Source organism: Acinetobacter sp. YH12049, assembly GCF_013419875.1.
Taxonomy (GTDB): domain Bacteria; phylum Pseudomonadota; class Gammaproteobacteria; order Pseudomonadales; family Moraxellaceae; genus Acinetobacter; species Acinetobacter amyesii.
The window spans coordinates 1-41,061 of sequence record NZ_VOZH01000029.1; the positions used below are offsets into that span (position 1 = coordinate 1).

Here is a 41,061-nt window from a genome sequence, read left to right on the forward strand (position 1 = left end):
GGTGCTGCAATGCGCAAGCTTATACATCTGTGTTATGGCGTTTTAAAACATCAGACTGCCTATCAAAGAGATTATTTATTGGTCGAATAATCTCAAAACCTGATTGACTACCAAGACGGTATCTCAGGTCGCTGACTTCACGTATATTCAAACTCATTCAGGCTGGGTCTATACCGCCTTTATTATTGATGTGTTCTCGCGAGCAATTGTTGGATGGAAAGTATCAACACGTATGAATACAGATATGGTGCTCGATGCACTGGAGCAAGCATTGCATGATCGAGGCATGCCAAAGAACGTGATTCATCATAGTGACAGAGGCGTGCAATATCTTTCCATTCGTTATACCAATCGTTTAGAAGCAGCAAATTTACGAGCATCAGTCGGTACGACCGGTGATTCATACGATAATGCTTTGGCTGAAACGGTGAATGGCTTATACAAAACAGAGGTGATTGAATATTTAAAAGCGGATTGGCAAGGTTTAGCAGATGTACAACTTGCGACACTAAACTGGGTAGATTGGTTCAATAAAGAGCGTGTACACAGTGCACTGGGTTATGTATCACCTTTTGAGTTTGAAGCAATGTACTATGATAAGATTAACCCGTTAGGTCAGGTGGCCTAACTTAAATAAAAAAGTCTCCGACAAACCCGGTACGGTTCAGTTCACAAACTACATTACAGGTCAGTCTATTTTGACAGATGGTGGAATGGTTTACCGTTAACATCAATATAAGGAATACAAAATGAAAGCAGCTCGTTTTTATGACCGAGGGGATATTCGAATTGAAGATATCCCTGAACCGAAAGTACTTCCAGGCACAGTTGGAATTCAAGTTGCGTGGTGTGGTATTTGCGGTACGGATTTACATGAATTCATGGAAGGTCCTATTTTTATTCCACCTTGTGGTCACCCACACCCAATTTCGGGAGAATCTGCACCTGTAACAATGGGACATGAATTTTCAGGCGTGGTTTATGCAGTTGGAGAGGGTGTAGATGATATCCAAATTGGGCAACATGTCGTAGTTGAACCCTACATTATTGCTGACGATGTGCCGACTGGCCCCAATGATAAGTATCATTTATCAAAAAATATGAACTTTATTGGTTTAGGTGGACGCGGTGGTGGTCTTTCTGAAAAAATTGCAGTTCAGCGGCGTTGGGTACATCCTATTTCAAATGATATTCCTTTAGACCAAGCAGCATTGATAGAACCTTTATCTGTCGGTCATCATGCCTATGTCAGAAGTGGCGCAAAAGCTGGCGATATCGCACTGGTTGGTGGAGCAGGCCCAATAGGCTTACTTTTATCTGCTATTTTAAAGGCTAAAGGTCTCACGGTTATCATTACTGAACTGAGTGCAAAACGTAAAGAAAAAGCGATAGAAGCGGGTGTTGCCGATTATGTACTAGACCCATCTAAGGTTGATGTAGTTGCTGAGGTAATGAAAATTACAGAAGACCGCGGTGTAGATGTCGCTTTTGAATGTAGTAGTGTCAATAAAGTCATGGATACACTCGTTGCAGCAATGAAACCAACTGGTGTAGTCGTTATCGTTTCTATTTGGAGCCATCCTGCCACAATTAATGTGCATAGTGTGGTCATGAAAGAGCTCGATATTCGTGGAACGATTGCTTATGTCAATGACCATCAGGAAACCATCCGTTTAGTCGAGCAAGGTAAGATTAATCTAGAACCTTTTATTACCCAACGTATTGCATTAGATGATCTTGTTTCTAAAGGCTTTGAAACGCTGATTCATAATAATGAGTCTGCTGTAAAAATTATTGTTCATCCATAGTAAAGCCTAATTTGAATAAGCTAGAAATAAACTCTATGTAGCTATTTCTAATATCTTTATCGATAGAGAATGAGTCTGTACGTACAGATTCATTCTCAAATTTACAGTGTTGAGTGCCAGTATGATTTTGATCATAGAGCCTAGTAAAGATATAAGGCTTTGTTGCATAAATATGTAAGCATCTGATTTAAATAGATTTAATTTTAGATCAAAAAATAATCAAAACTTTTAAAATCATATAGTTATGAAATCTTTGTGCAACAAAGCCGTTGCAGGTGGAAAACAACACAGCGCTGGTGAGTTATTTTACGAACCGACCATTATTGCCGATGTAACTGCAGAGATGGATGTTGCAACTCAAGAAACTTTTGGACCATTAGCTGCAATTTTTAAGTTCGAAACTGAGCAACAAGCAATTGAGATGGCCAATGCCACAGAATTTGGTTTAGCTGCTTACTGCTACACACAAGATTTAGGTCGTGCGTGGCGCATGAGTGAACAACTCGAGTACGGTATGGTTGGAATTAATAAAGGCTTGATTTCAAATGAGGTTGCACCGTTTGGTGGAATTAAACAGTCAGGTTTAGGGCGCGAAGGCTCAAAATATGGCATTGAAGATTATCTCGAAATCAAATACACCTTATTTGGAGGATTAGGCTAATGAGTAATGAAAAATTTGAAAAAGGTTTAGCGATTCGTAAACAGGTGCTTGGCGAAGCTTATGTCAATAATTCGATCAACAATGCTGATGATTTTAACTTACCTTTACAGGAACTGGTCACGGAGTATTGTTGGGGGGCGGTCTGGGGACGTGAAGAACTGAGCAAACCTGAACGTAGTCTAATTAATCTGGCTATGATATCAGCCTTAAACCGTCCGCATGAATTGAAGCTACATGTTAAAGGAGCTTTACGTAATGGCGTGCCTAAAGACAAAATTCGAGAAGTACTCTTGCAAGTAGCAATTTACTGTGGCGTGCCAGCTGCTGTAGATAGTTTCCGTATTGCAAAAGAAGCAATTTTAGAATATGAACAGGAAAATATTTAAAAATTTTACCAATCAAAGGTTAAAATTATAACCGCATTATTAAATGCGGTTATTCTATTTGCGATTGAAACCTATGAATACTTTCAGCATAAGAAATATTGACAATTAAAGTGAGTAAATCATTACCATATATCAAAATTAATGAAAATTTTGCCACTTGATATCAATTTAACATAATCACTATTATACGAAGTACAACTGTAACTCCAAAATAGAAATGTCCGGTTTCTCCAAAGTAAAGAATACTCGCTTTTGCGATTATCGAAGCGTACGGTTTGATATGTTGGTGTTTATGTCGGATAAAGAACTTAAACGATTGTCGGTCTTGCAAGAAATCTGTGATCAACGCATCACCCAATCTCAGGCTGCTCAGCTACTTCACATTTCAGAACGCCAGATCAGACGCTTACTGAAAAAATATAAAGCTCAAGGTCCATCTGCATCAGCTCCTACTGCACATGGTCAAACCTGTAATTCCAAGCTCCTTTTAGACTCAAGTGGCTGAATCTAGTGCATGAAAAGCTGACCAGCATTCATGGATTCAATATTTTAACGAAAACACCGCATTCTTGGATGATTGCAGCTGACTTATTAACGGCTCATATCATGATTAATTTGAAGGACATGCTGATAAATGTAGTCTGCTAATGTTTATTGACGATGTTGCCTCAAACTATAGCAGCCGGTGAGATCAACTCACATGACTTGTTATTCCCATGTAGAAATATACTGGCTAACAAGCAAATAGAAAGATAATTAATATTATTTTATTAAAATAGGTATATAATAAGAATATTTAATATATTTTACTATTTTAATAAAGTTATGAGTAAATATTGTACCATTCAAATTTATCAGGATGACCAGTGGCTTGACTGTGCAATTGTTGAGTTGATGGGTGAAAATGAGCATGGTTGGCAAACACCAACTCGTACTTCATATTTATTTGAATATGCAATTTCTTATATGGACTTACATGATGGCCATGCACTCGCCTATCATTTTCCTGTGAATGTACAAAATAAAATTAATGAAACTTGGCCTGCTTTCTTAATGGATTTACTTCCACAGGGCTATGGTCGTAAAGAATTATTAAGACAACTAAATTACAGTGAAAATGCACAAGAACAAGCAGATTGGGCACTTTTAAAAGCTGGAGCTGGCAACCCGATTGGACATTTACGTATTAAAGAAGCTCATGAGTGGCTGCAAAGGAGCTTTCCGACTGATCAAAATATAGGCTTTAGCCTAAGTGAGATTATAGAACGAAAAGAGCACTTCATTGAATCGCTCGCCTCTTATGGCTTATTCATTGCCGGCTCTTCAGGTGTTCAAGGTGAATGGCCAAAGCTACTCCTCTCCCAAGGACATGATGACCTATTTTATTTAGATCACACACTTGCAGATCATCAGGTAAAAAAACATTGGTTAGTGAAGTTCAGTCGTGGTAGTGACGAAAGCCTGAATAAAATTTTAACTAATGAAGCACACTATATGAAAATTGCTCATTATTTGGGTTTACGCGTACATGAGGAATTACAATTACATGGTAAAACCCTGTTTATTCCAAGATTTGATCGCTACGTACAGGATGGAAAAGTCCAGCGTATTGCACAGGAAAGTCTTGCATCTCTAAGTGGAAAAGCTGGTTTTGGTATTAGGATGACTCATAATCAAATCTGTGAATTACTCACACAGTGTTGTAGTCATCCGAAAGAGGAGATCTTCGAATATCTTAAACGTGATTTGGCCAATGTTGCCTTAGGCAATAAAGATAATCATAGCCGCAATACAGCGATACAACGCTTGAATAATGGCATTATACAACTGACTCCACTCTACGATTTTGCACCGATGTGGTTACATCCTGATGGTATCGCACGAACGACTCGTTGGGAAAAAGATGATCATGGTGGTATGCCAATTTGGCGTTCAGTGATTGAACAAGTCACAGCGAAAACTGGTATTTCACATCATGAAATTCAGGCAGAGTTAGTCAAGCAATTACCCCTCTATCGAGGATTGATGGCCGAAATGAACAAATTGCAGATCTCTCAGGAGATTTTGCAAAATAGTCAGTACCGGATTGAAAATATATGCCAGCAGATTCAGGAGTTAGCACGTGGATAAGCGCTATAAACCTATGACGGCAATTGAGCAGTTAAGAAAGCGCCAAGAAATATTGGAGACGATTAATCAAAATCCTGACTGGCCATTTTACAAGGTTGCTCGTTATATCCGAACTGAGCTTCATTTGACTTTAAATGAAATGGCTAAAATCACAAAAATAGCACCCCAAACTTTGCAAAAAATGGAACAGCCCAATAGTAATCCGACTTTGGAATCTATGATGAAACTCCTAAGCACCTTTGGTTTAAAGATTGTTATTAGATATTGAGTTAAAAGTTATTAATTCAAAGGTAAGCATCCGGCTAACACAGCCTTACCAAGCGATCCTATAAGCCTTAATTTAGTTCCCACCTAAAAACAAGTGGGGACTTAATCCATGAACATGGATATATATTCAGCAACACCTCCTGTTGCTAAAAAACGGTAAGCGTCCGCTGAACACACCTTCTGAATTCATCCTATAAGCCTTAATTTAGTCCCCACTTAGAAACAAGTGGGGACTTAAATTTATGACTACAAATAATCAGACATCCATCGCATCTCTTGCGAAAAAACGAAGAACATACAGTGCTGAATTTAAACAGCAGATCGTTCAGGCTTGTAAAGCGTAAGCGTCCGCTGAACCCCATGCCTATTTTTTAATTTGAGTTGGATTTCCAGCGATGTGGCAGTAATTCTTCTATTTGGGTCGCTTTATGCGTCGGCAGCCTTTTCAGCACATCACTTAAATAGGCATACGGATCCAAGCCATTCAGCTTTGCTGACTGGATTAAAGTCATGATGTTTGCCGCTCGCTGACCACTGCGCAGCGAACCTGCAAACAGCCAGTTCTTGCGCCCTAAGGCCCAAGGTCGCATAAACCCTATTTACTCCAACGTGTAAACGCAGCTCATCCTGAATGGATTCCTGCTGTTGTACTCTACCAGGAAATTTTAGGGTTGGGATATCCAGGAAAGATCAGGATCTTGAGGGAATATCTTGCAACATTAAAACCAGTTGCCAAACCGGAACCGATCATTCGTTTTGAAACCCAACCTGGCCAACAAATGCAGGTGGATTTCACTACGATTCGACGCAACAACACGACTTTAAAAGCCTTTGTCGCAACATTAGGGTATTCCAGAGCGACTTTCGTGAAATTTTATGATCATGAACGTACGGATGCATGGATCGATGGTCTAGAAAATGCATTTCAGTTCTTTGCAGGAGTACCTCAGGAAATCCTGTTTGATAACGCTAAAACGATCATGATTGAACGGGATGCCTATCAGGAGGGGCAGCATAAATGGAACCCCAAACTGCTCGACTGCGCCAAGAAATACAGCTTTCGTCCTCGCGTATGTAAGCCCTACCGTGTACAGACCAAAGGCAAAGTTGAACGCTTTAATGGATACCTCAAATCAAGCTTTATTGTGCCATGGCTTTGTTGCACAAAGATTTGAAATGCAAAGCGCCCCTAATTGAGCCAAATTTAAGGCGTAACTTGGGTAAGTGGTCGACCTAATTCCGTAAATCTGTTAAGGACTGCTACACGTGCATGGATCTCATTCACTTGGCTATCAAAACTCCTTGCACTGAGTTTATCTCCTAATAATTTGATGCAATGCATCTTAGTTTCAACCAAACTTCGACGATGATAGCCTGACCATTTTTTCCATAGTGTCCTGCCTAAACGTTTAATTGTTCGAAGTAATTCATTTCGCTCTAGCGAGCTACTCTTTGTATCTTTCCATGGTTTCGCATTTTTTCTAGGTGGAATCACCGCATGCGCTTGCCGATCTGCAATGACCTGACGGCATTGCTTGGTGTCATAAGCTCCATCGGTATAAACAGAGTTAATCTGCTCATCTTGTGGAATCTGATTAAGTAAATCACCAAGCACCTGTGAATCACTGACATTATTGGTTGTAAGCTGAACTGCTCGTATTTGTAGGGTTTTAGCATCTATACCAATATGAAGTTTACGCCATTGGCGACGATATTCAGGTCCATGTTTCTTGCGTTTCCATTCGCCCTCACCTAGAAACTTCATGCCTGTAGAGTCCATGAGTAGATGCAGCCCATCGCTACTTTTTTGGTAGCTGATTACAATATCAATATGCTTTTGTCTTCTACAAAGCGTGGTGTAATCTGGAGCTATCCAATTTAATCCGCAAAGTTTAATCAGACTTTGCACAAAGCCAGTGACCATACGTAAAGACAGACGGAATAAGGATTTAATCATTAAGCAGCATTGGATGGCTGCGTCGGAGTAGGTTTGATTTCGCCCTTGTTTGCCTTTTGATGGCGCATACCATTGCGTAGCAGGATCAAACCAAATGGCAATATTTCCGCGACTCATGAGTGCTCGGTTATATGCGGGCCAATTGGTTGTGCGGTAGATTTTGTGTGTAGGCTTCTTCATTTGAAAATTATATCGCTGAAAAACCCTTTACAGATAGGTTTGTGCAACAAAGCCGCTCCATTCCACTTTCGTTCTGAAACTTGTACAGAAGCTTAGCTGCAGTGGACTTCCAAATGGTTCCTTTACAAGATGCAATGACTTTATCAGTGCCCTCTTCTTTTTCAGCAAGTTCTAGGTAGCAGTGACCACTCTTGGTGTTCAGGCTTCTAATTTCAGCTTTAACCCATACAGGATCACCAAAGGCAATCTTTACGATCTCTTGAACTGTTTCGAGGTATTCACTGAGGGAAAGCTGTTGATCAGGCATACTTAGTTTTTATGAATTGTAATTGTCAAAGACTATAGAAAGTTTGGCTTATAGGCAAACACCTATAGGTTATGAAGTAATAATGCCACTTCATGTATCGCAAGTCATGCCGGTTAGGGCAGTGACGATAGAAACCAAAAAAGTGGCTAACATTTCAACTAAAGGTCTTCAATGGCTACTCGAATCCTGCCTTGTTGTGCACGAGATTCGACAAGCTGATTCAGCTCTGCATCTTCTCCTTGGTTCATTACTCGATACACAGTAGCTACCCCACAACCAACAGCTTTCGCAATTTCCTGCTTAGTCATGTTATTTGTAGCAAGCAACTCCTTGATTCTTTTGTGCTTGGCTTCATTTGGTTTCTTACCTGATGGTTTGTACCCTGAACGCTCTAAGCCTTGCTTGATCCTTTCTATACGTTTCTCGTTATCCAAACGAGCCATAGTAGCAAGTAGATCAATCAGCATATTGTTGATGAGATCTAGGATCGAACTTGTAATACTGTCATTGGTTTGGATTAGTTGATGAGTAGTCGGAAGGTCAGCAACTACTAAGCGAAGCCCCTTCTCTTGGATTCTACGCTTAAGTTCTTGGAAGTCTGCTTGGCTTAGACGGGACAGACGATCAACGCTTTCTACCAATAACGTGTCGCCTTGGTTTGCTTCTGTGAGCAACCTGTTTAGTTCAGGACGATCCAACTTCGTCCCTGAGAAATTCTCAATATAGGTAACCGATTCACCTAACTCGAGCCTTTGGTTTAAGTCATCTAATTGGTTTAGTGCTCTCTGTGCATCTTGATCTTTGGTTGAAGCTCTTAAGTAGATTCTAGTCGTCATGGTTTATCATTTGAGATTATTGAATATACTACAATGATACAGCTATCATTTAATCAACATAACAACTCTAATGATATTTCGTTGTAACTAACTGTTTCCTTATCATTCGGGTATAGTCTTTTGATAAAAAAAGCATGACTAAAAGCCATGCCTTGGGAATTCGTATAACGTGTATTATGTTAATTTTAGGAAATCTTAAGCTTTAGCCAACATAATCTTCAGTTGATATTACTTGAGCATATGCAAATTCAAAAGCGGCCATTAATGTTGCATGGACATGACCAGCAGGTACTTTAACGCCATTAAATTCCAAGTCAGCTCTGGCCCTAGAATCATTTTTTTAACTTTTCATAACGAAGAATAAAAATAACTCAATGTTTACTTTAGGTTTTATACGCTTTTTCTTTTCTGGAGATAATGCTAGGATCAAAATTGGCTAACATTAAATAATCATAATGAAGAATCTTCAAATAGTTATAGCACAAGCTCTACATTCATATGAATTTGAACATATGGAGCAATCAATAAGTAAATCCATTAGCGACACTATATTGGAAATATTGGTCAATGATGGGCCTTTTGAAAAAATTGATTGTTATCTGTATTCAAAAAAAGATTCTAAAAAAATTCTAAAAAGCTCTATACACTATGTAATTGCTGTCTTAGAAAGGGCGAAGTATAGAGTACAGAAAGCTCAGCAAGATAATCTGAGTCCTTTGTATATCTGCTTATACGTGATTAAGAAAATTGAGGGCTTTATCGAATACTTAAATACTAAATTTTAACTGTGAAAGCCTCCATTTAACATAATGGCTGTTATACGAAATAAAAAAACCTAGGCACTGCCTAGGTCTTAAATTTAAAAAAATACATAAAGATTAAGGCGCATGACACTTCAATCAAGCTATATTAATAATTACATACCATAGAAACAGCACCTTGATAGTTACCATTATTGCTCAAAGTCATACGGTAAATTGCACCAAGTACTAGGCTATTTGGTCCATTATCAGCTATGTTAAATGTACCGATCTGATTTGATTCACCTTGTTGTCCTACGATACCCAATAAGTTATAGCTGCTATAGTTATTGAATGAATCAACCCATCTCATTGATGAAGCAAAGGTAGTTTCATCACTGCCATTTTTTGCAGTAAATTTAACGTCGATATTGCCGTTAGGATTTAAGGTAATACTTCCATTATGAATGGATGGAGAAATAAATTTTTCAAATTGGCCACTATTGGTCACTTTTGCTTGAGTAGCATTAACATCAGTACAGTTAATTTGTTTGGTTTGGGCAGAAATACGCTTAGTAATGATTGGGGTAAATGCAAAATAAAAATAAGAGGCATTGCTATATTTGGAAATATCTGTTGATTTTATTTCCCCATTTTTTTCATAATTAAAAATTCCTTTGGTTACACGAGCAATCGTAAAGTTTTTATTTCCAGCAATTTCTTTCGCAACAATATCTCCTGTAATTTTGTAATCACCAAATTCGGTGATAATACCATCGGCATTTTGTTTTACAGAATCAAGTCTTGATGCACCAGAAGAATTAGGGTAGTCAAAAATAATATTGTAGGATTGTGATGGATTCAATTTTTCTAATACTGAACCAGTAGAAGTATCTGGTGTGGTGCCGCTGTTCCCTGTAGAGCTCGATGTACCATTCCCTGTAGAGCTCGATGCACCATTCCCTGTAGAGCTCGATGCACCATCACTGCCGCCGCCGCAGGCAGTTAAAGTAAGACCCAAAGAAATAACTAAAAAAGAGGTCTTAAATCGGTTCATGGTAATTCCTAGTTTAAAAGAATCAACTATAGTCTATTGTTAGAATACTGAAAATACGAACATCTTTTTATTTACAATAACTTAAGTGCATAAACCTACTTTTAAAGGCTTATTCAGCAAACAATGATTGATAGCTATTAACTTTATAGGCATATTTAATTCAAATATACCTCTCCTTTAACATAATGGCTGTTATACGAATTGAACTTTTCGTCATCTAGGAATATAGTGTGATTAACAATGTTAATCATAGGGGCTTAACATGGCTTCAAATGCACTAGTAACTACTCGCATCAATGAAAACATTAAGCATGAAGCAACGGAAGTTCTAGCAACAATGGGCTTAACCGTCTCAGATGCAGTCCGTTTGTTATTGACCAAAGTAGCTAAAGAAAAGGCTTTGCCTTTTGAAATTTGGCAACCTAATGCTGAAACCATTGCAGCAATGGAAGAAGATCTAAGCAAAGCAAAGAGCTTCACTTCTGTAAAAGACTTGATGGCTGATCTAAATGCGGACGATTAAGTACACATCAGCATTCAAGAAAGACTATAAACGTGAGAAAAAAGGCCAGCATCGAAATACAGTGGATACTGAACTACAAACTGTTTTAGAGTTATTACAAGCTGATGAACCTTTGCCTGAAAAGTATCGTGACCATGCTTTGGTCAGTAATTGGGTAGGTCATCGTGATTGCCACATCAAACCAGATCTTGTTTTAATCTATAAGAAAACAGAAGAAGGTGAACTGCTAATTTTGAAATTAGTTCGATTAGGCAGTCATAGTGAATTGGTAATTTGAGTGACCAAATATCAATAACAAAATTTTAAAGTAATCTTCAAAAATGGGAGCTTAAGGCACCCATTTTTGACTTCGGATAACGTGTATTATATTAATTTTAGAATCTCTTATACGGACAATAACGATGACGAGAATATTTATACTGATGTTCGTCGTTGGACTTTTGAGCGCTTGTCATAGGCCTTCATCAGCCGATCAATCCAAGATGCAAGAATTACAAGTAATATCTTCTGGTGAACAGACCTTAGCAAAATTTTCTTGGCAATTGATCGAGGCAACAAATGCTAATAGTGAACGTATAGATTCATTATTTTTGGCTTCAAAACCTGACCAGTCTATCACGCTAAAATTTGCAGATAAGATGCTGTATATTGGTAATTTATTTTGTAATATAAATTCGATTGGTATTCATTTTAAAGGCAATCGTTTATATGCTGAACAGCCAATTGTTGCCACAATGATGGGCTGTCCTGATGATATCAACTTACGTGAAAGTACGATGATAGATATTCTGGTGAATGCTCCCACATTGTATCTTCAATCTCGTAAGGGGCAGGTACAACTGCTTATAGAAACACAAAAAAAAGAGAAGTTGATTTTTAAAGGTGTTCAAGTCAACAAGTAGCCTGAATTCTTGCAGTACACTGATGAAAATCATAAATATTTTTTATAAAGTGAGATTTCACAAAAAATGAGATTTTTTTCTTTACTAATCTTACTTATATTTTCCACGTCTATACTGGCTTCTCCTGCTTTTGCCCCTCAAGAATTAGAAGTATATAAGGGGCTCCAAAAAGCTAATATGTCACGTTTAAGAGTAAACCTGACTGTTTCTGGTAATGACCATAAAGGGAAAATTAATGTATCTAATTTCACTTTATGCTCAGCCGCTTCCTGCTGGAAAATTAAGGTTAATAGATATGTACCTGTTGTGATACCTCACAAGTTATAGTTATTAATAAACTCATAAGACCAATTGAAGAACTACCAAAATGAAGAATAGCCTATTTTACTGTCTTACATTAGTTCTACTTATAGGATGCCAGCCATTTGAAAAAAATGGATATATTTTTATTAAAAATCAGACTGATTATCCAATTACAGACCTTAAAGTAACTTATACTAGTGCTCAAAAAACTTATAGCTTAGGTACTCTTTATCCTTATTCAGAATATAAATACGCCATCAATTACGAGCAGCACAATGAGGATTCAATAATCTTTTCATATTTAGATAAAAATCATAAAAAGATTAATCAAGAAGTAGCTACGTATGCAGCCAAATATGATAGGAAAAGTTATGAAATAGTTATTCAATAGAATATAAATTACAATTACTAATTGAACGAAAAAACTTCAATTTGAAATTTCAAAAACTTGATTTTTCCACTAAATAACTATCCATTTAACATAATGGTGGTTATACGCAGTCAAAAATGGGAGCCTAAGCTCCCATTTTTATTGATGATTTTTTAATTCTTTAAGCATGGCATCCCGTAAAATTTTATTCATTCGTGTTTGATAGCCTTTGCCTTGGGCTTTTAGCCACTGCATGACATCTGCATCGATGCGAACCGTAGTTACTTGTTTAGTCGGCTTGTAAAATGGATTTTGCACTGCATTTTTCCAGAAGCTGTCATCAAGTTCAGGAATATCTGAAAAATCGATTTCACTGTCTGGACGTTTAGCTAACGCTTCCAGTCTTGCCTTTTGTTCTTCAGACAAAACAGGAGGATTATTCAAATCCATTTTGTAGGTAACGGTTTTGCTCATATTGTTTCCTCTCTTTTTTCTCTGCCTGTCGTGCTGAAATAATACGGACATGATCAATCCCATTATGATCTTGTACAGTATGAGCCACCAATAAAACTGTCTGCCCGTGTACGAGACCTATCGCTTGCCAACGATATTCACCATTTTCAAAGCGATCCTGTTTGAAGACGGCATGAGCATCATAAAAAACCAAGGTTGCATCTTCAAAAGCTACACCATGTTTTTTGAGGTTTGTTTCTGCTTTATGCTCATCCCATGAAAACTCAATTTCCATAGTTGCATCGCTTTTGTTAATATAAAAATGTTAATACAAAATTGTAAATTTTGCAAAGTTGTTCCATTTTCTATTGGCAAAATCTTACAGAATCGAACATAAAAAAGCCGACTTGTTTCAAAGTCGGGTTTTTGTGGTTTTTGTGATCAATGTGAAATTTTTAAATCATTGATATTTATATTAATATACAAGTGTATTGCGTATAATAGCCATTATGTTAAATAGAATCAAAAAACCTCCAATAAAATCGTTATAGTATTATTATTTATTGAATAGATAAGAGAATTAAATTAGTGAAATACTCAAATGAAAAAATAGTAAAAGCTCTCTTACTTTCTCCTTTACCACTACTTTTTTTCACAGCAGTCCTGTTTATCGTAATGAATCAGGAATACAGCCTATACTCGATTTTAGTGGTTCTTGTAGGGCACGGTCTTGTCTACTTGGCTTATTGTATTTTGACTGTACCTTTCAGCTTCATATTCTCAATTCTTTTAAATCGTTATAACAGTCTTAATTTATTAACTATCTGTATTGCCTCTATAATTATTGCTACTCCATTTTTTATTCTTTTTGGATGGAGTCACACAGGAGAAATTTCGAAAGAGTGGTGGAAGATGTATACAGATACATGGACTATCTTTATGGCTCTATTTCCTGGCTTATGTTATTGGCTGTTTTTAATTAATTTAAAAGATAAAGAATAGTTATGAAAAAAATATTATATTTTAATTTCTTAGCGATTATTTTGACTTATGTATCTTTGCTTTATCAAAAAAATATATTAGTTGCTCGCATAGTTGTAGATAAGCTTGAAAAAGTTGAAGTCATAGCTGGGGGATTTCCTCTACAGTTCCTTATAGATGGTGAAACCTCTCCAGTCGGAAGTATAAGTATCAATCCTTTATTTATTTTCATCGGCATGGATCAATTTGTTTTTCTCAATTTTTTTATTGATTATTTATTTTGGGTAAGTATTTTATTTGCTTTTTCTATGATTGTGAAAAAGTACAGAATTGTATAGATCTCCTAAAATTAACATAATACACCTTATACGTAATGTTTGATATTTCTCTTTAAATATCATTATATTAAAGCAAGCCGTTCTGGAATATAGGGCACCAGAGCGGCTTTTTATTGATTATTCATGTTCCACGCTTAAAATTCGAACAGTGTTTCATGATTTTTATAAGTTAAACTAAATTTAGTTGCTAATCCCAATAAGCTATTCACTAACTTGTAAATATCGGTATACCGCCTGACGACTAATCCCAAAAGCTTTCCCTAATGCCATTTTCGATGGATACTTCCCCTCCTTCCATGCTTGTCGTAAAGCTTCAGCTTGGTCAGGCTTTAGTTTATGCACCCGACCTTTGTACTTCCCCTGAGCAGAGGCGAGTTTTATTCCTTCCTTTTGCCGCTCTAAAATGATCTCACGTTCGAACTGTGCAAAAGCACCCATCATTTGAAGCATCAAATTATCCATCGGGGTGGATTCGGCTGTAAAAGTAATATTTTCTTTTACAAACTGGATGGCGATCCCTCGTTTGACCAGTTTATCTACTTCAGTGACCAAATCTTTTAGGCTTCGCGCAAAACGATCCATTGAATGTACAATCACCCTGTCCCCTTCCCGGACATAGTTCAACATTTCCTGAAATTTAGGTCGGTCAGTATTTTTACCTGAAGCACGGTCAACAAAAATCCGGTCGACCTCAATTCCTTCAAGTTGACGTCCAGTGTTTTGCTCGACAGAACTTACCCGGACATACCCTACTTTTTGGCCTTTCACTTTTTCACGCCCCAATTGGATAAAAATGAACAATTTCGTAAATTATAATTCTTTAACACTAAAGTTACATGTTACTTATGATTAAAAATCATTTAAATGATACATAATTTCATGAACTTTCAGATTGTAACTTTAGGGTATACTTTAAAGTTACACAAAACATCTATATGAAGACTAAAGTCCAAATTAGTGTTTATGTTGGTTCAATGTATTACATTTCGTATTTTCTATTTGTAACGTAATTTCAGTAATATTATGATTATGTTTTAGAACTTCTAAGGCCTTTTGATAGAGTTGATCTGTATTGCTATTCGGAGCAACCAAATGAGCAGTTAAATGAATATTTCTTGAGGATATAGCCCAGACTTTCAACTGATGAATCCCTTCAACGCCCTCTAGCTTCAATAAATCATTTCTTAACGACTCAATATCAATCTCATCAGGAACTCCTTCAAGCAGAATATGAATACTTTGTTTTAATAAAATCCAAGTTCGAGGTAAGACCCAGAAGCCAATTAACACAGCGATTACGGTATCAACCCACATCCACTGGGTAAAATAAATAACTATTCCTCCGATAATCACGCCTATCGATCCTAGAGCATCACTAAGAACTTCTAAATATGCACCTTTTATATTTAGACTTCCTTCAGCACTAGCAGAAAGGATTTTCATTGAAATCAAATTTATGACCAAACCAATGACCGCGACAATCATCATTCCAACACTTTGAATTTCAGCAGGATTCGTAAAACGTTGATAAGCTTCATATACAATATATATTGCTACCACAAAAAGCATCACCGCATTAAACAGAGCCGCTAAAATTTCAAATCGCTGATAGCCAAAAGTTCTTTTATCATCTGCGGCTTTTTTACCAATTTTGATAGCGGCAAGAGCAATAGCTAAAGCGGCTACATCAGTAAACATATGAGCTGCATCAGATAACAAAGCCAAACTTTGGGTAATAAAAGCAGCGACAACTTCTACTATTAAAAAAGTAGTCGTTAAACCTAAGGCAACCATTAACTTCTTACTATTTTCTTCAGTAACAACCGCATGGCTATGATCATGATGTTCTGACATAAAATATTTTCCTTATTCTATTTATGATGAGCAGAGATATTGGATAACAGCCAATATCTCTGCTGTAAATCGACTAATCTATTGGATTAAGAAACTTTCTTTTCATTTATCCAACGATAAAGCACGGGTAACAGCACCAAAGTTAGTAATGTTGAAGAGATAATCCCGCCAATCACTACGGTTGCCAGTGGCCGTTGAACCTCAGCCCCTGTTCCGGTTGCCAGCGCCATTGGTACAAAACCCAGTGAAGCCACACAAGCTGTCATCAACACTGGTCTTAAGCGCAAAATAGCCCCTTGCCACACGGCTTTATGCACTGGATATTTGTCCCTTAATTCCTTAATAAAGGTCAGCATTACCAGTCCATTGAGGACTGCAACACCAGATAAGGCAATAAAGCCAATTCCAGCTGACATCGATAATGGAATATCCCTTAGCCAAAGGAACAGCACACCACCGGTCAAGGCAAAGGGTACCCCGGTAAAGACCAATAGACTTTCTTTGACATTGTGAAAGACCGCCATCAGTAAAATAAAGATAGTGATTAAAGCCAGTGGAATCACGATTTGCATCCGTGCTTTGGCTGAAGCCAAATTTTCAAACTGACCGCCATATTCTATCCAATAACCACTTGGCAAAGTGTATGCTTTGAGCTGTGTCTGTACATCAGAAACAAAAGACCCTAAATCACGCCCTTCAACATTCGTTGTAACCACAACTCGGCGTTTACCATTTTCTCGACTGACTTGGTTGATTCCTTCAATGGTCGAGACTTGCGCGACATCCGACAATAAAATACTGCCACCATTTGGAAGCTGAATAGGTAACTGGGAAACAGATGCGACACTACGGTCTTGCTCTCCAAGACGGATAACAAAATCAAAACGACGATCGCCTTCTAAAATCTCTCCCACGCTTTGTCCACCAATACTGGTTGCCACAAGGTCTTGAATTGAACGCACACTCAAACCATATTGTGCAGCCAAAGTTTTATTTACCTCGACATTCAGTAATGGCAAACCTGAGGTCTGCTCAACTTTCACGGCACTGCTACCCGATATTTGCTGAATGATTTTGGAGATTTTAGTCGCCTCAGTATTGAGGACATTCATATCATCACCGAAGATTTTCACACCAACATCACTACGCACACCTGAGATCAATTCATTAAATCGGAGTTCAATCGGTTGTGAAAATTCACTATTATTGCCTGGAATCGTGGCTAAATACGTCACCATACGGCCACGTAATTCATCTAAACTTTCTTTAGGATTTGGCCATTCTGAACGAGGCTTTAACATGATATAGCCATCTGAAATATTGGGTGGCATGACATCTGTTGCAACCTCGGCTGTACCCGTTCTGGCAAATACTGCCTTAATTTCAGGGAAACTCTTTAAAAGAAGTTTTTCAGTATTCTCCTGAATACGTAAAGACTCTTCTAAGCCTGTACTTGGTGAACGTAACTGTTGTACCGCAAAGTCTCCTTCACTGAGCTGTGGTGCAAATTCACTGCCGAGTTTGGTACTGATAAATCCCGTAATCACTAATACACACAGTGCAAAAGTCAGCACAACTGCTTTGTATTGATACGAAATATCAAGAGTTTGCTGATATTTAGCTTTTAGCCATAACATCCAACGACTTTCTTTTTCTTGAATATCGCCTTTGACCCACAATGCCACAGCAGCAGGCACAAAGGTGATCGATAAAATAATGGCTGCAACAAGGGCGAGTACCACTGTCAATGCCATCGGATGGAACATTTTTGCTTCCACACCACTTAAAGCAAAAATCGGCAAATACACCACCAAAATAATAAGCTGACCAAAAATAAGAGGACGACGTGCTTGGCGGGCAGCCAGAAAAACTTCCTTAAAGCGTTCACTTTGTGTGAGAGGTCGTTTTAACAGTTGCTGTGTATGGGCTAAACGCCGGATACAGTTTTCGACAATCACCACAGCACCATCGACAATGATGCCGAAATCGAGTGCACCTAAACTCATCAGATTGGCACTGATATTTTTCTGTGCCATCCCGGTTAAGGTAAACAGCATAGAGAGTGGAATGACACAGGCAGTAATCAAGGCAGCACGGATATTCCCTAAAAACAGGAACAGAATGATGATGACCAGGATTGCTCCCTCTACCAAGTTTTTCTGAACGGTTTTAATCGCCTTCTCAACCAAGGTAGTACGGTCGTACACCGTTTCAATCACTACCCCTTTAGGCAAACTATTCTGAATATCTTGAAGCTTGGCATCCACAGCTTTAGAAACAGTCCGGCTATTTCCACCCATCGCCATCATGGCAACCCCTAAAACGGTTTCTTTGCCGTTATAGGTTGCCCCACCGGTTCTTAAATCATGCCCAATAGAGACTTGCGCAATATCACCAACCCGAATTGGGCTGCCATTTGGGCTACCCAGCATGGTGTTCTCAATATCAGAAAGCCCATTGAATGCACCCGGTACACGTACCGTCAGTTGCTGACCATTGTCTTCAATATAACCTGCACCTCGGTTCTCATTATTTTGCGCTAAAGCCTGTTGCAGTTGTTCTAATGAGATATTCAGTTGCTGCATCCGGTTTAAATCGGGAGAGACCACATAGGTTTTTTCAAAACCACCAATACTGTTGACCTCTGCAACTCCCTTAACACGTTGCAGTTGAGGACGCACAATCCAGTCCTGAATCTCACGCAAATCCATCGGCGTGTATGCAGTTCCATCCGGCTTTTTCGCATTCGGATCTGCCTTCAGTACCCATTGATAAATCTCACCGAGACCCGTAGAAACGGGGGACATCGTCGGTGCGATTTGTGCAGGCAACTCAGATTGCGCCTCCTGTATCCGTTGGTTAATCTGCTGACGGGCCCAATAAATATCAGTCCCATCTTTAAAGACAATGGTGACTTGAGAGAGTCCATAACGGGATATGGAACGGGTAAGCTCCAGATCCGGAATGCCAGCCATGGCATTTTCAATGGGATAGGTAATCCGCTGTTCGACTTCAAGCGCAGTAAAACCCTTGGCTTGAGTATTAATCTGGACTTGGGTATTGGTAATATCGGGTACAGCATCAATCGGGAGTTTCTGATAGCTATACACCCCGACCGCAATCCAGGTACAGACAAAGAGCAACACCCAAATCGCATTTTGTATGGAAAACTGAATGATTCGTTCGAATAAACCTTCTGGTTTTGGCAGATCAGAATTAATGTTCATGGCCTGCCTCGTCTTTTTCTAATTCAGATTTCAACAAGAAACTGCCTTGAGCGATATACTTCTGCCCTTCAGTCAGCCCAGAAATCACTTCAAGCCATTGTCCATCACTTGAAGCCTGCCCCAATTGCACTTTCTGTGCTTTTAAGTGGACTTGACCTTTTTGTTCTGAATCTACGATGAAAATACTGTCTTCACCTTCAATACTTTGCAGCGCAGACTTTTGAATCCGAAGGGCTGATTTTGCTGTAGCTTCCGGAATCAACACTCTCACTAACACATTAGAACGCAACTCAGTAGCTTGCGCATCGAGTTTTGCGCGCACCACCAGACGCCCTGTTTGTACATCTGCCTGAGAGGTTAAGCTTTGTACAGTAGCTTTATAGATTTGATCTGAATCATTCACTTTAAAGTCAATTTTTTGCCCGGCTTGCAGTTGACCTGAGAATTGATTCGGCAAATTAAACTCAAGCCATAAATCTTTCAGCTGTTCAATGACAAAGAGCTGATTAGCCAGTTGCACATTTTCACCGACCACAATATCTTTTTGACTGATCACCCCAGAGATCGGTGCTTTAATCAGAAAACGCCCATTGTTATTGCCACTTGCACCTAATGCATTTAAACGTGCTTGTGAGGACTGGACAGTAATCTGCGCTTGACGGTAGGCATTTTCGGCACGCTGGTAATCCTGTTTGGCAGAAATCCCCTGTGACCAGAGTTGCTGTTCGCGCTGGTAATCTTTACGGGCCAAATCCAGATTCACCTGTGCCATACGCAGATTTGCCTGTTGGTCGATCAGTTCAGGCACGATTAGTACAGCCAGCGTTTGTCCTTTTTGCACGCTCTGTCCTAAAGCCACATTGACCTGCTCGACATGACCACTAAAATTAGGCGATATATGCGCTTGTTGATCGGTATTCACCACCAATTTACCTGGCAGGGTTGTCAGCTTTTCAACCAATCCTGTGGATGCAACAGCAACTTTTAAACCTTGTTCAACCATTTGTTGGCTGGTCAGTTGTATTTCGCCTTCTTCAGCATGTCCTTCTTCAGAACTATCTTCATCAGAATGTTCGGCATTTCCCTCATCATGACCATGCCCCTCAGATTCAGTTTTTTTTGAACTTAACCAAATAACCAGACTGACCAAGACCGTAATCAGAATCAAAATTGCAATCATGAGAGACTGGGATATTTTTCCGTTTTGCTTGGCGTTCATTTTATCGTGCTCCCCCATTGATTAAATTTTGCGATGCTTCGACTGCCTTTTTATTCAGTTGTGTATAGGCATCCGAACGGCTAATTTCTTCATAACTTGTGCCAATACTGAGTGCCTCAGCTGCGAGGGCAGTTTGCCAAGCTTGACGTAGAATTTGTAATTGACCCAATCGAAGATTCTGCAGTTGGGTGGTTGCTTGCTGAACGTCGGTAATGGACAGTTTCCCTGCCTGAAACCCTTGTAAAGTACGGCTCTGAACTTTGGTCGCCAAAGTAACTTGTGCTGTTGTGGCATCGAACTGGCTACGTAAACCTTTGAGCTGATGCATGCTGTTGGCAATATTGAGTATTTGTTGCTTCAGCTCACGCTGCTGCTGTTGGTTCAGCAATATTTGCTGTTGCTGGACCATCGGGATCGCATATTGCTGGCGGTTGAAAATATTCAGTGGAATAGCCACGCCGATTGCCAAAGTCGTATCGTTGCTTTCATTAGGGGTTTTGCTACGTTTCATGCCTACATTTAAAGTCGGATTGGGACGTGCCTGAATTCTTAAATTTTCAATTTGATGATCCGATTGCTGAATGTTCAAGGCATAGAATTTTTCTAGCCACCCTTCAGCAATATACCGTTGCACAGTTTGGAGACTTTGCTCTGGCCAAGGGATAGCGGTTTTATTCAATTGAAGATGTGAAGATGTTTCTCCCCCCCACAAATTAGACAGCTGACGACCGGCAGCTTGTTTATTCAGCATCGCTTGCTGATAAAGTCGTTGGATTTCTAGCGCTTCAATTTGGGTACGCTCAAAATCAACCAGGGCAATACTGCCTGCCTGATAGCGTTTCTGGGCACTGTCCAGATTGGCTTTACTTGTTTTTAACTGTACTGAATAAGCAGACTGCTCAACCTCAGCAAGTGCAAATTGCGACCATGCAAATTTAACAATCAGTTGGCTTTGTGCCTTCCATAATTGCTGTTGCAATTGGATTTGTTGATTCGAGGTATTGGCAATCACCCGGTTCAGCTTACGCTGACCAAATAGATCTAGAGGTTGACTAACGCCAACATTGAATTCCTGTTCTTGACCTGAGCCAAAGCCAGACTGTTCTAAACTTATACTTGGATTCTGCCATAACCGACTTTGCTGAATATTCAATTCAGATATTTGCTGAACTTGTTGCCACAGCTTGTCTTGAGTCTGGTAACTTTGTACTTTTGCTAAAGCGGATTCAAAGCTGGTAACGTTTTCAGCATAGCTATATTGCATAGCCGCTGCACATATACAAGCAACCAAGCTATGACGCAAGAGTATAATTGATTGTGAAGACATGATTTTTCCCACTTATTTAAATAATAAAAGTGGTGGGAATGTTTTAGGCTACCCCACCATGAGCGGGGAAAATTCGGGAGGTGGGCTTTGTTGAAACAGGTCAGGAGCCTGATAGCTGTTTTTCCAATGAAATTGTGGATTCACTTTAACTTCAGAGCTTGGAGGAAACACATCTACTTTTTCATTTTGTACAATCAAATGCGTCATCGATGGTAGATGATCTTGATGATCTTCACCGATTTCTAAATCGCTACTGAATGTTTTTATGTTTTCTGACTGTCCATTATGATCGTGTTGACGACTATCGCTGGCACACAAGGTATTTTGGTGATGACCAAAATGATAACTCTGCTGTGATTGAGGCTGTTGTTCATGGACACAAAAGGCCGCCGCCACATTCCAAAAGCTTTGGAACATGAACAATCCAACCAAGACTGTAATCCATGTAGTAGAACGCATCATCATAACAATCGAAAAATTTGTACCAAGTATAAGGCTTAGAGCCACTCCAAGGTCAAGCTTAATAAATTAAATTAAACATTCAATGAACACTGAATAGCCGGCACTTTTGCAAATTTACCTTGTCTCTATAAGCTCACATCAATTTCAGGTAAGAATAACAATAGATAGTGAACCGTACCGGGTTTGTCGGAGACTTTTTATTTAAGTTAGGCCACCTGACCTAACGGGTTAATCTTATCATTGTACATTGCTTCAAACTCAAAAGGCGATACATTGTCAACGGCATTCTAAAATTGACCCCTTTTACCTTACAAATGGCAAAGTAAAATTGCCCCCTGAAATCAGAGAAAGAGCGGTTCAATTATTGATTGAATCTGAAAAAGATTATCCTTCTACTTGGGCAGCAATCACAGCTATTGATCCTAAAATCGGTTGTACTCCTGAAACATTGCGTGTTTGGTATCAAAAATATTTAGATCAACAAAATCCTGTCAAAATACAACAGATATCTGATCAAGAAAAAATGAAGGGTAATCCCCCCTAAAATACTAGCTCTTTAAAAGAGGCAGTATTATGCTTTTACAACATGGTGTTTAACTTGAGAAACTGAATTTAAAACAATCTACTGTAACTCTTCCAGACAGATATGAAATTAATCCACCCCTAGCCCCTTAAACACAGCATCTACCGGATCTGCATAAAAGCTGGTCTGGAACTTGGTAAACAGTTCCACAGGAATCGTTGGGATATCTGCCGCACTACTCATTGGCAAAGCAACCTTCTTGGCACCCGCATCAAAAGCAACTTGCAGACATTCGGCAATACTTTCCACCGGTGTCACTGAACCACCCAAGCTCATATCACCCAGTACCACCATCTGACTTTGAACCGATCGTCCTAAGAGGCCAGAAGCGAAAGCCACTAAACTTGGCAGAGCAAGATGGCTGAGCGGCCCGGTATTCTGTAATTCAACCACATGTAAGTGGAAGTCATGTTCCAGCACCTTACTGCCACCCGATATTCTGGATGCATTGGCCTTGAAGTAGTCAAATGCGATCTTGACCTGCTCCTTGGCACTGCTTGAATTCCATAAGCCTGATGTCGCCAATTTTCCAGAACCTTTGGTCACTTGAAGTTCTAAGCGGTATAACCCCGGCATGCCTTTATTACTGAGCCCGATGGTATATAAGAAACCTGGCTTGGCTGGACCTTCGGGAATCAGTCCGCCACCACCCTGCTCTTTGACTGAGACAAAATGTTCTTCTAAGGTGTCATTGTCGATATAGCTGAAATGAACGTCATAGAATTCCATACCACCAATTTTCTTCAGCTGCTCTTTGACCCGACGGCGTACCTGCAGCGCATATTCCAGACACTGGCGTACATCTTCTTTATTAAACTGACCGTGTGGGTAGAGCAACTTCATCAATCCAGAAACCGTCTTGCGAACGGCAATCACATCGCGCTGATTCAGGTTATTTCCGAGTTTGAAGTACTTCTCAATGGCATCCGCAAAACTACGCTTACGCATTTCCCGGAAGAATTCAGCCAGATAATCAACGATTAGACCATAACGGTTGGTAAAGAATTCCGGACGCATTTTTGGAATTTCCCAACCTGGAATATAGGCATGAAAACGATCGAAGAATGCCGAATCGATCATGGCTTCAGGGAAAGGTGCCAAGAGATGGCTGGTTTTTACCAACGATTCGACGCTTTGGTTAATATTACCCACAAAAACCATTGAAGCAGATGCTTCCATCTGTTCCCGGCCACGGGCAAAAGATCCCGATGCCATGTAGTCTTTCATGATCTGAACGCCATCTTTGTCCTTAAAGGAAATACCGGCAACTTCATCAAAGGCCACCACATCCCACAACCCCACCAGACCAATACGGCGGCTACTCATGTTATAGAACAGATTGGCGACAGTCGTTTGCCCACCCGAGACTAAAATACTGTTCGGTGAACACTCTTTGTAAATATGGCTTTTCCCGGTACCGCGTGGTCCAAGTTCACAGACGTTATAGTTATTTTCAACGAACGGAACCATACGCGCTAATAGGTGCCATTGCACATCCTCTTTTAGCGAAGCCGGTTCCATGCCGATCGAACGGATTAAACTCTCGCGCCACTGATCCGTGCTTAATGCTGCTCTGCCACTGAAAAGTTCATCCATATTCATATTCGGCATCTGAATCGGCTTGAGTAAGCTGACACCAAATGGCGAGCTGGTCTGTCCTTCTTCAAAATAATAACTGAGCGTAGCAATGACCCAGATACCACCAACAAGTAATTTTTCATACTCTTTGACGATGCCTGCCGAGATTTCGGCATCTTTGATGCCCAGATTACTAAATGATGCTTCGTATTTGTCCTTACGCTCATTCAGCTTTACGGTCACCCGATCAATGACCTTATAACTGCCCCGTTCACGGACCAGGGATTTCACCTTCTCAGCTTCATCAGGACGGACGTAGTTCTCAGCCAGTACGGTCTTTACGTTACGTAGTCCCTGCTCAATGATCTCAGGATCATCCGAGGCACAATACATCCCTAGCAGGTATTCGAGTACATAGACAGGAACGTTAGCCCCTTCTTTGATCAGTTTAGTCAGATCCTTACGTACCACCCGCCCAGCAAAGTGTTCATTCAGCAGCTGATCCAGTTCTTTATCGTTAGCAGATTCCATGTAGGCTACGCTCTATCGTTAATTCGTTATTAGAAGAAGTCATCGGTAAATGCCAAATCAATGGTGACCTTATAGCGCTGCACTTCGATATTTAGGTCTTTGTCCTTCAGTACCAGGAAGTAATCTTTCTTACGGTCAAAATCAGTACCGGACAATGACAGTCTGACCTGTTTTACCCGTTCCGCAACAGAGTCGGTACTGCTATCAAAGGTCAGAGTTTCTTCACTGGAAACTTTGACATCCCCATCATAAATGGCAATCGATAGGGTTACTGGCATAACCAGCTCACTGACAGCTTCGGTTTGCATCAAATCAAACTTCTGGATGTTATTGACCATCTTCAGCGTGGATTTTGTAGAAATGACCTCAACTTTACGCTTGGTCCGCTGTCCAGCCTTTTCACCACGTAGCTGTTTTACCGTCAGTACCGGCACCACAATTTCCTGAGGCATGATGCCACCATGCACGAAACGTGAGCCTCCTACAAAATGGAAACGGTTCGCCCCTTTTGGAATCCAAAAATCAGTCGCAGATAATGTGCCTGCCGTAGCTTGGGTTGAGCCTTTCCAGGCTTCCTTACTCTCTGGCAAACCATGCCCAATCACATAGCGTTTCTTGCTCTTCAATGCATTGGTCGGTTTTTCAGTCAAGCTTGAACGATCCGCAGATTCCAGTTTACTTTGCTGGAACAAGAAGCCATGGTCGGCTGTAATCAACAGGGTGGAAATATTGAAGTGCATTAAAATTTTACGGCTGAGTTCAGTCAGCTCTTCAATAGCATGTTCCACCGCCATAAAGGTCTCAGATTCTGTAGAGGCACTGTCTCCCCGAGCATCAATCACGTTGTGATAAACGTAAATCAAATCATGGTCTTTAAGTGCTTCACGGCCTTCATCACGCGACCAACCTTTTACCGTTTCAGCGGTAACCGCCAATCCATTATAGGCAGCCAGAATTTTGGATCGTGCTGCAGTCCCTTTGCTGGACTGCCCATCTACTAAAACATCATCACCTGCGGCCTCTTTGTACTCCAAAGTCTGATGCGGCAACAACGAGGCCATGCCAAGTGTGGTGTAACTTGGGACAACGCCCAGCTGTGAAGACAAGGTCGCTTCAGAATAACGCTTTTCATTGATACGATCACGCAGCTCTACCGCAGCTTCATAACGGAAAGCATCACTGATAATCACCACAATACGGCGTTTCGTTGCGGAACTGAGTAAGGGTCTAACGTGAGTATCGTAGAAGTTCTGCTGATTTGGGATATCTGCCATTTTCCAGACATTCAAGCGTTGCTCAGCTTCAATCCGCTCGCCCCAGTTGCGTGCCAAGTGGTCAATAAACCAGTAGGAATAGCAATTTTCCACTTCTTCATCGAGTTTTTTCAGGATATCGACATGAGCGCGTTGAGAAGCAGCACTGTAGTGGCGATAGGCCATATCAAAGCGATACAACTCCTGCTCGTAGGCTTTATACAAAGCTTCACTGGAGTCGAAATAGAAACCGGCATCAAACTGCTGTCGCAGGCTAAACAGCTCAATGGCTGCCTGCAACGCTGTATAGACAGTACGATATTTACGGCGTGTTGCATCATCCTTATGTTTGGAAGCCCAATAGCCATCCAGACGGGTAGAAATAATCGTTCTGAAATGTTCCAGTTCAGCTTTGGCTGCTGCAGGGATATGACTGGCCAGATCAATAATGATCTTTTGTTCAATCACTTCAAAGGTCATGACATCGAGCAGCTGCTCCAGATCAAAGGCCCCGACCTTCTCCTGGATCCGCAGTGCATTGGCCACGGTCTGGGAGAGTGTATCGAAGGTTGGGTAGTATTTAGAACTGTCTCTCCAGCGCGACAAAAAGGCTCTAGCCGTCGCACGGGAGCTGACGGATGACATCACCAGTTCTTGAGCCCATAGCGGTATATCGCCCAGGCTTTCACAGAAACCTGTAGTCATCAAACGGATAAAGAACGTACCGAGCTTGAATGGTGCTTCCCCATTCAATTCTTCAACCGATGCTGGATAACCAATTTCCGCCTGTAATGCGGTGACCAAAGCTGGCACCAGTTGGAATTTTTCCAGTTCAGCAAAGGAGTCTGGATTGACTTCCAGAGCCAGGTTCTGCTGTACCATTTCATCTGCCAGTGCCAGAACGATATGCATCAGCTCGGCACTATCAGCCTTGACCACAGCCGCAATCATGGCCATGTCCAGATCCTGTTCATCTGCATCAGGCTGGATATAGCGTTTCAATGTACTCAGACGGGCTTTGGCTTTAAGGAATTCTTCACGTTTGGCCAGATGTTCTCTTAGACTCTGCTGCTGTAAACCCAGCTCATTGAAGATAATTGAGAAACGATCGGCATAAAAGCTACGTGAATACAGCTTGATGTCCAGTAACCAGTCTTTTTCGGTTTCAGGCTCAGGACTTGGAAAATACAGCAAGTATTTGCCCTCCTGATCCTCAAGTTCCAGTTTAATCTTGATCGCCAAACTCGATTCTTCTGCCATATTCAGAATCTGGACATCTTTCAGTTTTAACGCCTGTATTTCATCACTGAAAGATTGTTCCGCATCGTACCAGAAGACAATCCGGTGATTTTCATGAAAGAAAGCCTGCTCTAAGCCTTGCTGAAGTTGACTTAAATTCATTGCAGCACCTGCGAATCCACTTCTTTTTGCTTTTGTTCCCATCTATCCAATAAATAGGCAATTTTAGGATGGGCATCTTGTGAATTTTGCAAAATATCTTGTTCAATTGCTTTTAGTTGTTGACCAGCACCTTCAACAGTCCATGAAGGACTTTCAAAAATACTGACGAGATCAAATACTTTGTGCCCATCAAATGCTGAAAAAATAGCTTTTAAAGCTGGGTGACTTTCACTAGATTTACTTAAAAGGTTATAAGCATTATCTGCGATAACAACTCGTGGATAAATCGCTAGTTTAGATTCCAAAGAATAGGCTTCATTCATAGCAGGACCAAATAATGCTCCACCTTCTTCATGAATGAGCCGTCCTAGAGCAATTCCTCCACGCAAAATCATACCTAAATCATAAAAGAACATAAGTTTTATTGTATAAATACATTCTAATAATAAAATACAAGATGCTGAATTATTACTTGGGCAAGAAATAACAAATGAATCAGAAAATTGAGTGATCTTTAAAGGAAAAGACTCTGAAAACTGTTCTACAACATTGTCACCAAATACGTCACCTGCAGGTTTTACTGTATTTTTCTCATCCAAAGTAAAAAAGGGGATGTTTCCATAAACTCTCTTTTTTAGTGAGCTCTCTTTTAGATCATGAATTAAATCATACAAAGCTTTACATATTTCATTATTTTTAATCGACTGGTCTATGGCTGATTTAAATCCTAATAAATCGATAAAACAAACCAGATGTTCTTGATAATCTATGCTCATTCCCCACTCCCCCCAGTAATGTCCTTCACATTCGCCAACAAGTCGCCAAACTTGCCATAGTTCACTTTCACCCCATCATCTAGATCCAGTGATATACGCTGATCGGCATAATGACGTAGTTTTTCTTCAAAAGTACTCAGCTCAGCCTGTTGCTTATGCAAGTTTTGTAGCTCTTTCTCTTTGCGTTTGATTTCAGCAGCTGAATCACTGTTTTCGATTTCACTTTGCAAAGAATTAACCATAGCCGCCATTTTTGAAATCAGTGGCATGACATATTCGGTACGCATACGTGCCAAAGTACTTTCGTTATAGCGGTGCAAGTACACCAACGCCTGGAAAGCCCCCTGTTTACCACTGCTAAATAACCAGTAAATCGGGCGCTTTTTATAGGTTTGCATGTGGTCTTTATAGAACTTACTCGCTAGGTAACGGCGAATCGTATCTTCAGCAGTTTCGTTGGCTTTTTTATCCAAGCTTTCTGCAAGCCACTGCATATTGGCATCCAGCGTGTCTTTACCCCAAACCGCAGTTAAGAACTCTCGAATACGATGTGTAGCATCATCTTCAAACCAGTGCATTTCGGTCAATGGAATAATACCGTCTGCATCGGCTGGAAATGTTTGATAACGGCTAGCATCAAAGTCTTGATTACCTGCATGGGCATAGATCAGACCTGGTTCATCCAGACTATAACGCCCCATCATGCAGCCAAGTGCATAAGAGACTAAACGCTGGCTGTCTTTTTCACGGTCGGCACGAGTTAAAGTGATCTGTTCATCTGGTACGTCTGGTGTAAGTTCATCCTGTAATCCATAAGCATCAATAAACAGTTTATTGTTTTCTTCTTCCAAGCGTTTCATTTCAGCCACGGCGGCAGCATTTTGCTGTTGCCATGTATTAAATGCTTGTTCGAGGTTTAGCTGCCCCGTACGGATAATTGGGTTTTGAGTAAAGTCCCATGAAGTTTCGTAGGAGTCCCAGTCTAATTTTGCAATTTTGATACACTTTTTGGAGTTATTAGCAACCGAAATAATATTTTGAATGAAAGGAACTTTTCTCAATGGTCCTTCATGATAATCAATAGTTGGGCTTAATGCTTTTAGAAAAAATTGAACTACTTTTGTATTTAAATATCCTAAAAGATAATATACATCAATTGATTCTTTAGGAAAGCAAATTGAACCTTTGGTCTCAAAAATAGAATTATTGGAATATCTAAAAGAAATTAATGCATTACTTAAAGTTGACCATGTTGCTCCCTCGCGAAAATAAAATTCACGTGATGGTAGATGATTCCCCATATTTGATAAATCATCATAACTTTTAGAATCGAATTTAATAAGAAAGTCATTATTACCATACCATCTTCTGTAAGATCCCCCTTTTGTAACAGGAAACCAAATTCCTGTTACACCTTTCTGATAGGAAGTAAAACTTTCAACATTTTTATTAATTTCTTTCTGCCCAACCTCATGCCAAAGTCTTAGAAATCTTTCATTATTACCTGTCGCTAAACCTTGCCTAGGTTCTGCAAAATCATTTAATAAATTATTTTCGTAAGCATCAAATACTCTTGGACTAGACCAATATGCTAATGGACTTCCTGGAATTTTTTTAAAATTATTTTGATCTCTATCAAAAATTATCTGAGAAGTTCTACTTAAGAAAATTTTATTTTTATCTGCAGTCTGTGGTGCATTATTTAGATTAACATAATTACCTTTAATGGATTTTATGTTTGTCTTTAAAATTGAAAAGCCACATGCTTGAGCCACCTTTGAATTAAGTTCAGGAAAACTATTATACCCAATTTGGATAAGCGAAATAACGCTCCGATCCTGTAACATTTTTTCACGCATCGCTTCATAAGAGGATAAAAACATCCAGTTTTGCATGGTCACCATGCTGTTAAAACCACTGTCTTTACACCATGCAAAGCCGCGCTCTATAAACATGGCGAACAAGTCTGATTTACTGTCAGGAAACTTTTTTTGGGCGAAGTTTTTTAAAAGCTTAATACCGGAGCCTCCCATATACGGCGGGTTGGCAATCACAGCATCATATTGCTTAGCGAGTAATTTAGCTTGCTGTACTAAAGGTAACAGCTCCTGCGCTGACTGCTGTGCAAAAATATCCCCTGACTCTGACGCTGTATTCAGCTTGCTTTCTAAATCAGGCAGCTTTTTAGCAAATGCTACAGGGATTTGAATCAAAGAACCAAAGGTTGAGGCATGTTCAAACAAGTCCAACAGTTCTTTTAAATCTGTCTGTGCAATACCAGTACTTGCCAAGTCCTGACTGAATGCATCCAAACGTTCCGGCTGACTATCCTGTAACGCAATAATATTCAGCCTCGGTGGACTGCTAAATAAACGGCGGTCGTCCTCACGCGCTTTCATCAATAGCGCAAAACTGGCGAGCTGTGCGGCACGGGTATCAATATCAATGCCGTAGAGGTTGTTTTCCAGAATCAAACGTGGAATATCTCGGCTACGGTAGCCACGCTCTAAGTAAATTGCTTTTAAGCAATCATAGGCTTCCACCAGAATATGCCCCGAACCACAGGCTGGATCCAGCACCGTAATACTTTCAGGGTTTAAAGTATCGCCATCTTCACTGATCCGCACATCAATCAGTTGTTTTAACTGTGCATTGACTTCATCGCTTTGCTCAGCCGGCTGAATATAGTATTCCCACCCACTGGCAAGCATACTTTCCGGCTGTGCCATCATCCATAAACGACCGACACTATTCTGCACCAGATACTTCACAATCCAGTTTGGGGTGAAGAGTTGCGTCGCGGCAGGAATGTCTTCACTCTTGACAACTTTACCAATCACTTGATCTTTCTTTTCAGAAATATAGAACTGATACAACCAGCCAATAATCTGCACATCATTCCAATCTTCTTCTGGAATACTGCTCACCAAATCACGGATCAAAGAATCGGTTTTGGTTAAATTGTCAGGTAATAACAGTTCTGACTCATCAGAAACCTGTTCAAATAGGAGTGGCATCACCTGATTCAACGCATGACATTGAGCCAGTAATAGCTCCCGATACAGCTCTTCGTCTTTATTGCCATCTAGCTTGAGATCAGCCACACGGCTGGCATCTAAATTCGGTAGCTCAATGTCCAGACATTCTTCCAGAATTTGTGGCAAGCCTGCACTGCCATCGGCACTACTGAGTACACGGCGACCATGATCCAGTAAGCCTTTGCATTCCATATAACGAATCGCGCAGAGACGGTTAAACCAGCTGTAAGCGATATAATCAATCGTCTGCTCAAAACTGCTGGTTTGAATGCGTTTGATCAGCTTGTCACGTGGTTTCATGACTGATAGCGGAAAAACCTGATCGCCAATCAGCAGCAAGTCGCCTTTCTGTTCAGCCGGTAAAATGCGGTCTGCGGTGATGCCATATTTGGCGGCCTGCTTGCGCATCGCTGCGATAAAATCATTTCGTGCTTGCGGTGCGTATTTTTTAATATTACTGGTATTCATCTTTAAACCTTTAATCAATGACTGATGCCGATATCCCTAAGCCCTGTTAGCGGATACGCACACGCTTTTTGTCACTCACGATTTTTTTCAATTCAGCTTTGAGTGCGTCTACAAACTGATCCACTGATTCTTCTGTTTCCAGATAGACACTACTTGAGCTTTTGCTGTAAATGCTAGCAACATCGACTTCCACCACCGGTTTCGGTGGCACTACGGCGATTGCAGGCTGTACCGGACTCGCAGCAGGTGTTGATGTAGCTGGGCTGGAGGTGGTTGCAGTGTTGGTTACACTCTCGGCTTTGCTCTGAGCCAGTTGTGCCGCTTTGGCCTGACGCTGGATTTCCGCCTGAACTTCGCTTTCCAGCTCATACAAGGCTTCATCAAAACGCTCGACGGCGGTTTGGGTTTGCAGCATATAGATGGTGGACAGGCTAGTTTCCACTTCAATATCCGTTTTCAGCAGTTGTAGTGGGCGTAATAGCTTGTTACTCAGCTCAGCGGTAGCGATACCACTGTTTTTAATCTCGGCTTCCAGCTGCTTGATTTTGTCATCAATGTGTTCTATCGCCTGATTACGCTTCTCAGTCAGCAATTGCTCATTGACGCTTTCCACTGTGCGAACCAAATCAGCAACTTTATTTAACAGGCCATAGGGAGATTCAAGGGTGGAAATACGATGTAATTCAGACAGGGCTTTTTTTGCCACATCATCACTGCCCAACGCCTGTTTGTTTTTCTCAAAATGACGTAAGGCCTGTTGCAGTTGCTGCCAGCTCGGCATCTGGTTAGTGAAGAACTCATGAATATCACGATAATCTTCTTCCAGATCCAGATAGTCGTCCTTGTTCTCGACCACGGCCTTAAAGAAATCAAAGCTGTCGCTATTCGCCAGCAGACGTTCCAAAGTCAGAATCGACTTTTCAATCACTTTCTTGCCTGGGAACTGCCCGACATCAGTTTTACTCTTATACGACTTAAAGTTGGCTAACCAGTTTTTAAAATGTTGGGTATAGAATTCAAATAGCTCTTTTTCTGTCGCTGGTCCCATGGCCGAGAATAGGTCTTGGGTGAGTTGGCGTGCCTGTTTCAACACCTGATCATCAGTCTGGCGTTTTTTAATGATCGACACATCACGGCGACGACGGCTGTTTTGTAAAGGCTCAAAGGCCTCTTTCAACTGTAAGCTGCCGCCATTTAACTGCAGAGAAATCCGCCCCATTGCCGCCAGCTGACCTACCAGCAGTAAAATCTCGGCATCTGGCCAGCCATAAGGGCGTTTGGCAAAACGATCTATCACATCCGAGACCAGAATACGCTCTGTACCAGTGGCCCGTAGTGCAATGTACTGCTCTACTTCCTGTAGGGCTTTCGGATTGCTTTGACCGCCATCCAGAGACAATCCGAGTTGCGCCATATCATCAACAGTCAAGACGGCGTTCAGTTCACGCCAGGCATCCTGCTGATAGACCTGCAAATAGCTCAGTTTGGTATAAGTGTTTTCCAGCAGATAACGACAAGCCTCATCCAGCTTGGTGGTTGGACTTGAAGATGAAAGTTGTAGATGTTGACCCAAGGCATAACTTTCCGCGTCCAGCAACATTTCTTCGACCCGGGCACGCAGACGTTTTTTACGCTCCTGATTCTCACGGCCACGGTCTGCCAGAATACGGGTGATATCGGATTGGGTACCATCATCATTTAAGCGGATGAATTTATTGGTTTTCAGCCAGGTGCGCAGTTCATTAAAGAACTGTTTATCGTCTGCCAGTTTAAACAGTACCTGCCCTTCGGCCTCGGCGCTCTTACCAATACAGAAAGCTTCTGTGTAGAGGTTATATTCCGTATCCAGTGGAGAAATGATTTCAACTTTCAAATCGCTCTCATACTTGCCATCCAGGCTATGACCATCCAGAAAACGACCAATCTGATAGTCCATCTTGTTGGCTTGATGGCGGTATTTGTTCTGATCCCTCAGTAAATCTTTAAAGATTAGATTAGCTAACTCTTTATTTTCTTCTGAAGCCGCTAAGTCTGTGGCTTTAATTTTACGGGTAATATCGCGTTCTTCATTGGTCAGGAACAGGAACTCATCACCATTCCTAGTAATCAGGCTCTCTTTTTCCAGACGCAGTAGGCTCTCTTCAATCCGCTTGCGCAATGCCAGCTTATCTTCATCAATTTTCTCAATCGACAAAGTCACCAGGTTATCCAGCGTACCTTTGATGATATCGACATAGCGGATCATGAACAGGGTACGCAGCATCTGCACATCAAAACTATCCAGGGTTTTATTCTGCCCTGCCTGGTCGATGGTACGCTTCACTGCTGTATCCAGAAATCCTTCCACTGAAGTATAGAAGCGGTGGAAAGGAACCAGGGCCCCGACTTCATCTGTAGCAATCGCATTCGCGGCCATCTGGAACGCATCCAACATGGACCGTTCACCATAGGCCAGGTGTGCACCGGTCGCACCGACCTTACGGATTTCTTCAAAAACTTTCTGCACCAGCTGGAAATGGTACGGCGCAAAAGGATAGTTATTGATAAAGCTGTCTGGACCCTCATAGTTCTTGAGTGTTGGGCCTGAACGGTCAAAGGTGATCTGGTTTTTTAAGATATCGCCCTTTTGCTCAAACACTGATCTGAGCAGTGCTTCAGCTTCCGGGGTTTTACGTAATAAACGTTTCTGGATGACTTCATCGGTATTGGAACTGGACAGTGATAACCGGGTTTTAAAACGTCCAGCAATCTTGGAGAAGTCATTGGCTTTGGAAGAAGACATCTCACCTAAAACAGCATCGATGTCTGCCTGCGAGGTGACGATAATCCAAGCGCGGCCTTTACAGATCGTACCCAAGTTTTCAGTAATGGTTTGCAGTGTCAGCATCAAGCGGGTATCGCTGCCAATAAACTGCCCCACTTCATCGACCAAGAACAACATGCGTTGCTGGGGTCCTTTGCTGTCCAGGTATTCTTTCACCCACTGACAGAAGTTTTCCACCGAAACACTAAAGGTCTGCTCAGAATCCTCAAACCATTTATGCGCAGCTTCAGCAGATAAGTTGAGGGCTTGGGAAATTGCGGTTTCGACATCATCCTGATAGAACTGATAGCCGTCACGCTCCTCTAGCCAGGACATGCCGCTAGATTCTTCAAAAGCCTGTTTAAAGCGCTCATACACCCCTTTCTGGCTCAGGTGACGTTCCATATGTGCAATATGTGGATGATCGGCACTAAAACCCTGATATTCGTTAAACACGCGTAAAAACACATTCAGAATCGGATTACCATCATCATTGGAGCTGGCTTTACTGTCGATATTAAATAGGATGACATCGGCATGATGACTAACCGCTTTACCAATATCCGCACGGATAAACGCATCCCGGATTTTGCTTTCATCAAAGAATTCTGCAGCACTGCGTTCGTTACCTTCCGCGTCACGTGCCACTTTATTGGCCAGAATATACGACAAGGTTTTCAGGAAATGTGATTTACCTGAACCAAAGAAGCCCGAAATCCATACGCCGACACGGTTGGCAATCGAAGGATCGCTTAGGTCTGTGCCATAAGACTGGAAAAAGTCCCGAAAATGCTTTTCCAGTTCATTGGTGACCACATACTCATCGAGTTCCTGATAAACCGTAGTATTGTCATTCTGGTCTGCTTTTACGACCCCGTTAATCGCACGATCTAATGGCTTATAAAAAAGTTCTTTAATGTTCATCTCAATCAATTCCCCGGAATTCTTATTTCTATTTGCCGTGTTAAGGCACTAATCTGAATGCTCTGTAGTAATTATTGCTTGGAATTTTTCCAAATAAACTCATCGCTTGACCGTCGTAATAACCTGGGTAAAACAGCACCACTGGCTTATGCCCCAGTAACGAATGCAAACTGTTTAATAAGTGATGGGCACGTAACAGTGGCCAAACCGACCCAACCCCAGTCATCAACACAATATCTTGCGCATTGGTGGCATATTTACTCACCAGATACGGCGCGAACTTATCCATATGCAGTGGGCCTTTCAGCGCTTTGAGCAGCGCATCATCGCCTTTGGCTTTTTGCATTTGAATGGCTTTATCGATGAAGTTACGCTCAGCCAGATAATCCACCACGGCTTGCAGCAGGTTGATATTCACCACCTTCAGCTGACTGTGTTTTTTCTCCAGCATCCCGTCTAGAAAATGCAGATATTCGCGCACTTTCAACTCATCTTCAGGTGCATAATCAAAAATCCAGAAGCCAATTTCATTGCCCAGTCCTTGCCCGGTGAGAAACTCGGTGGAAAGAATTCGCTCTGGAATCTGGTTCAGACGCTCATGTATTTTTTGATTCATTGCTGCCCCTCTACAACTACCGCGTCCATAGCGACACTTCCATAGATCTTTTAATGCGTTGTTTATAATGTTCTTCCAACAGGCTACGCAGCTCTGCTCTGACGATCACACGCTGCAACTCCAACTTACGGGTACTTTTTAAGTAACCGGCTTCTGCCAGCATGCGAAATACCACCTGCCCCATTTTTTTCTTGCTGGACTCTTTCCAATCAAAGATATCCGGATCACGTTGTGAGCGTTCATCCAAAAAATCTGACCAGATATAACTGTCCAGGTATTGAGCCTGAGAGATATAGGCCTCTCTCATCACCGTTTCCATAAACTCAAGCAGCAACAGGTTGCGTTCCAATGCGCCACAAAAAGCCACCTGGGTCGCCAGCTCATCATCCCCATCACGTAGTGCTTTCCAGAAATCAGGCTCCAAGCGCTCCAGACGCTTACGAATAGCGGTGGCATTGCGTTGCGCCGAAGCCGCAGTTCTTTTTTGCAGAATATTGTCAATCTGAATGGCCTGATGCCATTGTTCTGGAGTCGCCTCTCGTAATAACAGATCCGCGATCAGCCGGCTTTCACGTACCATCAGTGAGCCACCAATTAGGTCACTGTCATAATGAAATTGTTCTAACATAGCCAATCTCCTATGAAGCTTGATCAAACAGGTAAGATGACAGCTTTTCGATATCTGAGCGTTGTAGTACCAAGGGATATTTCAAGGCATCATCCGCCTCAGCCAGCGTGATCGCGGCCTGATATCGCTGCAAAGTATAGTGAGCCAAGGCTTTTTTCACCGGAATCTGTAATCTGCCATCAGGCATGCCGAAGTCTTTTTCGACCAGCGCTTTTTGAGCTGCATTCAATTTTGGATTAGGGATCAGCGTCAGTAGAATTTCTTCATGCCATTGCTGATCTTGAGCAGGGTCTACTGACTCAATCGCCACCACAACAGGTGTACGATCAATTCTGGAGAGTAAAAAGTCCTTAAACTGCTTGCTCTGATGGCAATAGGCACGGACATGCCAGCGAAAACCGGTATACACCAGGGTGTGTGGGGAAATGATGCGTTCATGCCACTGCGGATTCTGCATCGAGGCATAAATCATTTTTAAAGTACTTTGGTTGCGGCAGGCACGCAAAACTTCCCGAATCACTTCAGGACGTACACTGCGATCAGGTAATTGAACTGCTGTAAGATTCGGTTCTGGCATCGCAATAAGGGCATGCGATTCACTGACCAAGCCCGAGAGCATATTGAGATATTCATTGATATGCGCTGTAGTCAGTACAGGCTGGAAGCTGGCCTTAGGCACATAACCCTTGACGGAGGGGTCATGAATCAAGGCATCGGGGTTATACAGCGTATTGTAACGCTTGATATCCGCAGAAGCCTGCTGTCGACTGAGCCCAAACCAGCTCATCAAACGATTGGTAACCAAACGACCTTCCCAGTAAGCAAGCAACTCGATGGCTCGCATTCGAAGAAGCACTTCATGCTTATCTGTCGTCATATACCAATCAGTCAATAAATAGCAGCTTTAAGATTACCCTACAGCAAATATACAGTAAATATTTTTGACGGTATTTAAAGGTAGTATTGCAATCATCAGATAAAAAATATACTAGTATCCTGATGATAGCCGTCAAAGTACGATCTCTAGCAGATCATGGATCCTGGTATAGCGCGTGAATTGAGCTAAGTTTTAGAATGAGAGAAATATGGGTTTTAGATTTCGTAAAAGTATTAAATTATTCCCGGGTTTTAAAATTAATCTGACCCATAAAGGCATCAGCAGTGCCAGCATTGGCAAACCTGGTGCTTCTCTAAATATTGGGAAAAAAGGTACGCGAACCAGTGTCGGCATTCCAGGTACGGGACTATCTTACTCTAAACACCAACCTTACTCTAAAAAGACCCGTGTTCCACAACCGACATCGCTAGAACACACGGAATATAATCCTCAGAATTTAGAACAACCGAAGGCAAAGATATGGCCTTGGATTATTTTTGGAATATTGTGTTTTATGGTGGGTGCCGTCATTTTTTAGCAAGAACCGCATTGTATTTTAATCAAAAAAAAAATGCCCAGATGGATGAATGGGCAAACTAAGGAATTAATATCCTTCAGAAACTCCAGCGCAATTCTCGCTACTTTCAGTAAGCGACTCTGGCTCAATCATGATAGTCTGACTCAATCGAGTCGAGGTAAATCGATCCATCACAATTGGAGCAGAAATTATGCTTGATCACACTCTTGGTTAATGCTGAAAAGTCTTTGAGTTTTAATTAATAAATAATAGTATCCATGTCTACCCTCAACTTTACTTATTTTCAGATAGCAACCAATCGAGAGCACTCATTTTTACAATACCATTATAATTCGCTTCAGTCCCTATCGTGTCTAATGTAAGCAAATACTTGGGATACGAATCAGAAATTTTCTGTAATGGACGTAACTCTCGGCTGAGTGTCTCCTCATTGAGCGTTTCTAATGCCACCTGATAATAAGTTAAATTCTGTAAAGTATCGACAGCAACAAAATCAATTTCATATTCATCAACCCGCCCTACATAGACCGTATAACCTCGTCTGACAAGCTCAAGATAAATCACATTTTCTAAGATATGACCTTGATCAGCATTAGCATCAGGCAACATAATCCGGCGCAATCCGACATCAACTAAATAGTATTTTTCAGAGGATTGTAATAACTCACGCCCGCGTACTTTAAATTGTGCGGCACTATAAAATAACAAACTGTCCTGTAAGCCCTGAATATAGCGTTTTACTGTTTCAAATGAAATTTTAACCCCACTTGAAACAAAGGTATTTTTAATTTTATTGATGGAAATAGCTGAGCCTGTCACGCTTGCCAAATATCTTGTGACACGCTCGAGAGAGTTAATATCGGCAGTATTCAAACGTGGAATAACATCTTTAAACATTACACTGGCATAGACCGCTTGCAAGTAATCATAAGTTTCCTGCTGGCTAGTCATGGCAAGCGTATAAGGGAAACTACTGCGCGTATACATGGCATACAAATCACGATTTGATAATTGTTGGATGATCGGATTATTTTCAATATGCCACTGTTTAAATTCTTGGAATGAAAGGGGTAAAACATGTTGCTCTATATAGCGTCCTGTAAGTAAAGTCGCAAGTTCTCCACTTAGAAAGAATGCATTTGAGCCTGTAATATATAAATCGATATAATCCCGAACATATAAAGAGTCGACTACTTTCTCAAAATTTGTAACATGTTGAATTTCATCTAAAAAAACATAGTTTTTTTTACTTTTATCAACTTTGGATAATACATAATCATGTAGTTTACGGTAATCGGTGAGTTCTTCAAATTCCATAAATTCGAAGTTGATGGCAATGATGTTTTCGGCTTGTACGCCCTGTGCTTTTAGGTCTTGTTGAAACATCGCCAATAAGGTGGATTTTCCAGAGCGACGCACACCTGAAAGTACTTTAATGACATCACGGTCTTGCCATGTATTCAGAAATTTTAAGTAGCCATCACGTCGAATATTAGCGCTTCTCATTATTTACACTTAGAATCTAAAGTTTTAATAAATTCTATCAAATTTTAGAATGTATATGTAAATATATTTAGTTTTAAGAAAAGTTTAAAGGTTAAGTGAAACATTCAAAGCTGCTGTAGAAGCATGTAAACATGCAGATCTGATCAAAATCCAAATTCTGTCTTTTTGATTATTTTCCATGTCATGTTATTTCATTTATGCTACGAGTTAACTGCTATATAAATTAAGTGAAAAGTAAATGGAACTAAGTTGTTAACTAGAGTGGAACTCATTTTTGTTGTGCTGATGGTCTCAGCCTTAATCCTAATTGCTTATGAAATGCTAAAAGGTTTATTTTAGAGCATCTATACAATTTTTGATCAAAAAAAGCCCACAGAGGGAATCTATGGGCGAAACTAAGGACCTTGACGGTCATTCAGAAACTACAGCTAGTTTCTGGTTGTGATTCTGGACTGAATTAAAAATAACCATATTGGCTGAATGTATCAAAAGTTAAATCATGTGATTAATCATTGATACTTCTGCAAAAATGAGCTCATCGCTCTGTTGATTAATACAGTAATTCACCAAACAAAGCCGCTCTAATCTCTTCCAGGCTCAGATCTGATTTCATCCTATTACAGATGGGATGAACCAGCAGACCATTCTCTAGAACACCTTGCCCACCTACGGCTTTGGCAATCCGATGATCCGATTCAGTAGAATCAAGATAGATCAATCCATCACAAATGAGGCAAAAGTTATGATTACCCACCAGAAAATTGTGCTTAAGCAGACTCTTGGTTAATGCCGAAAAGGCCTTGGGCTTTGACCGAGAAATTGGACTAATCGACTCCACATATCCCACTCTATTGTAAACAAGACATTTTTATCTTTTATATTCAATGGCTTATTTTCCTGCTAATTGGTAATACCATGAAAAATACCATGCTCAGAAAAGGCTTAACAATATTTTGAAAAATTGCCTACTGAGCGCTGCCGCACAGCTCCATAGGCCGCTTTCCTGGCTTTGCTTCCAGATGTATGCTATTCTGCTCCTGCAGCTAATGGATCACCGCAAACAGGTTACTCGCCTGGGGATTCCCTTTCGACCCGAGCATCCGTATGAGACTCATGCTCGATTATTATTATTATAGAAGCCCCCATGAATAAATCGCTCATCATTTTCGGCATCGTCAACATAACCTCGGACAGTTTCTCCGATGGAGGCCGGTATCTGGCGCCAGACGCAGCCATTGCGCAGGCGCGTAAGC

At 40.8% G+C, this 41,061-nt stretch carries 31 protein-coding genes and 10 pseudogenes; 18 read left to right on the top strand and 23 right to left on the bottom strand.

The features are described from left to right. Nucleotides 1–127: 127 nt before the first annotated feature. From FTU05_RS12875 to FTU05_RS12905, 7 genes and pseudogenes are all read left to right on the top strand, one after another. Nucleotides 128–628: pseudogene (locus FTU05_RS12875) on the top strand (IS3-like element ISAba29 family transposase); the annotation flags it as partial. Between the two features lie 121 nt (nucleotides 629–749). Next, entirely contained in the window at nucleotides 750–1,808 is a 1,059-nt protein-coding gene (locus tag FTU05_RS12880) for a 2,3-butanediol dehydrogenase (protein WP_004281883.1), read from the top strand. A gap of 262 nt (nucleotides 1,809–2,070) precedes the next feature. Further along, nucleotides 2,071–2,469: pseudogene (locus tag FTU05_RS12885) on the top strand (aldehyde dehydrogenase family protein); the annotation flags it as partial. Continuing rightward, nucleotides 2,469–2,855, top strand: a complete 387-nt coding sequence (locus FTU05_RS12890) for a carboxymuconolactone decarboxylase family protein (RefSeq protein WP_177155611.1) — start codon at nucleotides 2,469–2,471, stop codon at nucleotides 2,853–2,855. The pseudogene FTU05_RS12885 and the gene FTU05_RS12890, both read left to right, overlap by 1 nt. Before the next feature lie 292 nt (nucleotides 2,856–3,147). Continuing rightward, nucleotides 3,148–3,466, top strand: a pseudogene (locus FTU05_RS12895) (helix-turn-helix domain-containing protein); the annotation flags it as partial. Nucleotides 3,467–3,680: 214 nt separating this feature from the next. After that, nucleotides 3,681–4,985, top strand: a complete 1,305-nt coding sequence (locus tag FTU05_RS12900) for a type II toxin-antitoxin system HipA family toxin (protein ID WP_179990995.1) — start codon at nucleotides 3,681–3,683, stop codon at nucleotides 4,983–4,985. Then, complete coding sequence (locus FTU05_RS12905) at nucleotides 4,978–5,253, top strand: helix-turn-helix domain-containing protein (RefSeq protein WP_016658816.1); 276 nt, start codon at nucleotides 4,978–4,980, stop codon at nucleotides 5,251–5,253. Before FTU05_RS12900 ends, FTU05_RS12905 begins: the two co-directional genes overlap by 8 nt. A gap of 370 nt (nucleotides 5,254–5,623) precedes the next feature. Here the strand turns inward: FTU05_RS12905 and FTU05_RS12915 are convergent. Further along, nucleotides 5,624–5,842 (bottom strand): annotated as a pseudogene (locus tag FTU05_RS12915) (IS66 family transposase); the annotation flags it as partial. Here FTU05_RS12915 and istA point away from each other — a divergent pair. After that, a pseudogene (gene istA / locus FTU05_RS12920) lies at nucleotides 5,840–6,403 on the top strand (IS21-like element ISAba8 family transposase); the annotation flags it as partial. The pseudogenes FTU05_RS12915 and istA sit on opposite strands and share 3 nt — an antisense overlap. Nucleotides 6,404–6,456: 53 nt before the next feature. Here the strand turns inward: istA and FTU05_RS12925 are convergent. The 3 genes and pseudogenes from FTU05_RS12925 to FTU05_RS12935 form a co-directional block, all read right to left on the bottom strand. Next, nucleotides 6,457–7,389: an IS5-like element ISAba12 family transposase gene (locus FTU05_RS12925; protein ID WP_063454701.1), complete on the bottom strand. Its 933-nt coding sequence runs from the start codon at nucleotides 7,387–7,389 to the stop codon at nucleotides 6,457–6,459. A 25-nt stretch (nucleotides 7,390–7,414) separates the two neighbouring features. After that, nucleotides 7,415–7,696 (bottom strand): annotated as a pseudogene (locus tag FTU05_RS12930) (exodeoxyribonuclease VII large subunit); the annotation flags it as partial. A gap of 248 nt (nucleotides 7,697–7,944) precedes the next feature. Next, a pseudogene (locus FTU05_RS12935) lies at nucleotides 7,945–8,532 on the bottom strand (recombinase family protein); the annotation flags it as partial. 455 nt (nucleotides 8,533–8,987) lie between these two features. On the opposite strand from FTU05_RS12935, the gene FTU05_RS18050 reads away from it, so the two are divergent. Further along, nucleotides 8,988–9,317 carry a hypothetical protein gene (locus tag FTU05_RS18050; RefSeq protein WP_005237346.1) on the top strand — a complete coding sequence of 110 codons (330 nt, stop codon included), beginning with the start codon at nucleotides 8,988–8,990 and terminating at the stop codon, nucleotides 9,315–9,317. Between the two features lie 124 nt (nucleotides 9,318–9,441). On the opposite strand, the gene FTU05_RS12940 is transcribed toward FTU05_RS18050, so the two are convergent. Next, the gene (locus FTU05_RS12940) at nucleotides 9,442–10,329 is read right to left on the bottom strand and encodes a hypothetical protein (RefSeq protein ID WP_046206305.1); all 888 of its coding nucleotides are present in this window, start codon (nucleotides 10,327–10,329) and stop codon (nucleotides 9,442–9,444) included. Between the two features lie 262 nt (nucleotides 10,330–10,591). On the opposite strand from FTU05_RS12940, the gene FTU05_RS12945 reads away from it, so the two are divergent. The 4 genes from FTU05_RS12945 to FTU05_RS12960 all read left to right on the top strand — a co-directional run bounded on the left by FTU05_RS12945 (nucleotide 10,592) and on the right by FTU05_RS12960 (nucleotide 12,448). After that, nucleotides 10,592–10,852 carry a type II toxin-antitoxin system RelB/DinJ family antitoxin gene (locus FTU05_RS12945; protein ID WP_005254175.1) on the top strand — a complete coding sequence of 87 codons (261 nt, stop codon included), beginning with the start codon at nucleotides 10,592–10,594 and terminating at the stop codon, nucleotides 10,850–10,852. Further along, a complete protein-coding gene (locus tag FTU05_RS12950) occupies nucleotides 10,839–11,129 on the top strand; it encodes a type II toxin-antitoxin system YafQ family toxin (protein WP_127219988.1) in 291 nt (96 codons plus the stop codon). Before FTU05_RS12945 ends, FTU05_RS12950 begins: the two co-directional genes overlap by 14 nt. Nucleotides 11,130–11,334: 205 nt before the next feature. After that, on the top strand, nucleotides 11,335–11,754 hold the full coding sequence (locus FTU05_RS12955; RefSeq protein WP_164731167.1) for an META domain-containing protein: 420 nt from the start codon (nucleotides 11,335–11,337) through the stop codon (nucleotides 11,752–11,754). 367 nt (nucleotides 11,755–12,121) lie between these two features. Beyond that, the gene (locus tag FTU05_RS12960) at nucleotides 12,122–12,448 is read left to right on the top strand and encodes a hypothetical protein (RefSeq protein WP_180161021.1); all 327 of its coding nucleotides are present in this window, start codon (nucleotides 12,122–12,124) and stop codon (nucleotides 12,446–12,448) included. 138 nt (nucleotides 12,449–12,586) lie between these two features. Here FTU05_RS12960 and FTU05_RS12965 read toward each other — a convergent pair whose 3' ends face one another. Together FTU05_RS12965 and FTU05_RS12970 are read right to left on the bottom strand one after the other, a co-directional pair. Next, entirely contained in the window at nucleotides 12,587–12,901 is a 315-nt protein-coding gene (locus FTU05_RS12965; RefSeq protein WP_038350244.1) for a BrnA antitoxin family protein, read from the bottom strand. Beyond that, on the bottom strand, nucleotides 12,864–13,175 hold the full coding sequence (locus FTU05_RS12970) for a BrnT family toxin (protein WP_180165633.1): 312 nt from the start codon (nucleotides 13,173–13,175) through the stop codon (nucleotides 12,864–12,866). The genes FTU05_RS12965 and FTU05_RS12970 overlap by 38 nt, the downstream gene beginning before the upstream one ends. Nucleotides 13,176–13,468: 293 nt before the next feature. Here FTU05_RS12970 and FTU05_RS12975 point away from each other — a divergent pair, with 293 nt between their 5' ends. Both FTU05_RS12975 and FTU05_RS12980 read left to right on the top strand, forming a co-directional pair. Next, the gene (locus tag FTU05_RS12975; protein ID WP_086231618.1) at nucleotides 13,469–13,882 is read left to right on the top strand and encodes a hypothetical protein; all 414 of its coding nucleotides are present in this window, start codon (nucleotides 13,469–13,471) and stop codon (nucleotides 13,880–13,882) included. A gap of 2 nt (nucleotides 13,883–13,884) precedes the next feature. Then, nucleotides 13,885–14,199, top strand: coding sequence for a hypothetical protein (locus FTU05_RS12980; RefSeq protein ID WP_000723215.1), 315 nt, complete (start codon nucleotides 13,885–13,887; stop codon nucleotides 14,197–14,199). A gap of 201 nt (nucleotides 14,200–14,400) precedes the next feature. Here the strand turns inward: FTU05_RS12980 and FTU05_RS12985 are convergent, their stop codons facing one another. The 6 genes from FTU05_RS12985 to FTU05_RS13010 all read right to left on the bottom strand — a co-directional run bounded on the left by FTU05_RS12985 (nucleotide 14,401) and on the right by FTU05_RS13010 (nucleotide 22,291). After that, nucleotides 14,401–14,967 carry a recombinase family protein gene (locus FTU05_RS12985; RefSeq protein ID WP_000678311.1) on the bottom strand — a complete coding sequence of 189 codons (567 nt, stop codon included), beginning with the start codon at nucleotides 14,965–14,967 and terminating at the stop codon, nucleotides 14,401–14,403. A 186-nt stretch (nucleotides 14,968–15,153) separates the two neighbouring features. Further along, the gene (locus FTU05_RS12990) at nucleotides 15,154–16,053 is read right to left on the bottom strand and encodes a cation diffusion facilitator family transporter (RefSeq protein ID WP_005028603.1); all 900 of its coding nucleotides are present in this window, start codon (nucleotides 16,051–16,053) and stop codon (nucleotides 15,154–15,156) included. An 86-nt stretch (nucleotides 16,054–16,139) separates the two neighbouring features. Continuing rightward, nucleotides 16,140–19,280 carry an efflux RND transporter permease subunit gene (locus tag FTU05_RS12995; protein WP_016658776.1) on the bottom strand — a complete coding sequence of 1,047 codons (3,141 nt, stop codon included), beginning with the start codon at nucleotides 19,278–19,280 and terminating at the stop codon, nucleotides 16,140–16,142. After that, complete coding sequence (locus tag FTU05_RS13000) at nucleotides 19,270–20,499, bottom strand: efflux RND transporter periplasmic adaptor subunit (protein ID WP_016658777.1); 1,230 nt, start codon at nucleotides 20,497–20,499, stop codon at nucleotides 19,270–19,272. Before FTU05_RS13000 ends, FTU05_RS12995 begins: the two co-directional genes overlap by 11 nt. A 1-nt stretch (nucleotide 20,500) precedes the next feature. Continuing rightward, a complete protein-coding gene (locus tag FTU05_RS13005) occupies nucleotides 20,501–21,826 on the bottom strand; it encodes a TolC family protein (RefSeq protein ID WP_035269736.1) in 1,326 nt (441 codons plus the stop codon). A 48-nt stretch (nucleotides 21,827–21,874) separates the two neighbouring features. Beyond that, nucleotides 21,875–22,291, bottom strand: coding sequence for a cation efflux protein, CzcI-like (locus tag FTU05_RS13010; protein ID WP_257223833.1), 417 nt, complete (start codon nucleotides 22,289–22,291; stop codon nucleotides 21,875–21,877). 289 nt (nucleotides 22,292–22,580) lie between these two features. Between FTU05_RS13010 and FTU05_RS13015 the strand changes: the two are divergent. Continuing rightward, a pseudogene (locus FTU05_RS13015) lies at nucleotides 22,581–22,817 on the top strand (hypothetical protein); the annotation flags it as partial. Between the two features lie 123 nt (nucleotides 22,818–22,940). Here the strand turns inward: FTU05_RS13015 and brxL are convergent. Genes brxL through FTU05_RS13055 form a run of 8 tightly spaced genes read right to left on the bottom strand, consistent with a single transcriptional unit; the run spans nucleotide 22,941 to nucleotide 37,764 of the window. After that, nucleotides 22,941–24,980, bottom strand: a complete 2,040-nt coding sequence (gene brxL / locus FTU05_RS13020; protein WP_005021615.1) for a protease Lon-related BREX system protein BrxL — start codon at nucleotides 24,978–24,980, stop codon at nucleotides 22,941–22,943. A 29-nt stretch (nucleotides 24,981–25,009) separates the two neighbouring features. Then, the gene (pglZ, locus tag FTU05_RS13025) at nucleotides 25,010–27,634 is read right to left on the bottom strand and encodes a BREX-1 system phosphatase PglZ type A (RefSeq protein WP_180052743.1); all 2,625 of its coding nucleotides are present in this window, start codon (nucleotides 27,632–27,634) and stop codon (nucleotides 25,010–25,012) included. Further along, nucleotides 27,631–28,410 carry a hypothetical protein gene (locus FTU05_RS13030; RefSeq protein WP_180052744.1) on the bottom strand — a complete coding sequence of 260 codons (780 nt, stop codon included), beginning with the start codon at nucleotides 28,408–28,410 and terminating at the stop codon, nucleotides 27,631–27,633. Before FTU05_RS13030 ends, pglZ begins: the two co-directional genes overlap by 4 nt. Continuing rightward, nucleotides 28,407–31,916, bottom strand: coding sequence for a BREX-1 system adenine-specific DNA-methyltransferase PglX (pglX, locus tag FTU05_RS13035; RefSeq protein ID WP_180165636.1), 3,510 nt, complete (start codon nucleotides 31,914–31,916; stop codon nucleotides 28,407–28,409). The genes FTU05_RS13030 and pglX overlap by 4 nt, the downstream gene beginning before the upstream one ends. Before the next feature lie 46 nt (nucleotides 31,917–31,962). Continuing rightward, nucleotides 31,963–35,643: a BREX system P-loop protein BrxC gene (brxC, locus tag FTU05_RS13040; protein WP_180165638.1), complete on the bottom strand. Its 3,681-nt coding sequence runs from the start codon at nucleotides 35,641–35,643 to the stop codon at nucleotides 31,963–31,965. A 40-nt stretch (nucleotides 35,644–35,683) separates the two neighbouring features. Then, nucleotides 35,684–36,259 (bottom strand): DUF1788 domain-containing protein, encoded by a 576-nt coding sequence (locus FTU05_RS13045; RefSeq protein ID WP_136143646.1) that lies wholly within the window; start codon nucleotides 36,257–36,259, stop codon nucleotides 35,684–35,686. 16 nt (nucleotides 36,260–36,275) lie between these two features. Then, entirely contained in the window at nucleotides 36,276–36,887 is a 612-nt protein-coding gene (locus tag FTU05_RS13050; protein WP_180025626.1) for a DUF1819 family protein, read from the bottom strand. Between the two features lie 10 nt (nucleotides 36,888–36,897). Next, entirely contained in the window at nucleotides 36,898–37,764 is an 867-nt protein-coding gene (locus tag FTU05_RS13055) for a WYL domain-containing protein (RefSeq protein WP_180165641.1), read from the bottom strand. 208 nt (nucleotides 37,765–37,972) lie between these two features. Here FTU05_RS13055 and FTU05_RS13060 point away from each other — a divergent pair, with 208 nt between their 5' ends. Continuing rightward, nucleotides 37,973–38,302 (top strand): DUF4236 domain-containing protein, encoded by a 330-nt coding sequence (locus FTU05_RS13060; RefSeq protein ID WP_005403805.1) that lies wholly within the window; start codon nucleotides 37,973–37,975, stop codon nucleotides 38,300–38,302. Nucleotides 38,303–38,575: 273 nt separating this feature from the next. On the opposite strand, the gene FTU05_RS13065 is transcribed toward FTU05_RS13060, so the two are convergent. Both FTU05_RS13065 and FTU05_RS13070 read right to left on the bottom strand, forming a co-directional pair. Then, nucleotides 38,576–39,808, bottom strand: a complete 1,233-nt coding sequence (locus FTU05_RS13065; protein WP_160255372.1) for an ATP-binding protein — start codon at nucleotides 39,806–39,808, stop codon at nucleotides 38,576–38,578. Nucleotides 39,809–40,358: 550 nt separating this feature from the next. After that, nucleotides 40,359–40,670 (bottom strand): annotated as a pseudogene (locus tag FTU05_RS13070) (HNH endonuclease signature motif containing protein); the annotation flags it as partial. 282 nt (nucleotides 40,671–40,952) lie between these two features. Here FTU05_RS13070 and FTU05_RS13075 point away from each other — a divergent pair. Continuing rightward, nucleotides 40,953–41,061, top strand: a pseudogene (locus FTU05_RS13075) (dihydropteroate synthase); the annotation flags it as partial.

Bases quoted from the DNA above. Each gene is read 5' to 3' on its own strand.
- FTU05_RS12880 (WP_004281883.1), top strand. From the start codon at position 750: ATGAAAGCAGCTCGTTTTTATGACCGAGGGGATATTCGAATTGAAGAT.
- FTU05_RS12890 (WP_177155611.1), top strand. From the start codon at position 2,469: ATGAGTAATGAAAAATTTGAAAAAGGTTTAGCGATTCGTAAACAGGTG.
- FTU05_RS12900 (WP_179990995.1), top strand. From the start codon at position 3,681: ATGAGTAAATATTGTACCATTCAAATTTATCAGGATGACCAGTGGCTT.
- FTU05_RS12925 (WP_063454701.1), bottom strand. From the start codon at position 7,389: ATGAAGAAGCCTACACACAAAATCTACCGCACAACCAATTGGCCCGCA.
- FTU05_RS18050 (WP_005237346.1), top strand. From the start codon at position 8,988: ATGAAGAATCTTCAAATAGTTATAGCACAAGCTCTACATTCATATGAA.
- FTU05_RS12940 (WP_046206305.1), bottom strand. From the start codon at position 10,329: ATGAACCGATTTAAGACCTCTTTTTTAGTTATTTCTTTGGGTCTTACT.
- FTU05_RS12945 (WP_005254175.1), top strand. From the start codon at position 10,592: ATGGCTTCAAATGCACTAGTAACTACTCGCATCAATGAAAACATTAAG.
- FTU05_RS12950 (WP_127219988.1), top strand. From the start codon at position 10,839: ATGCGGACGATTAAGTACACATCAGCATTCAAGAAAGACTATAAACGT.
- FTU05_RS12955 (WP_164731167.1), top strand. From the start codon at position 11,335: ATGCAAGAATTACAAGTAATATCTTCTGGTGAACAGACCTTAGCAAAA.
- FTU05_RS12960 (WP_180161021.1), top strand. From the start codon at position 12,122: ATGAAGAATAGCCTATTTTACTGTCTTACATTAGTTCTACTTATAGGA.
- FTU05_RS12965 (WP_038350244.1), bottom strand. From the start codon at position 12,901: ATGAGCAAAACCGTTACCTACAAAATGGATTTGAATAATCCTCCTGTT.
- FTU05_RS12970 (WP_180165633.1), bottom strand. From the start codon at position 13,175: ATGGAAATTGAGTTTTCATGGGATGAGCATAAAGCAGAAACAAACCTC.
- FTU05_RS12980 (WP_000723215.1), top strand. From the start codon at position 13,885: ATGAAAAAAATATTATATTTTAATTTCTTAGCGATTATTTTGACTTAT.
- FTU05_RS12990 (WP_005028603.1), bottom strand. From the start codon at position 16,053: ATGTCAGAACATCATGATCATAGCCATGCGGTTGTTACTGAAGAAAAT.
- FTU05_RS12995 (WP_016658776.1), bottom strand. From the start codon at position 19,280: ATGAACATTAATTCTGATCTGCCAAAACCAGAAGGTTTATTCGAACGA.
- FTU05_RS13000 (WP_016658777.1), bottom strand. From the start codon at position 20,499: ATGAACGCCAAGCAAAACGGAAAAATATCCCAGTCTCTCATGATTGCA.
- FTU05_RS13005 (WP_035269736.1), bottom strand. From the start codon at position 21,826: ATGTCTTCACAATCAATTATACTCTTGCGTCATAGCTTGGTTGCTTGT.
- FTU05_RS13010 (WP_257223833.1), bottom strand. From the start codon at position 22,291: ATGATGATGCGTTCTACTACATGGATTACAGTCTTGGTTGGATTGTTC.
- brxL (WP_005021615.1), bottom strand. From the start codon at position 24,980: ATGGAATCTGCTAACGATAAAGAACTGGATCAGCTGCTGAATGAACAC.
- pglZ (WP_180052743.1), bottom strand. From the start codon at position 27,634: ATGAATTTAAGTCAACTTCAGCAAGGCTTAGAGCAGGCTTTCTTTCAT.
- FTU05_RS13030 (WP_180052744.1), bottom strand. From the start codon at position 28,410: ATGAGCATAGATTATCAAGAACATCTGGTTTGTTTTATCGATTTATTA.
- pglX (WP_180165636.1), bottom strand. From the start codon at position 31,916: ATGAATACCAGTAATATTAAAAAATACGCACCGCAAGCACGAAATGAT.
- brxC (WP_180165638.1), bottom strand. From the start codon at position 35,643: ATGAACATTAAAGAACTTTTTTATAAGCCATTAGATCGTGCGATTAAC.
- FTU05_RS13045 (WP_136143646.1), bottom strand. From the start codon at position 36,259: ATGAATCAAAAAATACATGAGCGTCTGAACCAGATTCCAGAGCGAATT.
- FTU05_RS13050 (WP_180025626.1), bottom strand. From the start codon at position 36,887: ATGTTAGAACAATTTCATTATGACAGTGACCTAATTGGTGGCTCACTG.
- FTU05_RS13055 (WP_180165641.1), bottom strand. From the start codon at position 37,764: ATGACGACAGATAAGCATGAAGTGCTTCTTCGAATGCGAGCCATCGAG.
- FTU05_RS13060 (WP_005403805.1), top strand. From the start codon at position 37,973: ATGGGTTTTAGATTTCGTAAAAGTATTAAATTATTCCCGGGTTTTAAA.
- FTU05_RS13065 (WP_160255372.1), bottom strand. From the start codon at position 39,808: ATGAGAAGCGCTAATATTCGACGTGATGGCTACTTAAAATTTCTGAAT.